Below are 57,528 nucleotides of genomic sequence, written 5' to 3' on the forward strand. Positions count from 1 at the left end.
GAGGCTCGTTTCGATAAAGTTGTTCGATGGATGCCACTCGCTCCTCTAAGGAGAAATAGGTTTTTTTGGTCAGGTTCACCCCGATAGAAATGACGATTTCGTCGACTAATGTCAATGCGCGATCGACCAACGACTGATGGCCGACGGTAAAAGGATCGAATGTGCCCGGGAAAATAGCTCTTCTTTTTTCCATGTGCCTGTATTCAGGTGGTGAGATCTTCCTCCACCACCAGATTATCGATAATAAAGTTTTGTCTCTCCATCGTATTCTTTCCCATATAGAACTCAAGCATCTCCTTGATCGAGTCTTCCTTTTTAATAGACACCGGATCTAAGCGCATCTCTTTCCCGATAAAATGCTTGAACTCGTCGGGAGAAATTTCCCCCAGCCCTTTGAATCGCGTAATCTCCGGATTCTTTCCCAGCTCATTGATTGCCGCGTTTTTCTCTTCCTCGTTGTAGCAATAAATCGTTTTCTGCTTGTTACGTACCCGGAAAAGCGGTGTCTGGAGGATAAATACATGTTTTTGCTTCACTAAGTCGGGGAAGAACTGAAGGAAGAACGTGATCAACAGCAACCGGATATGCATACCGTCCACATCGGCGTCGGTGGCGATGATGACCCGGTTATAGCGCAATCCGTCCAGCCCGTCTTCGATGTTCAAGGCGGCTTGCAGCAGGTTGAATTCTTCGTTCTCATATACGACTTTTTTGGTCAGACCGAAACAGTTCAGCGGCTTACCGCGCAGACTGAATACGGCCTGTAAGTTCGGGTCACGACTTTTCGTGATCGAGCCGCTGGCCGAGTCACCCTCGGTGATGAAGATGCTGCTCTCGGTTTTGTTCTCGCTCTTCCCGTCGTTAAGGTGAATACGACAATCACGCAGTTTACGATTGTGAAGGTTCACCTTCTTGGCTCGCTCGCGCGCTAACTTGGCCACTCCAGCGATGGCTTTCCGCTCCTTCTCGGATTCCTGTATCTTCTTATAGAGCGCGTCGGCTGTTTCCGGATTCTTGTGAAGGTAATTGTCGACCTCTTTCTTGATAAAATCACCGATAAATTTGGCAACCGACAGATCGCCTTTCGGACTCATATTTCGGGAGCCCAGCTTGATCTTTGTCTGCGATTCGAACTCCGGCTCCTCCACCCCGATATAGATGGCGGCGACAAGCCCGCTACGGATATCGGCCACTTCGAGGTTCTTATTGTAAAATTCTTTCACCGTGCGTGCAAACGATTCTTTGAATGCGGCCTGGTGCGTGCCTCCCTGCGAAGTATATTGTCCGTTTACGAACGAGTAATAATCGTCGCGCGACTGGTTGACATGCGTAAAAGCAATTTCTATATCATTCGCCTTGAGGTGGACGATGGGGTAAAGAATCTCGTCGGTGATGTTTTCGTTGAGCAGGTCTTCAAGACCTTTTTCCGAAATATATTTTTCACCATTATAATAAATGGACAGTCCAGAGTTCAGGTAGCAATAGTTGCGAATCAGCGTCTCTACAAACTCATGACGGTATGCGTAATTTTCGAAAATCGATGGGTCCGGGGTGAATCGGATGAGTGTTCCGTTTTTTTCCTTCGTTTCAATGGCCTCACGGTCGTGAACAAGTTTTCCGCACCGAAACTCGACCCTTTTCTCCACCTGATCACGATACGATACGACCGTAAAATCGGTAGACAGCGCGTTCACCGCCTTGATACCGACACCGTTCAGACCGATAGACTTTTTGAACGCTTCGGACCCGAATTTACCGCTGGTGTGAAGGGTCGAGACCGTTTTAGCCAGATTTCCTTGCGGAATACCACGCCCGTAGTCACGTACCGACACGTTTCCTTCGTCGATGGTAATATCGATCCGGGTACCGGCCTTCATACGGAACTCGTCGATCGAGTTATCGATGACTTCTTTCAGAAGAACGTAAATGCCGTCGTGCCGGTCCTCGCCGCCGTGCGTATTGCCGATATACATACCGGGACGCTTGCGAACGGCATCAAGCCCTTCGAGCGTAACAATATCTTTGTCGTCGTAGGTTACTGTTTGTGAAAGGTTCGTGTATTCGTTCATGAATCAACTCAGTTTTTTGATGAAAGCCCTTCGTGTTTTATGATGCTCGCGTTTGAAATAATCCCATTGTGCCTGCACGGCCGTATTCGTTTCCAGCTCGATGTTGCTCTCTGCGTACTCCGCTCCCAACTTGATGTATTCGGGGATAAGATCGCAGAAAAGAAGAGCATTGACTCCTTTGTTCTGATATTCGGGCAGGATACCCATCAAATACAGATCGACAATTTTTGTTTTCGAGTGCATCGCTTTGAGCAGCGGAATGAAACCGAACGGGAACAGTCGTCCTTTGGCTTTTTGCAAGGCATGCGAAAGACTGGGGAGCGAGATGCCGAACCCGACTACCGTATCGTCTTCTTCGCGTACGATCAATGTGACCAGATTAAGACGCAACATCGGGATATATATTTTGGCGTAGTAATCGATCTGTTTCGAGGTCAACTCAGAAAACCCGTAAAGCGGAGCGAACGACGCGTTCAACGTTTCGAAGACTTTGCGCGCATACGGCTGAATGTCTTTCCTCCTCTTGAATTTTAATACTTTGAGGCCGTATTTCTTTTTCACGATTTCGGCGATGCGCAGATGTTTTTCGGGGATCGCGTCGGGGATATAAATTTTAAACTCGTGCCAGTCCTGATCTTTCACGTAGCCCATCCGCTCCATGTGTTGCGGATAATACGGAAAGTTATAGATCGTCGCCATCGTACCGAGCTGGTCGAACCCTTCGATCAGCATCCCTTCGTGATCCATATCCGTAAAGCCCATCGGTCCGTGAATTGCCTCCATGCCTTTAGCCTTGGCCCATCCTTCTACGGCATGAAACAGCGCATCGACGACTTCCGGATCGTCGATAAAGTCGACAAATCCGAAGCGTGCATGTTTCTGTCCCCATGTCTTGTTGCTCGCATGAACAATGATCCCGGCAATCCGCCCCACGATTTTATTATCCTTATACGCTAAAAAATAGATTGCTTCGCTGTTTTCAAAAGCAGGATTCTTCTCTTTCGATAAAGTAATCATTTCTTCCTCGATCAGTCCGGGAACATGATATGGGTTGCCTTTGTATAAATCGATATTGAACTTGACGAAGTTCTTCAGATCTTTTTTTGTCGTTACTTCTTTAATTGATACACTCATATTCGCACCTGCTGTAAACGTTCTTCCGTTTTTTTTAAGCGACAAATGTAGTGATTTTAATTTAGACCGGTGTTGTTTTTTTGAAAAGCGAGAGCAGTAACTCCTCGATAGAGGCTCTCATCCGGCGGCTTTTTCCCGTGAAGTTATTGACTAATATCACAACGGCATAGCGCTTACCGTTGTGGTCCATATATCCGCCATAACACAGGACACGGCTCATGCTACCGCTTTTCAGTCGTGCTTTTCCCTGCAACGAGCTTCCCTTCATCATATTTCGTAATGTGCCGTCTATCCCTGCTCGCGGCAACGAATGCACGAAGGCCTCCGATGCTTTCGAGCGCAAGGCCATGTAAGTATATACGTCGCACAGGAATTCGGCCGTTACTTTGTTGGTAATGGCCAGACCGCTCCCGTCGAACATCCAGAGCGAAGAGGAATCGATCCCTTTCTGCTTCCAATACTGCGTAACGACCTGTGCTCCTCTTCCGAAAGAAGAGATCGCCTCTTTCGAGGAAGGAGCGTAACGCAACCCGAGCGTTTTGAACACGGCGTCGGCATACAGGTTATGGCTGACGAAACAAAATATGCGGGCGAGGTCCTTGAGGGGAGGCGAATAAGTCGTGATCAAAGTCTTGCGAGTCGTCTCTTTCCACTGCCCCATCCGCGAGAGAATGCGATGACATGAAGGAGCGCCTTGGATACGAATACCTTCGCGCTGAAAAAAAGCATGGACGTAGCGGGCCGCAAAAAGCGCCGGATCGGGAATGTCGGCCGTCAGCTTGAAATGGGAGCGGCGCGCGGGGATCGCACCGTAAAGATAACGTTCGTCGGAGAAAGGAAATCCTGTGATAAAGCAACTGTCGGCAGGTGCCGGAACAGCTTTGACGTAGTTGTGAAACGTGAGAGACGGCATGTCCGGTTCACAGTATTTAATCGTCGGCGTTGTGCCGGCTACACCGCTTTCAAGGTACAGACGGAACCGATTGTCGAAGATGTTCAGCCCATAGCTGCCCTGTCCGTATTCGCTTCCAAGGTCTTCACGCATCCATTTCATCGATACGCCTTCGGTATCGAAAATACTTTCGTCCACAATCAGCGCTCCCGTAACTTCGCGGATGCCGGCCTTGCGGATGGCTGCCGACCAGAGTCTAAGGATACTGTCTTTCGGGGTATCAAGCTCGGACGAGTTGAGCGTAGGGTCTCCACTTCCGCAAAGGTATAAGTTGCCGCGCAGGATGCTGTCACGAATCTCTCCATCGTACGAAACAGACGTCTCGAAACGGAAGTCTTCACCCAGTATCTCGAGAGCCGTGGCGGCCGTGACGGTTTTCATGACTGAGGCAGGTATCAGCTGACGTTCACTTTCATACTCGTATACAACAGTCCCTTTGTTTACTTCTTTCACCATCAATGCGACGGATGCTCCTCGAACCATCGGTTTGTCTAAGAAACGTTTCAGTGGAGCAGGAACGGACTGGGAGAAGAGCGTCTGTGTACCGAAGCAAAGACATGCGACCCAAATAATCATCCGCTGATGAATCATGATTTTTCTCATTTTATATACATATTTAGAGGCAAAGATATGAAAATGAAAAAAGAAATCTGGAAAAATTGCAGCATTAGTTGTTTTTCTAAAAAAAAGCATTACCTTTGCACTCGCATTAAAAAAGTACTTCAAGGTAGATTCGCTAGCTCAGCAGGTAGAGCACATCCCTTTTAAGGATGGGGTCCTGGGTTCGAGCCCCAGGCGAATCACGCCGAGGCAAATCCCTGATAATCGAGCATTATCAGGGATTTGCTGTTTTATAGCGGTGTGAATGTTAGGAAGATAGAATATTGAATAATTCTGAAAAAACACGTTTCAAGGAAGAGTAAAAGAAATGACTTCGGTAAAAATAAAATTCAGAAAATCGACTATTAAGGATAAGGAAGGCGTACTTTATTTTCAATTAATTCATAGTCGTAAGACCAAACTGATTACAACTCGTTTTCGTCTATTCCCTTGCGAGTGGGATACTCATTTAGAATCTGTGGTAGCAGATAAATCATCTAGTGAGAGAGGCGTTTACTTAAAGACCCTTAAAGACGGTTTAGAAAAAGAGATTAGACAGATTTATGAGCTAATATCTGTATTAGAAAACAGAGGAGAGTATACAATAGAGGAATTAGTAGAACATTATGTAAATAATTCTTTTGATGGCTATTTTTTTTCTTTTATAAAGTGTCAGATTAAAAGGCTAAAATCTGAAAATCGAATTAAAACGGCATCGATATGTGAGACAGCATATCGGAGTTTTTCCAGATTCAGGCGTGGAGAAGACATTTGGATTAAAAAGATAGACAACGTGCTAATCAACAAGTATGAAGCTTATTTGATAAATAATAATGTGTGCAGAAATACTGTTTCTTGTTATATGAGATCATTAAGGTCAATATATAATCAGGCAATGCGCAAGGGGGTGGCCGTTTCAAATAACCCATTCAGAGATGTCTATACAGGTGTTGACAAAACATCTAAAAAGGCTGTGAATGAATCTGTAATTTTGGAGTTGTGCAAACTTGAACTTTCTAAGCAAGTCAATTTAGAAATAGCACGAGATATTTTCATGTTTAGTTTTTATACAAGAGGCATGTCTTTTATAGACATGGCTAATCTCAGACAAAGTAACCTTAAAAATGGCTATATCATTTATTCTCGGAGCAAGACCAAACAAGTTTTGTCTATTAAAATTGAGAAATGTATTGAAGAAATCATAGAGAGGTATAGGTACCTAACTATAGATAACTACATACTTCCTATATACAATAAAAAGAACTGTAATTATATCAGCCACCTGCGCACATACAATAAACGATTGAAACGATTATCTGAAATGATGGAGTTAGAGAAACCGTTGAGTTCTTATGTAGCAAGGCATTCATGGGCTACAATAGCATTTCGAAAAGGGATATCTGTGCAAGTTATCAGTGAAGGGATGGGACACGAGGACGAAAAAACAACACGTATCTATTTGGCTTCTATGGATCAGTCTATTATAGATAACGCAAATGCTCAAGTCATAGCATTATAGTAGTTATAAAAGAAGGACTACCTCTTCTTTAGAGGTGGTACTTTATCAGAAAAATAAATTCTCCGCAAAGATAGAAAATAATTTTTAATAATAGATTGCTGATAAATGTATTTTTTTACATGAGATGCAACTTTTGCTTTTTTCTCAATAAAAAAGCATGTTTTTCAGCGTGTTTACACAAATGTTTAAAAAAAATATATTTAAAATCGATGCAATAGATAAATATCGATTGATTTTGTGTTCAATTACAAATAATATAAAAATACTTCCTTGTTATTGTTTTACAAATCTGTTTTAAAATCCTTCTTCAAAATCGAAAAAAAGCAACAAGACGCCAATAACCAATATAATACAAAAAAAGTCTATTTGAGTACCACCTCTAAAGAAGAGGAGGTATAAAAAAATACTTATTAATAATTTAAATTAAAGTGTTATGGCAATTAACTTACAAAAGGGTCAAAAAATAGATATTGGCCTAACAAGAATGAGTGTAGGATTAGGGTGGAATCCAAACGAAGGGACTGGTTTTGATTTTGATTTGGATGCTTCTGCATTCATGATAGACACAAACAGACAAATACCATCGGAACCTTATTTTGTTTTTTATGGAAATACAGATTCTCCGGATGGGGCTTTGCATCACACAGGAGATGATCCTACAGGAGGTAATAGTGAGGATGGAGATGATGAAACCATCGAGGTTGATTTGTCAAAAATTGATAGTCGTATCAATGAAATTTTATTTGTAGTAACTATCCATGAAGCGATACAAAGAAAACAAAACTATGGACAAGTTCGCAATTCATACATCCGGATCGTTGACGATTCAACTGGTAAAGAAATAGCAAAATACGAATTAGGAGAGGATTTCTCAATTGAGACAGCTGTTGAATTCGGGAGGCTTTATAAAAAAGATGGTAAATGGAAATTTGAAGCATCTGGAATTGGTTATAAAGAAGACTTGGCATTCTTTCTATCGAAATATTATAAAGGAAAAATCATAAAATGAGAAAACATGGCAATTAATTTACAAAAAGGTCAGACCATCGATCTGCGCAAAAATGATAAAGGGGAAGACGTGTATAATTTATCTTCTGTTACAATCGGGCTGGGTTGGGATGTCCGTAAAAAAGGAAGCGGATTATTAGGAAAACTTTTTGGAGAGAGAGAAGATGAGTATGATCTTGATGCTATTGCATTCTTATTAGATCGCAATGGAAAAGTGGCTGATCTTGGACGGACAGTTCATGTTGGTGGAAGACAGGTTATTTTATATCAGGGAGATGTTATTTATTTTAATTCAATGAAACACCCTTCGGGTCATATTTGGTTAACAGGAGACAATAGAACTGGAGACGGTGATGGGGATGATGAGCAAATCATTGTTAAATTGGATTCATTGGATGAAAAGTTTCAGAAAATTCTATTTGTCGTTTCTATTTATCAAGGGAAACAGAAAAATCAACATTTCGGGATGGTTGAAAACGCTTTTATCAGGGCAGTTGATGCGAGAGGAAAAGAGATTACAAGGTATAATTTATCAGGTGATTATACAATGAACGGTATGTGCTCGATGGTTTTTGCTGAAGCATATCGGAAAGATGGCGGTTGGAAATTCAGAGCTATTGGAGAGCCATACCAGACAGACAGTTTTGTCGAAATCCTGAGAAAATATATTTACCAATAATTCAGAAACCATGAGAAGACTTCCTGTATATTTATTATTAGATACATCTGGTTCCATGTGTGGTGAACCGATTGAGGCTGTAAAAAACGGTGTACAAGTCATGATAAGTTCGCTACGGCAAAACCCGCAAGCGCAAGAAACAGCTTTCTTAAGTATTATCACCTTCGACAGTTCCGCGAAGCAAATTATTCCTTTAACTGATTTAGGGTCATTTCAGATGGTGGATATAAAGGCAAGTGGAACAACGGCTTTGGGTGAAGCCTTGAAACTCGTCAGTAATTGTATCGACAATGAAGTCGCTAAAACAACCTCAGAAACAAAAGGTGATTGGAAGCCATTGGTTTTTATAATGACTGATGGGAATCCAACCGATGATTGGCAAAATGGCTTGACTGAATTAAAAAAGCGGAAAATAGCATTCACTGTTGCTTGTGCTGCTGGTAGTGGAGCAGACACAAATATTTTAAAACAGATTACAGACAATGTAGTCAGCTTGGATACAGCCGACAGTCAAAGTATTTCCAAATTTTTTGCTTGGGTTACTGCTTCCATTGGTGTTTCATCAACAAAAATAGAAGATTGTGGCAAAGAAGTAGTCGGATTGAATGAACTGCCCCCTCCTCCTTCGGAATTAAATATCGTCGTATAATGAGGAGACTGCCGGTTTATTTTCTGTTGGATACATCCGGGTCAATGAATGGAGAACCTATTCAAGCCCTTAATAATGCGCTAAGTGGCATGATAAATTCATTGCGTTCCGATGCTTGCGCATCGGAAACGCTTTGGGTAAGCATTATTACATTTGATAAAGAGATAAAAGAAATCTTACCATTAACAGAGCTGCCCTCACTGCAATTACCTGAAATTGTTTGCCCTCCAAGTGGCCCAACTTTCACAGGGAAAGCTCTTGAGCTATTATGCCAGAAAGTCTCTATGGACGTGAGAAAAGGAACTCCTATACAAAAAGGTGATTGGCGCCCATTATTATTCATCTTTACAGATGGAAAACCCTCGGATTTACAATTATATTCAGAAATGATTCCAAGGATAAAGATGTTGAATTTTGGAGCGATAATTGGGTGTGCTGCGGGTGATTGGGCTGATGATTCCAAATTGAACGAGTTATGTGATTCAGTAGTGCATTTAGAGACTTCTGACAGTAATACCTTAAAACAGTTTTTCAGATGGGTCTCGGATACAATCGAGCAAGGAAATAAGAGTATGGGAGTAACAGATATGGTAGCACTCCCTCCAGCTCCATCAGAAGTACATTTAGTCATATAAATGTCCGATTTTTAAATGTGTAAATATTATGAGACGATTACCAATATATTTTTTAATTGATGTTTCCGAATCAATGGTGGGAACACCTGTTCAGCAGGTGGAAGAAGGCTTAGAAACCATTATTCAAGCATTGAAAACAGACGCCAATGCCATAGAAACAGTATGGGTTTCCATTATTGTATTTGCAGGTCGGTCAAAAACACTTATTCCTTTGCAAGAGATTGTTAATTTCTACCCTCCAAAATTTCCGATTGGAAGTGGTACTTCTTTGAGCAATGGTTTAGGGCATCTAATGTATGAACTACGGAAAAATACAATCAAAACAACCACTGAACAAAAAGGTGATTGGAAGCCTATTGTTTTCTTGTTTACGGATGGTGTGCCTACCGATGAAACTAAGCCAGCAATAGCAGAATGGAAAAGTAACTGGCAAAGGGCGGCAAATTTAATCGCTGTTTCATTTGGAGATGAAACAGACAACCATCTACTTGGTGAATTAACTGACAATGTGCTTCAATTCAGAAATACCGACGCTTCTGCATACAAGCAGTTTTTCAAATGGGTTACCGATTCGATTAAAACTAGTAGCGCAAGCGTTGAGAATAATACATTAGGATTTGAACTAGCCCAATTAGATGGAGAAACTATTTCCAGAATTGACTTGACAAAAGAAATCTCAAAACCAAGAGTAGATGAAAACTTTGTAATATTAGCTGCAAAATGTCAAAATACAAAGCGTCCTTATCTGATGAAATACAGGAAAAATGTTTTTGTACATGATTCGGGAGATATAGGGCTTAATTACAGGCTAGTCGGAGCTTTTCAAGTCGATAATTCATACTTTGAACTTTCAGAGGAATCTGTACCCAATTATAAAATAAATACCGACAAATTAATCGGTGCACCGACTTGTCCTTGGTGTGGAAATCAATTCGCCTTTGCAGTATGTGGCTGTGGAAAAATTCATTGTATTGGTAGCGAAAAAATCAGTACTTGCCCTTGGTGCGCAAGCCAAGGAACTTATGGACTCGGTGAAGGTGGCATTAATGTCAATAGAACACAAGGATAAGATGGAAATAGCAAAATCATACATTCAATCTCTTTTTAAGACAAAAGGAGTTGTTATACAGCAAGATAGGATTGGCTTATTAAATGAGTTTATAGAAAGCAACTCAAATATAGCAGCTGTAAGACAAATTATTGATATTCAGAACATGCTAATGGATAAATGGAAATTAAAAAATAGGATAGAAGACATTATTGCACAACAAATTAGCATACCGAATGCAACTGTTAACAAGCCATATCAGGCAAGAATTGATTTTCAGCAATTAAAGTTAACAGACTTGTCTGAATTCGATGTTGATGGATTCTCTAAATCAGGGTTGACTTACGATAAGGAAAAACAAACAATTACAGGAATTCCCATACAAAGCGGTGATGTTAAAATCAGGCTATTATTTAAAGTAAAAGGAGAAAGCGAAAATGAGCTCTTACACGAAAAAGTAATTTCCCTTATCATTAATCCTGACCCTAAAACACTTTGGAAAGATATTCCGAGCGATGAAAGTGCTGTTTTTTGGAAAAAAGATGATGACTATAATTTCAGTCAATTAGGAGAAAAGCATATTGTTGTTGCTTCTAAGAGAGGCCGCTCTCATAAGAATATCGGTTCCTTCCGCGATGACGATTTTGCTTTCAAATACTATAAAAATACTGGTTGGTCGATAGTTGCTGTTGCCGATGGCGCTGGAAGTTGTACCTTATCAAGGCAAGGATCAAAAATTGCTTGCCATGCCGTGATTGACCATTTTGAACAAACAGAAGATCTCAATCTTGATAAAGAATTTGAACACAAAATAAAGGAGTTTATCCAAACTAAAGATGAAGCGATATGGAGAGAATCGGAAGTTTTGTCAAAACATATTTTATACAAAGCAACCACATTTGCACATAGTAAAATCCGGGAAGCAGCAATAAAAACCTATCAGGATAACCCTGAACTATTTAATAATCCGAAGGCTAAAAGTCCATTGGATTATTTTCACTCAACTCTAATATTCGCTTTGTATAAAAGGTATGAGTTAGGATACCTTATTCTTACTTTTAGTGTTGGAGACTGTCCAATTGCAGTAATGAATAAGAATCAAACAGAGGTATCCTTGCTTAACTGGTTGGATATTGGTGAATTTGGAGGAGGGACACGATTCATTACTCAATCTGAAATTTTTCATTCCAGTGAATACCCAATGGCTTCTCGGTTCAACTTTCATCTTATTCCAGATTTTTCCTATCTGTTTTTGATGACTGACGGAATTTATGATCCTAAGTTTGTTGTGGAAGCAAACCTTGAGAAACACGAAAAGTGGATGGATTTTTTAAGTGATTTAAGTGGGAACAATGAAGAGTGTGTAAAGGTTGAGTTCAATCCTGATAATAAGGAAATAGAGGGCCAGTTGCTACAATGGATGAACTTTTGGAGTCCGGGGAATCATGATGATAGAACCTTAGCTGTCATTTTTTAATTTATCAAAGAACGAATATGAACACAAGAACTGTTTCGTCAATCATTACGGGTAAAACGTATCAATATGTAGATAATGGAGAGCCTATGCGGGGAGGAATGAAAGATGTTTTTTTTAGTCCGGATAAGTCTTATGTGGTTGCTTTCTATAGAGACTTACAAGATTTTAACTCCAGGGAACGATTAAAAAAAATTGTGACCCAGTATTTTGACAGTTTCTTCAACAAAGAAGGCGGGAGCTACTACAAAAACCTATATACTTGGCCTACAGATGTAGTAGAAGCAGATAAAAAAGTGGGAATCATTGTTCCGTGTTATAGCCGAAATTTTTTTTTCAAAAAAGGATATGCAAACAATGACCTATTAAAAGGAAAAGAAAAAGAAGGAAAATGGTTTGCGAGTGCAAAATTCAGGGTCATTCAATCCAAGTCGAAATTGGATGAATCCGAATTGGGGAATTGGCTAAGTTATTTTCAGATATGTGTAAACATAGCTAGAGGAGTAAAAAGATTACATGCAGCAGGCTTGGCTCATTCTGATTTATCCTATAAAAATGTATTAATTGACCCGATAAGTAAAACAGCTGCTATTATTGATATCGATGGACTTGTTGTGCCGGGTCTATTTCCTCCTGATGTTATAGGAACGGCTGATTTTATAGCTCCTGAAGTGTTAGCGACAAAACATTTAGACAAAAATGACCTAAACAGAAAATTACCGAATCGCTTAACAGACTTGCATGCTTTGGCTGTACTAATATACATGTATTTGCTCTATCGGCATCCTCTTCGTGGTGGCAATTATTTTGGAGCTGTAGAGTCTGAGGAAGAAGAAGATTTATTGATGGGCTCAAAAGCTTTGTTTATTGAGCATCCAACAGATGCAAGCAATCGGAATTTCAAACGAGAATATGGTGATAACCTCACAAAATTTTATCCCTGGACAGATTTGAAGAAAACTCCATATACTATCACAGGGCCATATTTAAAGGCACTATTTGACCAAGCATTTATTAAAGGTTTACATAACCCGATTGAAAGACCTACTGCAGATGCTTGGGAGCATGCACTGATTAAAACCAATGATTTGAAGCTCCAATGTAGTAATCCGAGATGCGGGCAAAAATGGTTTATTTATAATAATACAAAAGATACCCATTGTCCGTTTTGCGGAACAAAATATAATCAATCAATCCCGGTGTTGGATTTTTTCTATCAGTTCAAACCAAGTGTTTGGAAACCGGATAATCAACGATTGGTTGTTTACAATAATTCTACTTTGCATCAATGGCATTCCAACCGAAATGTAATTAGGAATGAAAAGCTAACTGATGCACAAAAAGCAAGGGTTGGATATTTCTCTTATTTCAATAACAAATGGTTCTTTGTTAACGAGAAGTTATCTTCATTAAAGGATCTGACGGAGGACAGATTGATTCCAGTGGGCTCAATGGTGGAAATCACCAACGGAAAGAGACTGTTGCTTCTAAAAGAAGAAGGGGGGAGAGTCGCTATCGTATCACTTACAAATAACTAAAATAAACATCATCATGGAACGAAAACATCATTTCACAGGCTTAACCAATGAAAAAGTACTTGAGAGCAGGGAAAAACATGGTACTAATGTATTAACCCCACCAGAGAAAGAACCTTTATGGAGGCTCTTTGTGGAAAAATTTGAAGACCCCATCATTCGGATATTGTTAATAGCAGCATTTCTATCATTAGGAATTTCCTTTGTGCATTGGGAATTTGCTGAAACTATCGGTATTTTTTGTGCAATATTTTTGGCAACGGGTGTTGCTTTCTGGTTTGAATTAGATGCCAACAAGAAATTCGACGTATTAAATCAAGTTAATGATGATGCTTTGGTAAAAGTAATTCGAAATGAGCTTGTTTGTGAAGTACCCAAAAAAGATATCGTGGTTGGCGACATTGTAATTCTTGGAACAGGTGAAGAAGTACCTGCGGATGGAGAGTTATTAGAGGCTGTTTCCTTGCAAGTAGATGAATCATGCTTGACCGGTGAACCAATGATTGATAAAACAACCAATCCCTCCGATTTCCAATCGGAAGCTACCTATCCATCTAATTGGGCGATGCGTGGAACCAAAGTGATGGATGGACATGGAATTTTAGAGATAAAGAGAGTTGGAGATTCAACTGAATATGGAAAAGTTGCTGAAAAATCAACAGAAATGACAAGAGAAGAGACACCTCTTAACCAACAACTTGACAAGCTGGCTAAATTTATAGGTGTAGTTGGATTTATTCTTGCCACTCTTACCTTTTTTGCTTTGTTTATTAAAGATATATGTTTAGGAACGACCACTTTTACAATGGCACAACTTGGCTCGATTGGAATTATACTTGTTTCCGCAATGGTAGTACTTGTTAAAGTTTGGGTTCCTATTATTTATGACGCTTTTGAATTATGTGGAAAGACTAAAGAAGTTCCCCAGTGTATTGATGAAAGAAGTTGGTTACAATGGATAGGGCTGGGAGGAGGAATCTTCATTGTTTTATCTGTTATGGGGTTTGCTTTCGGAATAAATCCATTGCATACAGAATCGTGGATTAGTTTAGATGCTGCTGGGCGTATTCTACAATACTTCATGGTAGCTGTAACCTTGATAGTAGTGGCTGTTCCTGAAGGGTTACCAATGAGTGTAACGCTAAGTTTGGCTTTAAGTATGCGCCGAATGCTTCAGAACAATAACTTAGTTAGAAAAATGCATGCTTGTGAGACAATGGGAGCTACTACTGTTATTTGTACTGATAAGACAGGTACGCTTACTCAAAATCAGATGAAGGTTTATGAAACTCAATTCTTTGCTCTTGATAATCAATCTTTATCAAATAGCGAGTTAAGTAATCTCATAAAAGAAAGTATATCTGTCAATTCAACTGCTTATCTTGATTCTTCCCAACCACAAAAAATTAAATCTATAGGTAATCCTACGGAAGCGGCATTGTTATTGTGGCTATATAATCAACAAGTCAATTATTTGGATATACGAGAAAGTGTCGAAATTATTGACCAGCTAACCTTTAGCACCGAACGTAAATATATGGCAACACTGATTAATTCTCCTTTATTGAATAAGAAAGTGCTATATGTAAAAGGAGCACCTGAAATTGTACTTTCAAAATCAGATAATGTACTATTTAAATCAGGTAAGAAATCTATTTCCGATTCAGAAAAGCAAATAGAAGAGTTATTATTACAATACCAGAATCAAGCTATGCGAATACTTGGATTCGCTTATGAAATTATTGAAGATGATATGCCTCGCTTCGAAAATGGGAATTTAGTCAATATAAATCTTACATATTTGGGACTTACAGCAATCTCTGACCCTGTTCGTGAAGATGTTCCTATGGCAGTAGATGAATGTTTAAATGCAGGCATTCAAGTTAAAATTGTTACCGGAGACACACCGGGAACCGCGAGAGAAATTGGTCGTCAAATTGGAATATGGAATGAAAGCGATAAACTTCATAACATCATTACCGGAACAGAGTTTGAAAGACTGTCGGATGAAGAAGCTCTTAAACGGATAAAACATCTAAAAATAATGTGCCGTGCACGTCCAACCGATAAGCAAAGACTCGTACAGTTATTACAGCGCTCAGGTGAAATTGTTGCTGTAACGGGAGATGGTACTAATGATGCTCCTGCTCTAAACTATGCACAAGTTGGTTTATCAATGGGTAGTGGCACATCTGTGGCTAAAGAAGCCAGTGATATTACTTTGCTGGATGATTCCTTCAAAAGTATAGCTTCGGCCGTTATGTGGGGGCGTTCACTTTATCAGAATATACAACGTTTTATTCTGTTTCAGTTAACCATTAATGTAGCAGCCTTGGTTATCGTGCTGCTTGGATCGATATTGGGTTATGAATTGCCTCTTACTGTGACTCAAATGCTGTGGGTTAATTTAATTATGGATACTTTTGCTGCCGGAGCGTTGGCTTCATTACCCCCTAATGAGAAAGTGATGGATAATAAGCCGCGTAAAAATGACGCTTTTATCATTACACCTGCAATGCGATTCAATATCTTATTTGTTGGTTTTTCGTTCGTTGCACTTTTATTGGGTCTATTATTTATATTCACAGAGAATGGAGTAGTTAACCCATATGACTTATCACGTTTCTTTACTATCTTTGTCATGTTACAATTCTGGAATATGTTTAACGCAAAAGCGTTTCTTACACGAAAGTCTGCTTTTTCAAATATAAAAAACTGTATCGGGTTTATTCTGGTTGCAATTGTGATTTTGGTTGGTCAGGTCCTAATCGTTGAATTTGGAGGAAAAGTATTCCGCACTGTGCCACTTTCTCTAAAAGATTGGGGTATAATTATAGGGGCGACTTCATTCGTATTATGGATTGGAGAAATAGTACGATTTACTAAAAAATAATTCAGGCTTGTTTCTAGTAAAATTATCAGAGATATGATATTTATTGGCTTCTAAAAAATAAGATAGTTAAGGGATAAATGCCGATGCTATTTTTTTAATTGGATAAAGGCGAATCACTCCGAAACGAAGAGGGTGTATCAAAACGCAATGTTTGGGCACACCCTCTTTAGGTGTGTAAGAATGGGTGAAATTGGGGGGCGCTAAGGATGAGAGCGAGGGAGCATACTAATGTATGTGACCGAGCTCACATTCCGCAAGCAACGAAGCAGTACGCCCGTTATGACACACCGCATTTGCTGTTTTGTCCAACAGCCCACAGGCATAGCGTTCGGACCAATCAAACAGGGAGTGCTCCTATCTCCGGTGTAAGGCATCCGTAATGACCGGAGAAGTCTCGAAACCCATATCCGCGACCCAAAGAAGGAGCAGGTCGGTCTCTCTATACCGTGCCTGCAAGACTTCAATTTTCAGCGCATCTGTTATCCTTCGGTCTATTACTTTGTCAAAATCATATTTTTCCATGATTTCCTTTCTTTTCAAGTTGCCGCTCCGTCTTTTTTCTCGGTCAAGGCTTGCTGGATATCCTCAAACAGATCATCCACATCCTCCAGACCGATAGAAAGTCGGATGGTCGTATCGAGTATATCCATGCTTTGCCTCTGTTTGTCGGAAAACAAACCAAAGATGGTGCTCGCAGGATGGATGGCAAGCGTTTTATTGTCAAACAGGTTCGTGGCACGACGGATCAATTTCAGTCGGTTGATGAAGTTGAAACATACCTCTTGACTTTCAAGCTCGATGGTCATCATAGCGCCTGCCGTAGGCCCGAACTGCTGCTGTGCCAAGGCATGGTACGGATTGTCTTCCAGTCCGACATAATTGACGTGTCTGACTTCCGACAAGGTGCGAATTTTATGCGCCAGTAGAGCCGCGTTGGCGGACTGTATCCGGTAGCGTGCATCCAATGTTTCCAAACCGAGCGTATGCATATAGGCCACATGGGGAGTCATGTACGCGCCTATATTCAATAACATTTCGGTACGCATGCGTTTGCTGAATCCTGCGCATGTGCCATAATCGATGACTAATCCGCCAATGGACGTTGCGCCTCCCGACAAATATTTGGTGCTGGAAACAACTTCAATATCTACTCCAAGTTTGTGCGAACTGAATTCTGTAAAAGGGATAAGAGTGGTGTCTGCTATCAGGGGAATTCCTTTTTCGCGGGCTATTTGCGAAAGAGCGCGCAGGTCTGCCACCTCCATCTGCGGATTCGTAATAATCTCTAAAAAGATGCAACACGTATGCTCGTCTACCGCGTCTTTAACAGACTTGAGGTCGGTCAGATCACATAGTTTGGAATTTACTCCGAAGCGAGATAGCGTTTTGGTAATCAGTGAATAGGTGTTGCCGAATAAATGGCGTGAGGTGACAATGTTCTTTCCAGCTGCCGCGATGGCCAGTAGCGTATTGCTGATAGCCGCCATGCCGGAGGTGAAGGCGATGACTTCGGCGGCATCGGTAAGAGACTTTACTTTGTTTTCGAAAAACGTCACGGTAGGATTCATCACTCTGGAATAGTCCGGAGCGTCTGTTCGCCCGCAAAAAGCATCCGTCATCTCGGCTGCATTGTCGAATTCATAGGATGCCGTGTGATAGACCGGCATGCTGAGCGCATTATAGGTGTCCCGACGTTGAAATCGGGTATGGATTGCCTGAGTTTGCTTCTTCATTCTTTTGTTCTTGATATTGTAATGATAATCTTCTGTAAAATCTCGGCAAAAATAGAGCTAAAAAATGAAAGAAGGGGTTGGAAGTAGTCAAAGAATGAATATGGAGTAAGTTTTTTGGAATATTATTCTTTCAGGGAGTCTTATTCATCCCGACAGAAGAAGATTATTCTGAAAAGAAGTCGTTATATAGATTGTTTTCTTGTTTTTTCATAGGGTCTTGGTCAATGATTCGTTTTGTCTTCACTTTGAGGCCCTTGAATAAAAGATAAAACATGAAGTTAAAATTATGGCAGTGATAAATGTTCGCTGCCTTATTCGATAAACGCATAGACAATTCCGACAACTGAGAGCGAGAGGATTACGCCTCCCACAATCTGATTCAAGATACGGATGCCGCGGATATTGAACCAACGCCGGAGCTTGGAGACAATATAGGTGACGAAAAACCACCAGAGGATGGCTCCTGCGGCAATGCCGCCCAGTCCGCTCGGCACATCCCATACGCTGGCCGAAAAGACAAAAGCGAACCGTGCAAACAGTCCGATATAGAGAAGCACAATCAGCACATTGCTAAATGTCAGGAGAAAAGCGGAAACAAAATCCTGAACGAACGACATCTTTTGCTCCCGGTTTTTCTTCAACTGCTTCACCGGATTACTCTGGAAGATATAATATCCGAAAGCGCCCAGCATAATGCTTCCGAATATCCGGAGCGGCTGCTGATGAGCTTCCACGAAATTCACAACGAGTCCCATGAACAAACCGGTAATGGCCGCATAGATCACATCGGATAGTGCGGCGCCCAGGCCGCTGACAAACCCGTGCCATCGTCCTTTCGACAAGGTACGCTGAATACAAAGCATCCCGATAGGCCCCATCGGAGCCGAGACCAGAATACCGATAATCACACCTGTATAGAAAAGTTCAATCATTATTCTTTATCGCCGGTCATAGCACCTCTGTTGGGTTTGTGCCGGCATCCTGTTTGCTTCATTAGCCTAATCAATCGTTTGCAAAGGTACGCTTTTCTGTTTACTCTTCATACATAGCGGCGATCTGGGCGGCGTAGCGACGGGCGATTACGCTGCGACGCAGCTTGAGTGTATCCGTCAGTTCGCCGTTCTCCATCGAGAAGGGCTCGGCAAGCAGGGTAAAGCGTTTGATCTTCTCGAACGAGGCGAAATGCTTCTGACACTCTTCGATGTTCGAATGGAAGAGCCGGACGATTTCCTCTTTCCCGATCAGTTCGCGATGATCGCTGTAAGCGATTCCTTTTTTGCGGGCGTAGGCTTCGAGCGCCGGAAAAGCCGGTACGATAAGCGCGCTGACAAACTTATGCTCATCGGCGATGACGGCGCATTGTTCGATGTAGGTGTTGCCGCTCAGACTCATTTCGATGGCTTGCGGAGCGATGTATTTCCCGTTCGACGTTTTGAACAGGTCCTTGATGCGTTCGAGGAAATAGAGTGTATCGCCTTCGAGGCGGCCGGCATCACCCGTGCGGAAGAAGCCGTCGTCGGTAAAAGCCTTTTTCGTCTCCTCCGGTTTCTTGTAATATCCGGCTGTGACGGTCTTGCCGCGGACGAGGATTTCGTTCGTCGTCTCATCGATGCGTACATCGAGGTCGGGCATGATTTTGCCAATAGACCCGATGATGTATTCCTTCGTCGGATAGCAGCATACGGTGGCGCTTGTTTCGGAGAGGCCGTATCCGTAGATGATCGGAATGTTTATCGACAGAAGGAAAGAAGCGATGTTATCGGCCAGAGGAGCTCCGGCAACGGGAAAGAGGGCTCCGCGCTGAAGGCCGACGGCTTTTTTCACCATCGTGAAGAGCGTTTTATCGTAGAGGTGATATTTCAGCATAAGCCCTAACGGCGCTTTCCGGCCGATATTCCGATATTCGAATGTATAGCGCCGTCCCGTCTCGATCGCGTCGCGAAAGAGTCGCTGCATGGTTCGCGGCGACTGTTCGATTTTCTCCTGTACGCCGCTATACACTTTTTCCCAGAACCGCGGGACGTTGCACATCAGCGTGGGGCGTATTTCGGGCAGTGTTTTCTGAATCTCTTTCGGATACTGGTTGATCGCCATCCGTACTCCTTTGTAGAGGCAGAAGCAAGCCCAGCCTTTTTCGAAGATATGCACGAGCGGCAGAAAGCACATCGACAGGTCATGGTCGTTGACCATCGGCAGGCGGATGTCGTGGATGCGCATCATTTCGCGCAGGCTGGCATGTGTGAGGATGACGCCTTTCGGCTCGCCCGTTGTGCCGGAAGTATAGACAATCAGGGCGATATCTTCATTGAGGGCTTCGTTGCGGCGGATTTTCGCGCCGGTCTCGGCATGCGCATTGTCGCCGAGGCGGATAAATTCGTCGAAGTAGACCGATGTCCGGTCTTCCGGATAGCGTACCACATTCGGGTCGAAGATCACGAGTTTCTTCAGCGTATCGCCCATTTCCTGCTGTACCTTGAAGGCGTTGTTGTATTGCTGCTGCTCGCCCACGAAGAGGAGACGTATCTCGGCTTCGCGGATGATATAGGCAATCTGGTCGGGCGAGCTGGTCGGATACATCGGCACCTCTGCGGCGCGGATGCCGTAAGCGCCGAACGAGGCGAAGAAACATTCCGGCATATTCTGTGCATAGACGCCGATGTTCTCCTGTACACCAATCCCGTATTCGATCATGGCTTGTGAAGTCAGACGAACCTGATCGGCCAGCTCTGCCCATGAAATTTTGAGCCATTTTCCGCCCTTAGGCTCACGATGAAGTAATTCCGTCCGGTCTTTGTACTTCTCGGCCTGACGGAAAATCATTTCTGCAAAATGGTAATTCGCTGCTTTCATTGTTTTCTTGCTTTTCAAACGGACAAATCTACATAAAAAAACGGTCTTTTCATAAAAAACAGCATGATAACTTTCCGGCCAGAGGTTCGCTGAAGATGCAAGCAACGTATGCAGAGACGATGACAATCTTGCCTTGTTGTGGTTCAAGTTAACGGAAGTGTCCCGAAGGCTTAATGATCGTTATCGGAGCGCTTAACGGTAACGATCGCTTCCCTTACATGTTGAGACGAAAGCTTCAGGCGGAAGCTATGGAACACGGCACTACTGCCGGTTATTTCAAGAAGGAACCTCGATTTTTGACTTATTTTTGCTCGAAAATCAGATTGGTATAAATTTATTTATATATTTGCCCCGCATTTTAATCTTAATTATTTTAGTATGAAGAAAAAATTATCTATTGGTGTAATCATGGGAATTATACTGTTTGCATGCCAAAAAGCAGATGAATTGACAACGGAAATATCATTATGAAACGCTGGATTACATGGGAAGATATGATTGATGTGTATGTAAAGTTGCATCAACGGGGCATTCGCTTTCTTTTATCCAAACTGACGTTCAACAGCACGAAGAAATCCATTAGTGCTTTCGATGCTTCGTTGGGAGGAACTTCCAATTGGTGGGAAATACCATTAATCAAAGAACGCTGGAACCGAATGATAACCGGTGATTCACAAATTGATTTCAAATCCTATTTCATTAATAAATATCTTTCCGGTGCTCAATCACCATTGCGTGTGCTGTCTTTGGGGGCAGGATATTGTCAGCATGAGTTGATGTTAGCATCTTGTCCACTCTTCAGGGAGATCGTTTGCCTTGATATCAATCAGGGAAATTTGGATGAGGCAGCTCTTCAAGCGAAAGAAAAAGGACTGCATAATCTGAGCTTTTGCTGTAAGAGCATTGAGGAATATGATTTTGCTTCCGAGCGATTCGATATGGTTATGTTCAACAATTCTCTCCATCACTTTTGTGATGTCCGAACGTTATTGGGGGAAAAAATTAAGCAATGCCTGAAGCCGGAAGGAATGCTTTTGGTCAACGAATATGTTGGGGCGACGCGATTTCAATTTTCTCGTGTGCAAATACAAGCGATCAATCAGGCGATAGGGTTGATAGACAAACCGTATCGCCGTCGTTACAAGACGTCGTTGTATAAAAAGCGTTATTATGGTACAGGTTGGTTCCGAGTTTTTTTAGCAGATCCGTCGGAGGCGGTAGACTCGGCCAATATCATGCCTGCCGTACATGAATATTATCATACGATAGAAGAGAAACCATTTGGTGGCAACATCTTGGCTTTCGCGTTAAAAGACATTGCTTTTCATTTTGCCGATCCAGATAAGAGAAGACGTGAAATACTGGAATGCCTTTTCCAATTCGAAGACGATTATCTGAAAGAACATCCCAGTGATTTCGTGTTCGGTCTTTACCGATTGAACACACACGAAGCCTAAAAGTCCTCTTGTTTCGTTATCGTATTTTATTCTGATGGAGTCGTCTATTTGACGACAGCGATTTTCGTCACCACACTTTCGGCTCCCTGCGGGGTGGATGCCAGAACGAGGTAGATGCCGGTAGCTACACGCTGCCCTTTATGTGAGCGGCAGTTCCACATCACCTGCCCGCCGGCTGATTTTGTCTGATAAATCAGGCTGCCGTTCAGATCGGTAATTTTGACGTTCGAGTCGGCGATCAGGCCGGTAATCGTCACGCTACCATCGAAGTCCGGGCGAACAGGGTTCGGGAAAGCGTATACCTCGGAATAGTCGGGGCTGCCCTCCGTGGCATCGCCGAGGTAGGAGATGATGCCCTTGTCCGTGCCGATAAAAACTTCGCCTGTTTTATGATCGATGGCAATGCTCAGGATATGATTGGAAAGAAGCGGGGAGTTATCAGCCGTAAAATGTTGGATGGTTTCCGTTCCTGTAGGATTAACGAGGAAGATACCGGAGCTTCCGGTGCCGATCCATTTGCGATTTCCACCGTCTACGGCGATGGCATTGATTTCTTCGCTGTCCAGAAATATCCCATTCGATCCGTCGTCGTTGGGGCGTACAATCACACTTCCGAAAAACTTTTTTGAGTCTTTGATCGCTTCTTCGGGTGATGAACAGACCACCGGCCCATGGTCTGTGCCGACCCATACTTCTCCGTTCAGGTCTTCGGCCATACAATAAAACTTACTTACATTCAATGCTTCTCCCCGGGCATTGATTAATGTGGAGAAGAAGTTCGACTTATCGTCAGAAGGATCTGTTGGTGTACCATTATCGTCGAATACCAGAATCCCAGCGCCTCCACGTGGGATATTTACCCATTTGTGCCCTTTTGAGGTAATCATGATCCGACCGATAAAAGTAGCGTTGCTTATTCCGTTATAATATAAAGACTTCCATTTTCCATCAACTGTCCGTACAACAATGCCATTGGGAGTACTGCAGTTTGTCATCCATAAATTCTTATTTTTATCGAAACAAATCCCCCCCACACGCACGTAATGTTCTTGTTCCGTTTCAAGAGCTGGTCGTAAGGGTGTGTTTTTGTGATTATACAATTGTACAAACGTGTTGTCTTTCACTTCGACAACCCCTTCTCCGAAAGAAGAGACAAAGTAATGATTTGAATCATCCGGATCGACAGCAATGTCTAAGAAATCGCGAATGTCGTAACCGATTACTTTTGCTGCAGCTCTTTCATCGAAATTTGTCCATTTTCCGTTTTCATAAGACATCAGAGTCCCTGCTCTATATCCTCGTGCCGTAGGAGTATACGTCCCTCCGGCAACTAATAGTTTCCCTTTTTCAATGAACATAAGATCATTATAGTTTCGTTTAGGCCCCTCGATATTCAGTCCCGAAACAAATGTTTCGAAGGTATTCGCATTCTTACGCCGGATGCCGATCAGCCCTTTCGTGCCGGATGCTACCCAGTATGTATTTGTGTTTTTGAGCGCGGATACATCTTTAACAGTCCCGGGCGAGACGATGTCGGGAGGGCTTTCGAGCGACGTGTAGATATAAATATCTTCACCCGTATGAGCCAGCAGGCGGTCGCCCTGAATCGTCATTCCTTCAATGTAAATTTGTTTCCGAAAGGGTATGAACTGCCCGCTGTCGTCCCGGTAGTAGAGGCCTGCGCCGAGAATACAGAGGCAAAGTTTGTTCTGAAAGATACCGATCCGAACGATTTTCTTGCTGTCAAAGTCCGCGCCATGAGTCGGAAGCTGCTTCCAGTTATTGAAATCCATCAGATTGTCTTTTGTGGAAGCCGTGTAAAGGCCTCGTTCGGTAGAGGCGTAAATCATCTCTCCGTGCAGGCAGGAGGAATATACTTTCATACCCAGTTTATACGTCTCGGAGACCTCTTTTTTTTTCATATCAATCACCACGATACCGAAATGGGTCGATAGATACGCCTTTTCTCCGACGAAGTTAATTTCGTTCGGCGTCTTATCCTGAATGTTGCCCGCATTCTTGAGATAAGGCAGGTTATACATCCCGTCGCGGCTCATCAGGTCGATGTTGCCGTTTGAATAAACGATCATCAGCGTGTGAACGACCGTGTTATAACGGATCAGTTTGACGTCGGAATCGCTCAATCCGTTCAACTTCGTGTACATCTTCACGTTGTTGTCGTTCTTGCCGTAGCTGTAGATCGTACCGTCGGCCATGGCGTATACGTCGTTTTCCGCTTCGGCTACGGCTGTCGTGTTGTAACTTGCCAGATGCGTGCGCCATCTCTCATTCTGTTGTGAGCGGATGGAGGTGCTGATAACCAGCAAGCAAATAATCAAATATCGGATGTTCATTGCTGTTGATTGTTTTGTATTCGTTAAAAGGGTTGAGTTCGCTCTTTCTTGCTTGCAGTAACGGTTTGCCGTTTTACATCCCGCTCAAGAAACCGGTCAGTTTACGAATGGCGCGCGCACGGTGACTGATACCGTTCTTCACGTTCTCATCGAGTTCGGCAAACGTTTGCTTGTATCCGTCGGGTACAAAGACGGGGTCGTATCCGAATCCGTTCGATCCGCGCATGGCCTGCGTGATGCGTCCGTAAATCATTCCTTCGAACAGGTACTCACTGCCGTCCATAATTAATGCGATCACAGTCCGAAACCGCGCGTTGCGATTGGCTTTCCCCGTAAGGTTGCCGAGCAACTTGCGAATGTTGGCCGTGCTGTCGCACTCCGGCCCGGCATAGCGTGCCGAATAGACACCCGGCTCACCGCGCAACGCATCGACTTCGAGCCCGGTATCGTCGGCGAAGCAATCGTATCCGAACTTTATTTTCACGTAGCGCGCCTTCTGCATTGCATTGCCTTCGAGCGAAGAAGACGTTTCGGGCAGTTCGTCGGAGCATTTTATATCGGAGAGGCTCAGAATCTCCATGTCGGGAGGCATGATGGCGCGTACCTCCCGAAGTTTATGTTCGTTATTTGTAGCAAATACCAATGTTTTCACTGCGTTTCTTTTTTCTTTTTAAAACATTTGATGTTCGGCAAAGGTTCAATGTCAGAAGAACGCAATTCAAGCCGTAAAATTGTATGGCTATGCTTTTATCGGATCAAAACCTTCACCGTATACGCCACGTACGACACTCTGTGAAATGAATGCCTGAGTATCGACCGATTTGATCAGACGGAAGATGGTTACGCTTTCGCGTCGCTTGGCAATCAGCACAATCACTTTCATCGGTTTATGCGAATAGCCGCCCTCGCCGTTGAGGATGGTACATCCGCGTCCGAGGTCTTTGATGATGCGCTCCACGATTTCGTCATATTTGCGCGAAAAGATGAGGAACTGCACCGATTGTGTATTGGCGTTGAGGATGCGGTCGAGCATGTACGAATTGATTCCCATCTCCACGAACCCGAGTACAATCTTATCGACATTCTGGAAAATAAAATACGAACAACTCACAATCACAAGGTCTAACAAGACCATCCCCGCACCGATGGATACGTGCTTGTATTTGTTGATGATAGCAGCAATAATATCAGTGCCTCCCGTACTGCCGCCGGCCGAGAATACGAGCCCCATGCCAGTACCGCAGATCAAAGCGCCGATGATGATTGACATAAATACTTCGCCGCTCTCCATGATGGGTTTACCATCCAACAACTGTTCGAAGAACCAGAACCAGAATGACAGAGCGACGACACCGAAAATCGTTTTCAGCAGGAATTTAAGTCCTAATACTTTGAATGCGATCGCGAGCAGCAGAAGGTTGATCACGAAGTAAGAGGTGGAGACCGGTATCCCCGTTGCAAAGAAGATCAGAGCGCCGATACCGCTCAGTCCTCCAGTAACTACTTGATTAGAGAGAATGAAACCATTGAATCCGAATCCGTACATGGCTGTGCCGAGACAGATCAGGAGATAGTCCTTCAAAGGATAATAAACTTTTCGAATCGAATCTTTCATAGTACGATATTTACAATTTTATGAGGTACAACAATGATCTTTTTGGGTGTTTTCCCTTCGATCCATCGTGCCGAATTCTCATGCGTTAAAGCGGTCTTCTCCACTTCTTCGCGCGACAGATCGGCCGGCAGTTCGAGGCTGAACCTCGTCTTGCCGTTGAACGAAATCGCGTATGTCACCGAGCTTTCGATCAGGTACTGTTCGTCGTGCAACGGCCATTGAGCATCGCAGATGGTCGTTGTGTAGCCGAGCACATGCCAAAGCTCTTCGGCGATATGCGGAGCAAACGGTGCGAGGACGATCAACAGCGGTTCGAGGATGGCGCGCTTGTGACATTTCAGGCTTGTCAACTCATTCAAGCAAATCATAAACGCGCTGACGGAGGTGTTGTATGAAAAATATTCGATGTCATACGTTACCTTTTTGATCAGTTTGTGGAGCGCTTTCAGTTCGTCGGTCGTCGGTTCGTCGGTGGTGACACCCCATTCGCCGGCTTGGCAGTAGAAGAGACCCCACAATCTTTTCAGAAAGCGGTGAACCCCGTCGATGCCGTTCGTGTCCCACGGTTTCGACTGTTCGAGAGGGCCAAGAAACATTTCGTAGAGACGCAGCGTATCAGCGCCGAACTTCTCGACGATGACGTCGGGGTTGACGACGTTAAACATCGATTTCGACATCTTTTCAATCGCCCATCCGCAGATGTACCGGCCATCTTCAAGCACAAACTCGGCGTCTTTATATTCGGGATTCCAGTTTCGGAAAGCCTCAATATCGAGTTGATCGTTTTCGACGATGTTCACGTCTACGTGGATCGGCGTCACTTCGTAATCGTCTTTCAAATGAAACGAGACGAATCGATTCGTCCCGACAATGCGATAGACAAAATTGGACCGTCCTTGTATCATACCTTGATTGATCAACTTTTTATACGGTTCCTCTTCGCACGAAACGCCGAGGTCGTACAGGAATTTATTCCAGAAGCGACTGTAAATAAGGTGCCCCGTGGCATGCTCCGTCCCTCCGATGTACAAGTCGACATTGCGCCAGTATTCGCCCGCTTGCCGTGAGACGAGGGCTTTGTCGTTGTGCGGATCCATATAACGGAGATAGTAGGCCGATGAGCCTGCGAACCCGGGCATGGTACACAGTTCGAGTGGGAATACGGTGCGGTGATCAATTTTTGAGTTTTCTACGACTTGCCGTTGCTCGGAGTCCCAAGCCCATGTCGTTGCGCGTCCGAGCGGAGGTTCGCCGGTCTCGGTCGGCAGAAATTTATCGACATCGGGCAGTCTGAGAGGTAAACACTCTTCGGGTATCGGTTGCGGCATCCTCTCCGCATCGTAATAGATCGGGAATGGCTCACCCCAATAACGCTGGCGACTGAAAATCGCGTCGCGCAGGCGGTAGTTGGTTTTGACGTAACCCATTTTTTTGTCTTCGATATACCGCTTGGTCTTTGCGATGGCATCGGGCACATTCAGTCCGTTGAGGACTAAACCGTCGGGCAACTCTTTACCCGCCATCGGGGAGTTCATCATTTGGCCTTCTTTGGCATCGAAGCTCTCTTCGGAAACATCGCACCCTTCGATCAACGGGATAATCGGGAGGCCGAACTGTTTGGCAAAGGCATAGTCGCGGCCGTCGTGCGCCGGAACGGCCATGATGGCTCCGGTGCCATATCCGGCCAGCACATAATCACTGATCCAGACCGGGATGGGTTCCTTCGTCATCGGATGGATGGCGTATGAACCGGAAAAGACGCCTGTCATGCGTCGGTCGGAGATCCGCTCGCGTTCGGTGCGTCGTTTGACGGATTCGAGGTAAGCTTCTACTTCCGCTTTCTGTTCGTCGGTCGTAAGTACAGATACATATTCGCTTTCGGGAGCAAGGACCATGAAGGTGACTCCAAAAACCGTATCGGCACGTGTCGTAAAAATCTCTATCTTTTTGTCGCTCTCGGCAACAGGGAAATACATTTGAGCTCCTTCGCTTCGTCCGATCCAGTTGCGTTGCGTCTCTTTCAGCGATTCGGTCCAGTCGATCCGTTCCAATCCGTCGAGTAGCCGTTGCGCATAGGCCGATACCCGCAGGCACCATTGACGCATCACTTTCTGTTCCACCGGATAGCCGCCGCGTATCGAAAGCCCTTCGCTCACCTCGTCATTGGCCAGCACCGTGCCGAGCTTCGGACACCAGTTGACCATCGTATCTCCGAGGTAAGCCAGACGATAATTCATCAACGTCTCCTGTCGTTCTTTCTCGCTCATCGCCTTCCAATCGGTAGCCGTGAACGTCAGCAGTTCCGTACAAGCCACATCCTGCCCTTCCGTACCGCTCGTTTCGAACGCTTTCACAAGCTCTTCGATGGGGCGTGCCTGCTGGGCGCGGTTGCAGTAGTAACTGCCGAACATCCGCAGGAAAGCCCACTGCGTCCAATGGTAATAACCCGGTTCGCACGTGCGGACTTCACGATTCCAGTCGAACGAAAAACCTATTTTATCTAATTGTTCTCGATAACGGGTGATGTTGTTTTCCGTCGTTATTTCGGGGTGTTGACCGGTTTGAATGGCATATTGTTCGGCCGGCAATCCGTACGCATCATACCCCATCGGGTGAAGCACGTTAAACCCTTGCAGACGTTTGTAACGTGCAAAAATATCTGAAGCGATATATCCGAGTGGATGTCCTACATGCAATCCTGCTCCCGAAGGATAAGGAAACATGTCCAATACATAATATTTTTGCTTGCTGTCATCTTCCTTCACTTCGTAAGTCTTCTCTGTAGACCAACGCTCTTGCCATTTCTTCTCGATTTCCCTGAATGTATAATCCATACTTTCACTGTTTGATTCGGTTGACTGTCCGTCGTATCGCTATTATACGGCGCATGACCGACCATTAAACGTTTTTTATATAATTCTTAATTGTGCCGCAAAATTAAAGGATTTTCTTTAAATCTCGCACAGCGGCTTATAAAAACAGGGTGAATGTATTAGGAGAAGTAAGGATATGATACGCGAAGCGCTTGAATTGTGTCCGTAATAAGCGGTTGTTATGCCGTTCATCTGTTTGATGTCAGGTTTTTTTGTATGTGTCGGGTAAGGGGGGGCGTGTTCCGGTCGTCATGAATTGCCCGACTGTGCATTTGCCTGAAAGAAAATCGAAAATAAATGACGGCGCGAGCTGGTGATTCGATATTTTTGTTTACTTTTGAAGTGTTTAAAAAATAAGACCATGGTTACGATCACAAAAATTACAAAACTGAGCGAAGGCTGGATGCCGCTATTCGTCGGGATAACAAGAAAACTCTTGGGCGTAGGGAGTTTGTGTTTTTTTCTGCTTGCTGCGGCACATGCGCAAGAACATGAAACGAAATTGAATCTAAGAGCTCCGGTCTTGCCGGAGATGGAAAGAAAAAGCGAGATAAAGATGAAACTTGATCAGGACGGTGCTCGCTGGGAGTCTTCTTATTATGATTTGCTTAGTACGATGAATATAGCCGATTATCTGAATGTCAGATCATATCCGGTAGATCAGAAAGTTCGGTTTCTTTTGTATAACAAGAGGGAGCTCTCGCCGGGGGTGAGTGACGTATATAAGGCCGGGGGCGCTGTTCAAGCCCACATCAACGAGTCGTTCCTTCTTCAGAGCGGTTTTTACGCGATGCGATATACTCATAATTTCGGTCATCGCCCGTATTATGACGGCGTGAGTTACCTTATGGCATCGTATCAGGTAAGTTCATGGCTTACCGTCGGAGCTTACGGCCGATATTCGATGGGAGCGGACTATAATGCGCGGCACGGCTCCATGTTGCCTTCGCCTTTCGTGCCTCATACCGGTTACGGAATCTCTGCTACGACGATGTTCAACGAGATATTCGGGCTTTATGGCACCGTCGGGCGGGAGTTTGATCCGTTCGAGGGCAAATGGAAAACCGTTTACGACGTATCTCCGGTGATCAACCTCTATAAGCTCTTTAAGTAGCCGGCGAAGTGTCGAGCAGTCGCAACGCCTCGTTCTCGTATCGCTCCATCACGGCGCGGGCGCCCGGGGCTTTGTCGTCGATCCCGCACAGATGCAGCACGCCATGGATGATCACCCGGTACAATTCGCTGTCGTACGCCACGGCGAACTTTTCGGCATTGGTACGCACCGTGTCGAGGCTGATAAAGAGATCGCCCGATATGATATTGCCTTCGGAATAATCGAACGTAATGATATCCGTATAATAATCGTGCTCTAAATACGTACGATTTACGTCGAGAATCTTCTCGTCCGAACAGAAAATATAGGCGATATCCCCGACTGTTCTGCCGTGAAGAGCCGCTACCTGCTTAATCCAAGCGCTTGTCTTCCGCTTGGGGAATACGGGCATTTTTACATCGTCTGTATGATAAGTGATCATGCTGAAAAGAATAAATACGTCATGGCTATCGCGGTGAGCGCCCCTGCCAGATCGGCCAGCAGCGCGCACGAAATCGTATGTCGCGTGTTGCGGATGGCCACGCTGCCGTAGTACACGGCCGCCACATAGAAGACCGTATCCGTCGAGCCTTGCGCCACGCAGGCCAGCCGCCCCACGAACGAGTCGGCACCGTACGTTCCCATCGCATCCAACATCATGCCTCGCGCTCCACTGCCGCTCAACGGTTTCATGAGCATGGTCGGCACGCCTCCCACGAACGTGGCATCCAATCCCACGGACGTTACGCACCAACGGAGTCCTTCGACGAGGTAATCCATTGCTCCCGAAGCTCGGAAAACCCCGATGGCCACTAAAATCGCGACTAAATAAGGAATGATTTTTACGGCGGTGAGGAAGCCTTCCTTTGCCCCTTCGATAAAAGCGTCGTAAACATTCAGTTTTTTCCGTACTCCGCAAACGATGAATCCGCAGATGATGGAAAAAAGGAGCGCGTTGGCGAACAACGTCGAGTATAGCGATACTTTCTCTTGAGGAAGCGAGCGGAAGAACCATACCAGGCTGCCGATAAAGGCGAACGCGCCCAGAAAGAAAAACAACAAGTTGCGTTGGAAGAGATTGATTTTTTGAACCATGCCGACGGCGATAATGGCCACAAGCGTAGAGACGAACGTGGTAAGCAGGATCGGCAGAAAGATATCCGACGGATTAGCCGCGCCGTACTGGGCGCGATACATCATGATCGTAATCGGGATGACTGTCAGTCCCGATGCGTTGATGTTCAGGAACATGATCATGGCATCGCTGGCTGTGTCTTTCTTTGGGTTCAGCTCCTGCAATTGCTGCATGGCACGCAGTCCGATCGGTGTGGCGGCGTTGTCGAGCCCCAGCATATTCGCCGAGATATTCATAAAGATAGAGCCCGCGGCCGGGTGGTCTTTGGGGATCTCCGGAAACAGTTTTCCGAAGACGGGAGACGCGAATCGGGCAAAGGCGTGTATCAGACCCGCTTTCTCGCCGATCTTCATCAATCCGAGCCAGAGAGAGAGAATACCCGTCAGTCCGATGGACACGTCGAATCCCATTCGTGCCGAATCGAAAGTTGAAGAGATGATCTGCGTAAAAACATCGGTGTCCTGAAGAAAAATCAGTTTACACAAAGCGACCAGGAAAGCCACTAAGATAAAGCCGATCCAAATGTAGTTCAATGCCATTTTTTCTTTCTTTAGGGCAACAAAATTAGTAAAACTTCATGGCATTCAACGGATGTTGTGTATTTTTGTCCGACAGTAAACCGTTTTTTAAATGATCATGAAGAAGATATTGATTACGTACGACATGTTCCGTGAGGGATTTGCGGAGCTGGAAAGCAGGTATGACGTGACCTTCCCGCCGAAAGGCAAGGATTTTACGTACGATGAGGTAATGGAGATGATTCCGGAGTACGATGTGCTCTGCTCCATGTTGGATTTTCCCGTTAATAAGGAGTTGATCGATCGGGCGACCAAACTGAAACTGGTGGCTAATTATGCCGTGGGGTATAATAATATCGATGTCGCGTATGCGTTGGAGAAAGGGATCACGGTGACGAATACGCCGGCGCCTACGACCGAGCCGACGGCAAACCTCGCGCTCGTACTCTTGCTCGATACGGCTCGCCGTATCTCCGAATGCGACCGTAAAGTACGCCGGTTCGGCGACCAAATGAAACGAGGCACGCTCGAAAACTTAGGGATGCCGGTGACGGACATGACCCTCGGCATCATCGGGATGGGACGTATCGGGAAAGCCTTGTGCAAGCGTGCCAGAGCCTGCGGTATGGAGGTGATCTATCACAACCGTCGTCGGCTCGACCTCCATGAAGAAACGACGGCCGAGGCAACATACGTTACGATGGACGAACTACTTACCCAGTCGGATTTTGTCTCCCTAAATGCTCCGTACACCCCCGAAACGCACCATATCATCGGCGAGGCGGAATTGAAGAAGATGAAGCCTACGGCGATTCTGATCAATACGGCACGCGGGGCGATGGTGGACGAAAAGGCGCTGATTAAAGCATTGAAGAATAAAGAAATCTACGGAGCCGGGTTGGACGTGTTCGAGTTCAACGACCGTCCGTCTCCCGAACTGCTGACCATGGATAATGTCGTGCTTACGCCGCATATCGGTACGCAGACCACGTATTCGCGCATCAAAATGGCGCGGGCCGTCAGCGATAACGTCATCGGATTCTTTGAAGACGACCGACCCGTCAGCCGTGTATTGCGTCCATGACGGCCGAATTTATCCTTGCGGAATTACAGTCTGTCGGCACACCGGACAAGGCGGAGCATCTGCAACGGTTCTTTAAGACAGGCCCCGGTCAGTACGGCGAAGGCGACGTATTTATCGGGGTCGTCGTGCCGCATATCCGCAGCATTGCCAAGGCGAATCTCCAGACCCCCATACCGGAGTTGCGCAAGCTGCTGCGAAGCGAATATCATGAGGCGCGTCTTTGCGCCCTGCTGATCCTGACGGAACGATTCAAAAAAGCTTCCGAAAAGGAACGCTCGGAAATTTACGCGTTCTACCTGAAACATGCTGATCGGGCGAACAACTGGGATTTGGTGGACCTGACTTGCCCCACCATCGTCGGATTGTATCTGCTCGATAAAGAGCGGGATATCTTGTATCGGATGGCGGAAAGCGCGTGTCTGTGGGAGCAACGCATCGCGATCGTCTCGACGATCTCGTTTATCCGAAACGGTGAATTTGCCGATACGTTCGCGTTGGCCGAAAAGCTTCTGGCTCATCCGCACGATTTGATACACAAAGCCGTCGGGTGGATGCTGCGCGAAGTCGGCAAGCGTGACCGGGAGGCGTTGACGAGCTTCCTCGAACGGCATGCGCTCCGGATGCCGCGTACCGCCTTGCGCTATGCCATAGAACATTACCCCGAACCACAACGGCAATATTTCCTTAAACGCAAACTAGCTTCAGGAAATTAGTGGCTTAGCGGGTAGTGGGCAGGATGTGAACAAAATTTGCTCCCTGTTTGTTTCTAAAGAGATTTTTTAAAATAGAAACGATAATGAAAAAGATGATGATGTTTTTAGCGTTTGCCACAACCGTATGGGGTGCGCAGGCGCAGATCAAGATCGGCGGAAAAAGTATCAATATCCACAAAGCCGAAAAAGCGACGAAAGAAGTAGTGAAAGCAGTCACTTTGAGCGACGCTGAAGTGATGGAGCTGTGTAGAAAATCGGTGGAATGGATGGATGAAAACAACCCGATCGCCGACGAATCGACCGAATACGGTGCACGGCTGGCACGGCTGACGGAAAACCTGACAGAGGTAAACGGAATCCCGCTCAATTTCAAAGTGTATCACGTGATAGATATCAATGCCTTCGCCTGTGCCGACGGGAGCATTCGCGTGTTCAGCTCGCTGATGGATATTATGGACGACGACGAGCTGATGGCGATTATCGGCCATGAGATCGGACACGTGGCAGGTACGGATGTGAAAGATGCCATCCGAAACGCTTACCTGACCTCGGCAGCCATCAACGCCGCCGGTGCAGCAAGCAATACGGTGTCCAGACTCTCGAACACAGAACTGGGCGAAATCACGAAATCGTTCATGGGCGCACAGTTCTCGCAAAAACAAGAGTATGCGGCAGACGAGTACGGTTTTAAAACATGCATCGAAAACGGCTTCAGCCCCTACGGCATGGCTAACGCTCTGAATAAACTCGTCGAACTGTCGCAGGGAGCTAAGGCATCGACCGTACAACAGATGTTCTCTTCGCACCCCGACAGCGAAAAACGTGCGAAACGTATGAAAGAAAAAGCCGATAAGTACGTGGCACAAAATCCGTAACTCATCGACGTCTTGATGAAATGGGATTATACAGAAGGGGCGGGCCGGACAGGCTTGCCCTTTTTTATTTGACGGGAGATTACTGTAGAATGTAGGCAGGTTTGAATGTTTAAACGAAAAACATTCGAACAACTAAACGTCTGAAAGGCTGACTTGTGTTTCTCGTGTATCGTTTGTGTCCCTTGTGATTATAAAATAACGAGTTACAACGGACGAATCACGAATGCCGAAATCCGACTGCCGACCGCTAAAAAGAAAGGGTGCTCTTTTGCAAGAACACCCTCTTTTTATACTGCTTCAGGCAGACGGACGGATTAGTCCAGTTGCGGTCCCGAAGGAATCAATGCCTTGGCGGCATCGTTGTCGCAGTACTGCTCGAAGTTCTTGATGTACATCGCGGCCAGTTTCTTGGCTTTGGCTTCCCACTCGGCGGCGTCGGCATAGGTCGTGCGCGGGTCGAGGATGTCGGATACCTTTTCCAGTTTGGCCGGAATGGTGAGGTTCATAATCGGAATGTGTTTCTTTTCCGCTTTCTCGATCGAACCGTCGATGATGGCGTCGATGATGGCGCGGGTATCCTTCAACGAGATGCGTTTTCCGGTTCCGTTCCATCCCGTGTTCACCAGGTATGCTTTGGCGTTGTGCTTGTTCATCTTTTCCACCAGACGTTTGGCGTACATCGTGGGGTGAAGCGTGAGGAAAGCTTCGCCGAAGGCGGGCGAGAAGGAAGGTTGCGGCTCGGTGATGCCGCGCTCGGTTCCGGCCAGCTTCGAGGTGAATCCGCAGAGGAAGTGATACTGTGCCTGATTGTCGTCGAGGATCGATACCGGAGGCAATACGCCGAAGGCGTCGGCCGAGAGGTAGATGATCTTGTCGGCATGTCCGGCACGCGAAGGCAACACGATCTTGTTGATGTGGTAGATGGGGTAGGACACACGGGTATTTTCGGTAGTCGAGCCGTCGGCGTAGTCGATGTTGCCCTGGTCGTCGACCGTTACGTTTTCGAGCAGTGCGTCGCGACGGATAGCGCGCCAGATGTCCGGTTCATTTTCTTCGCTCAGGTTGATCACCTTCGCGTAGCAACCGCCTTCGTAGTTGAACACGCCGTGGTCGTCCCAGCCGTGCTCGTCGTCGCCGATGAGGTAGCGTTTCGGGTCGGCCGAGAGGGTGGTTTTACCCGTTCCGGAGAGTCCGAAGAATACGGCTACGTCGCCCTCCTTGCCCACGTTTGCCGAGCAGTGCATCGAAGCGATGCCGCGCAGCGGCAGGTAGTAGTTCATCAGCGAGAAGATACCTTTCTTCATTTCGCCGCCGTACCAGGTACCGCCGATCACCTGCATCTTTTCGGTCAGGTCGAAGAGGGTGAAGTTTTCGGAGTTTAATCCATGCTCCTGCCATTTGTCGTTGGTGGTTTTCGAGCCGTTCAAGCAAACGAAATCGGGTTCGCCGTAGTGCGCCAGCTCGTAGTGCGAAGGACGGATGAACATGTTGGTTACGAAGTGAGCCTGCCAGGCTACTTCCATCACAAAACGCACTTTCATGCGGGTGTCTTCGTTCGTTCCGCAGAAGGTATCCACTACGTAGAGTTTTTTCGCTTTCGAGAGCTGTTCAACCACGCGGCTTCTGCAGTAATTGAACGCTTCCTTCGTACACGGACGGTTGATGGTGCCGTCCCACCAGAGGGTATCTTTGGTAACGTCGTCTTTTACAAAATATTTGTCTTTAGGCGAACGGCCGGTGAATTTACCGGTGTAAACAGCGGTGGCGCCGCTTTTGGTGAGTTTTGCCTTTTCGAATCCTTCGTTGGACGGATTCATCTCATCCTGATACAATACTTCGTACGACGGATTGTGTACAATTTCGAAATTGCCCTTGATGCCGTACTTGCTTAAATCTAAATTTGCCATGTTGCGTTTAAGAATTAATTGATTAAATATTATATAATGTTCTTTGTCTCTTTGTTCTGCGTTTTATTTTGTCTCTTTGCTTTGTTCTTTGTCAGGAATGATAACCTTTTCCTTATTCAGGTTACAAAAATACGATATTTTTCGGAATAGACGATTCAATTAAAGAAATTTTTCTCTATTTCTGATTTGTTTTTGAAGTCGCAGATTGATTTTGCCGTATTCGTCTGGCAGATAGCCGCTCTTTCGGAGGTTGGCCTTATGTTATTTTCTTCGTTCGCCTACGATCAGGAAGGTTTCGTCTTTGACCGCGTCGGGGAGGAAGATGCCGCGCAACTGAAGGCTGCGTACCCAGCCGGCGACCTCCTCTTCACGCAATGTGTAGAGGACTTCGCGAAACTCTTCGATAGCGTTATCGGAGTATGCGTCCGACGGTGTACCGCGATAGGCATCCAGCTCTTCATCGTCATAATACTCGACAGCCCGGCTGACAGCCGCCAGCAGGCTGTCCCGTTCACACAGCTCATGCTGCCCGCAACATCCTGAGGAAGCAGCGGCATCGGCCGACGGCTCATCGTCGTCAAGGCTCTCAATCTCGCCGCGCTCATACCTGCGACGTCGCATATATTTTTCCCATCGTCCCAGTCCTGCGGCAACCAATCCCAGCACGACGATACTTAACAGAATATACCACATAATCACCATTTCATTTATTTTATCTATCCGGTTAAGAGGTTATTTGAAATCCCGCGGTCTGAAGATCGTCCCAAAAGCGGGGATAGCTTTTCGACACGACTTCGGGGTTCGCGATCCGAATCCCTTCTTCGCGGCACAACGCGACCGGAGCAAAGGCCATCGCCATCCGATGGTCGTCGTAAGTGGCGATGACCGGTTCCGGCTCGGCTTGGCACCGGCTGCCATCCCATTCAAGGATCTTCCCGTCATGTTCTGTGAGCACGACACCGAGTTTGCCCAGTTCCGTCTGTAACGCTCTCAACCGGTCGGTCTCTTTGATCCTCAAACTCTGCAATCCGCTCAACCGAAAAGGAATGCGGAGCATGGCACAAGTCACGGCAAGCGTTTGAGCCATATCGGGGATACGTACGCAATCATAATCGAAGCGGCTCGGCAGGGAAACGGCTCGTCGAGTAAGCCTGACACGCCCTTCGGAGGTAAAGTCAGTCTGTACGCCGAACGACCGGAAGAGCGACGCGATGGCCGAATCGCCCTGCAAACTGTCGGGAAGCAACCCTATCAGCTCGATCTCGACCGGCGTCTGCGACAGGGCCGCTATTTCGTACCAGTAGGAGGCCGCGCTCCAATCGGCTTCGACCGTAAACGGTATGGGACGAACCGTCTGCGGACGGACGGTAAACGTCTGCCCTTCTTCTTCGACGGCGACACCGAACTGTCGCATGAGCGCGATCGTCAAGCGGAGATACGGTTCGGAGATCAGGGTGCCCGTCAGGTGCAGACGTATTCCGCGCGTCGTGGCGGGAGCTATCATCAGCAGGGCGGAGACGTATTGAGAGCTGACACCTCCGTCGAGGGTTACTTCTCCTCCGTTTAAGTCTCTGCCGGTAATCCTCAGCGGCGGATAGCCCTCTTTTTCCAGATAATCGATCTTCGCGCCGAGCATACGCAGGGCATCGACCAGCACGCGGATAGGTCGGTTACGCATTCGATCCGTTCCGGTGAGGGTCCGCCGGCCGGGTCGGGAAGCGAAGTAGGCCGTGAGGAAGCGCATGGCAGTGCCGGCGGCTCGAAGATCTACGGTTTCGCAGTCGGTACGTAGCGCATCGAGCATCACAGCCGTATCGTCACTGTCGGAGAGATTGTACAGCGGCTGCGGAGCGGGAGATAAAGCATTGAGTATCGCCACGCGATTGCTGATGCTTTTGGAAGCCGGCAAAGAGATAGCCGCACAGATGTTATTGTTGGGAGCTTTGACTGTTACATCCATAATCGACCGCAAAATTACACAATTCTTCGTAACGATATCGAGGGCTAAGCAGGTGTTGGGGCAATAGCTGGTTTAATTTGTGTTAAATCGGCACTTTTGGGCATCTAAAGAATGTGAATTTCGAGAATTTATCTTAGTTTTGCAGTCCGTATTCAGGACGCATGGGAAAGACGTGACGAAGCTATTGGAAGACATATAAACAAATATAAATTAAACAACACGCATCATGAACAAAAAGATTTTTCTGCCATTCCTTGCAATGGCCGTAATTTTTGCACTGGCTTCCTGTTCGGGGAAGTTAAAGCCGTTATCAACCGATTATATCAAAGCTGATCCGCAGCCGCTCGAAGCAGTGGGCGGTCAGGTACCTGTTACCATCAACATTGCCTATCCGGCGAAGTGGTTCAACAAAAACGCCGTGGTGACGATTACGCCGGTATTGCGTTACGCCACGGGCGAGACATGGGGTACGGCCTATACGTATCAGGGAGAAAAGGTGAGAGCCAACAACCAGACCATCGCATACGGCACAGGAGGGAATGTGACGATGAAATCGTCGTTCAAATACAAACCGGAGATGAAAAAGTCGGCGCTGTACCTGACGTTCGATGCCAAGATTAAAAATAAAGTCGTGCGTCTGCCGGACATTAAGATTGCCGACGGTGTCGTGGCCACTTCGGCACTTGCCAATGCTGCTACAGCCAACCCGGCCGTCGGAGCAGACAAATTTCAACGCATCATCAAAGAAGCGTACGATGCGAACATCCTGTTCCTCATCCAGCAAGCCGAGCTTCGCTCGAACGAGCTGAAGAAAAACGAGTTGAGCGACTGGAAAAACCGGATCAAGAGTGCCAACGACGCTCCGAACCAGAATGTATCGGTCGAAGTTTCCGCTTACGCTTCGCCCGACGGTGGTTTGAAACTGAACGAGACACTGGCCGAAAAACGTGAAGCCAACACAACCCGCTACGTGAAAGGCGAACTGAAAAAACAGCGTATCGATATTCCCGTTGATGCGAACTATACGGCTCAGGACTGGGAAGGATTCAAAGAACTGGTATCGAAATCGAATTTGCAGGACAAGGATTTGGTGCTCCGTGTACTGTCGATGTACAAAGACCCGGAAGAACGCGAACGCGAAATCAAGAACATTTCGTCGGTATTCAAATCGTTGGCCGACGAGATTCTGCCGCAACTCCGTCGCTCGCGTCTGACGGCGAATATCGAAATCATCGGCAAATCGGACGAAGAAATCAGCCGTCTGGCTCAGACCGATCCGAAAGCGCTCAATGTGGAAGAGCTTCTGTATGCCGCTACATTGACGAATAATGATACGGACAAGGAAGCGATCTATACGAAAGCCAGCCAGCAGTTCCCGGACGATTATCGTACATGGAACAACATCGGGATGCAACGCTTCTACGCGGGCGACCTGAAGAAGGCAGAAGAGATGTTCAACAAATCGAACAGCGTGAAACCGAACAGCGAAGCGAACATCAACCTCGGTCTCATCGCCCTCACGAGAGGAGATAAGGAAAAAGCTCAGCAACTGATCGGTGGCGCTTCGGACGTAGCCGAATTAGGCGAAGCACTGGGTATCCTTTATCTTGAACAAGGCGACTACGCGAAGGCTGTCAGCTCGTTCGGCGCGGCAAAGACGAACAACGCCGCTTTGGCTCAGATCATGACGAAGGACTACAGCAAGGCGTCGCAGACACTCAACGCAGTGACGCGCCCGGATGCCGTAACGGATTATTTGAAGGCCGTCGTAGCCGCGCGCACAAACGACGCGGACGGCGTGGTTAATCATCTGAAAGCCGCGATCGGTAAAAAACAGTCGCTGGCTAAGGAGGCAGCCAACGATCTCGAATTCGCGAAATACGCGACGAACTCGGCCTTTATCAACGTAATTCGATAATCGTTTTGTTTTTATACCCAAAGGGCGGCGAAATCTTGAAAAAGGATTTTACCGCCCTTTATTATTCCAAATCGTATGAAAAAGTACTTTTTATGGATCTGTGCACTCTGCATGATCACGGCCTGCAACCAAAAAACGGGCCAGGCAGGGCAGAAGAACGCCGCCGAGCAGGATTCGACGAGCTTGTCTGACGAAGGGATACGTTCTTTATACGCCGACTGGAAAGTCATCGACCGAAAAGATTACACCATCCGCTATCCGAAAGACTGGATGCAGAAGACCGATGTGGAAGGAACGGAGTTTTTCATCTATTCTCCGCAAACAGACGCCGACGATCAGTTTCGCGAAAACATCTCGCTCGTCACCGAAAGCCTGAAAGGTACGGGATACGACCTCGACCAGTATGTCAAGGCCGCCCTGAAGATGCTTCGTGAAAACATTATTGAGAGCAAGCGCATCCAACGCGCCGGACGCGACTGTCAAATGGTTGTCTACACCCAAGATTTTCCGGGTAAGTTCACGACCAAAAACGAATTATACATCTGGGTAAAAAACGGGAAAGCATACATGCTTGCGTTCAGCTACGTAATCGAGAACGACAACCCTGCGCAATCGGCCGGCAGGGAAATTCTCCGTACTTTCGTGCTCAAATAGCCGCGGGCTACCCGATACCATCATGGGCGAACTGCAACTTCATGCAATTCGCCCATTTTTACACTCCGAGAGCATCAGCCCTCGCCAATCAGTTACTTACCGAAGAAGCGTACCGTACTTCTTCGCCTCGTTATTCGTCGCCTTTCGTCTTTTGCGCCTGACTCTGCTTGTAAGCCGCTTTTTGTTCGGCGATGAATAGATTGATCCGGTCTATCAATGCTCCGATTTCTTCTTTGCGCTGCGCGTCGGGCGTAAGCAGGTACGAAGCAAACACCCGATCGGTTACCGCATGATAGATCTCGTCCGTCTGCGGGCGAACGCTTGAGAGTCCCTCTACCATTTCGGCCGCCTTCTGGCTCGTCAGTCCGCTTCTGATCTCCTGATATCTCCGGTTCGACTTCTCCAGAAGCTCCACCGTATTGTCAAGCCCCAAGATCGTGATGCGCGCCGCGTTTTCAGGCTTCTTCAGGTCGAGCATCAGCCCTTCCGTCTGAGCCGTCTGGCGGTCACGCGCCTGCCGCTGCAAATTTTTGTACGGTCTGATGATGATCATTAATTCTTCGCCTGCGGCTTTGTGGGTATCAAACGGCGAGGAGGTCGCGTTACGGATGGCGCCGAAGAGGAACGTCGTCAGACTGTCGCGCTCGGCATCAATTTGGATCAGGCGCGCCGTATCGGCGTGAGCGCGCGCTTGATTGTTGAGTTCCGTCTCAAGGACGATACAACGTTTCCACTCGTCCGACAATGTCAACGGTACATTCACCTTGTCGAATCCATACTGTCCAATCATTTCATACGTCTGCATGTGAAAATGGACGTGCCGGGCATTCGTAAATCGAGTCATTCCGGCTACTGCGAATCTTTTTCCTTTCATAAGCGATTCTATTTAAAGAACTTTGTTTTGAACAAAGTTCGGTTATTTCTTTTTCTCTGCCGCCCAAGGCGCTTTTCAGGGCTTGCATCGCGCGTCGATTATAAAAAGCGATGCTTTCGGGAGTTTACGTGATTGTCCGCTCCGAAAAGCAACGATTTTAAGAGCTAACACTGCTTGCCAATCCTCAAAAGCAATGATTTTAGGGGCCAACGCGTTTGTTTGCTCCCAAAAGAGCCGCTTTTTAGGGCTAACATCGCTTGTCGGGCATTAAAAGAGCCGCATTTCGGGATTTTCACGGTTGTTTGCCCCTAAATGAGGCGATTTTAACAACGTGCACTACCTGTCAGCCCTAAAAAGCAACGATTTTAAAAGCTCGCGCGATAGTTTGCTCTAAAAGCGCCCGTATTTGAGGATTTTCTCAGCATTTACCTTATCCGTCGCCGATATCGTTTAAAGCGTTTTTCATGTCCGGATCCCGACAATCGCCTTTTCGGGCAATCCGATGCTTCGCTCCGACGGATTCCGGCGCCGCGTTCCGGAGGTACGCTTACCGCAGATAAACAGCGCCATACATCATACGCCAACAAAGATAATGAAAAAAGATGAAATTCGATACTTTCAGGAAGAAAAAAAACGTTTCTACCCCGATATTCCGAATTAATCCGTACCTTTGCGGCCTTATCAATAAAGAAATCAGTTGAAAACATTTGAAGAATTAGGGATTGCCTCACCTATTTTGAAGGCGATCCGCGAGATGGGCTACGAAGCCCCCATGCCGGTACAAGAGGAAGTGATTCCTTTTCTGCTGGGAGAAGATAACGACGTCATCGCATTGGCACAGACCGGTACGGGAAAAACCGCGGCCTACGGTCTGCCCGTGCTGCAAAAAACAGACATACATAAACAAACACCGCAGGCTCTCATCCTCTGTCCCACCCGCGAACTGTGTCTGCAAATCGCCGGCGACCTGAGCGACTACTCCAAATACATCGACGCGCTCAAGGTTCTGCCCGTTTACGGAGGATCAAGCATCGACAGCCAAATCAAAGCTCTCAAAAAAGGAGTGCACGTTGTCGTGGCTACGCCCGGACGCCTGCTCGACCTGATGAACCGACGCACGGTTAACCTGCAAGAAATTAAGCACGTCATCCTCGACGAGGCCGACGAGATGCTCAACATGGGGTTCTCCGAAAGCATCAACGCTATTTTGGCCGAAGTACCCGAGGGGCGTAACATGCTCCTCTTCTCGGCCACCATGCCGCAGGAGATTGCACGGATCACGAAAGAATACATGCGCGACCCGAAAGAAATCATCATCGGACGCAAAAACGAGGGGAATCAAAATATCCGCCACCTTTATTATATGGTGCATGCCAAAGACAAATACCTCGCGCTTAAACGGCTCGTCGACTTTTATCCCAACATCTACGGGATCGTATTCTGCCGCACCCGCAAAGAAACGCAGGAAATCGCCGACAAACTTATTCAGGACGGCTACAATGCCGACTCGCTCCATGGCGAACTGAGTCAGGCGCAACGCGATTACGTGATGCAAAAGTTCCGCATCCGCAACTTGCAGTTGCTTGTGGCCACCGACGTAGCGGCGCGAGGCCTCGACGTAGACAATCTTACCCACGTGATTCATTACGGCCTGCCCGACGATGTGGAATCATACACGCATCGCAGCGGACGTACCGCACGCGCCGGAAAAACGGGTGTCTCGATCTCGATCTGCCACGTCCGCGAGAAAAGTAAAATACGACAGATAGAGAAAATCGTCAACAAACAATTCGAAAAAGGCACGCTGCCCTCGGGCGACGCCATCTGCGAAAAGCAACTCTTCTACTTCATCGACCAGCTCGAAAAAGTGAAAGTAAACGAAGAAGAAATCGCTTCGCTCATGCCCTCCGTGTTCCGCAAACTCGAATGGCTCGAAAAGGAAGATATCATCAAACGCCTGATATCGCTCGAATTTAACCGGATGATCGATTATTACCGCGACGCCGGAGAGATTGAAGACGTAGACGAGCCCTCGGCTCGCGGCAAAAAAGAGTCCGAACGCTCGAGTCGCCGCGCCCAGAAAGCCGAGAACGGCTTCAAACGCCTTACCCTGAACTTCGGAAAGGCCGACGGCCTCTTCCCGGCCCAAGTCATCGAACTCATCAACCGATGCGTGCCCGGCCGCAAGGTCGAGATCGGCCGTATTGACTTGCGCGAGAAGGTTTCCTATTTCGAGGTCGACAAAGGCGAAGCACAACGAGTAGTCGACAGCATGAATCAGTACGAAGTCGACGGGCGTTCTATCTTCGTGAAGATGGACCGCGGCGACGATTCCGCGAACGCAGGGAAAGGCCGGCGAAAAGAGCGGAAAACCGAGCAACCCGACGGCCGAGGCGGTGCATCACGCCGTCCGGGACGCGAAAAGCCATGGCGACAAACGTCCTCACGCCGTAAGAACCGCGGACGGTCGTAAATTTCCGACCTGTCTCTTCCTCATCTTCGTTCTTTTTTAACTACCTTTGCGTCCCGAAAGTAAGAAAAAGATGGAAACAAAGCATTTCAAAAGAACATTGGTGACTACGGCGCTCCCCTATGCCAACGGACCGGTACACATCGGCCACATGGCAGGCGTATATCTTCCTGCCGACATCTATACGCGTTATCTCCGCCTCAAAGGCGAGAACGTGCTCATGATCGGAGGTTCCGACGAACATGGCGTACCCATTACGCTGCGCGCCAAGAAGGAAGGCGTCACGCCGCAAGACATTGTGGACCGCTATCACAGCCTGATCCGGAAAACGTTTGCGGACTTCGGCATATCGTTCGATGTCTACTCGCGAACCACTTCCGATACGCATCGCAAGATGGCTTCCGACTTCTTCCGGACTCTCTATGAGAATAACGTTTTCATCGAAAAAGAAAGCGAACAATACTACGACGAGGAAGCCGGACAGTTCCTCGCCGACCGCTACATCACCGGCACCTGCCCGCATTGCTCCAACGAACATGCCTATGGCGATCAGTGCGAGAGTTGCGGTACCTCGCTCAACCCGACCGACCTGAAGAATCCGAAGTCGATGATCAGCGGACATCCGCCTGTCATGCGAAAAACGAAGCACTGGTATTTGCCGCTCGACCGCTTCGAGCCTTTCCTCCGTCAATGGATTCTCGAAGACCATAAAGAGTGGAAATCGAACGTGTACGGACAGTGCAAGAGCTGGCTCGACATGGGTCTGCAACCGCGCGCCGTCAGCCGCGACCTCGATTGGGGAATTCCCGTACCCGTCGAAGGCGCCGAAGGAAAAGTATTATACGTATGGTTCGATGCTCCGATCGGATACATCAGCAATACGAAGGAACTGTGCGACTCCGACCCGCAAAAATACGGCGAATGGGAAACGTGGTGGAAAGACAGCCAGACAAAGATGGTACATTTCATAGGCAAAGACAACATCGTCTTCCATTGCATTGTCTTCCCGACCATGCTCAAGGCCGAAGGCTCGTTCATCCTACCCGAAAACGTACCCGCCAACGAGTTTCTCAATCTCGAAAACGATAAAATCTCGACCTCCCGCAACTGGGCGGTCTGGCTGCACGAATATTTGGAAGAAATGCCCGGCAAACAGGACGTCCTGCGCTATGTCCTGACGGCTAACGCTCCTGAAACGAAAGATAATGACTTTACGTGGAAAGATTTTCAGGCACGCAACAACAACGAGTTGGTTGCTATTCTGGGCAACTTCGTCAATCGAGCCCTCGTCTTAACGGAGAAATACTTCGGCGGAAAAGTGCCGGCCTGCGGCGAACTGACCGACTACGACCGCGAAACGCTGCACGAGTTTGCCGATGTAAAAGCAACCGTCGAACGACTGCTCGATACGTACCATTTCCGCGACGCACAACGCGAGGCGATGAATCTGGCACGCATCGGCAACAAGTATCTGGCCGATACCGAGCCGTGGAAGCTCGCCGCGACGGATATGAAACGCGTCGAGACAATCATCCATATCGCGCTCCAAATCACGGCGAACCTCTCCATCGTTTTCGAACCTTTCTTACCCTTCAGCATGGAGAAGCTGAACCGAATGCTGAACATCGACCGTTTCGATTGGAATCGCTTAGGCTCGGTCGATCTCCTCGAAGCCGGTCATCAGCTCGGCAAGTCCGCATTGCTGTTCGAGAAGCTCGAAGATGCCGTCATCGACCGGCAGATACAGAAACTGCTCGATACGAAGAAGGCTAACGAAGCAGCCGAGCGCCGTGCCGCACCGATACGCGAAACCATCGCGTTCGACGACTTCACCAAACTCGATATCCGCGTAGGCACAGTGCTGGAATGTACCAAAGTACCGAAAGCGGACAAGCTCCTGCAGTTCAAAATCGACGACGGATTGGGCGGGCGCACGATCGTATCGGGTATCGCCAAACATTATAAGCCCGAAGAGCTTGTCGGCAAACAAGTATGCTTTATCGCCAACCTTGCCCCGCGGCAGCTCAAAGGCATCACCTCCGAAGGAATGATTCTCTCGGCCGAGAACGCCGACGGAAGCCTGTCCGTCGTGATGCCTCAGAAAGCAGTTGAACCCGGAAGCGAAGTGAAGTGATGGAAATACAAATGGTCGACCTGAAAAGCCAGTATCGGCGGCTCGAAGCAGAAATCGACGAAGCCGTAAAAGAGGTACTGAACGCCACGGCCTTTATCAACGGGCCTCAGGTGCAGACGTTTTGCGGACATTTGGCCGATTACCTGCAAGTGCCTTACGTAATCCCGTGCGGGAATGGAACGGACGCGCTCCGTTTGGCCTTACAGGCATGGGATGTACAGGCCGGAGACGAAGTCATCCTCCCGGCGTTCACCTACATTGCGGCCGCCGAGATGATCGCCTCCTTAGGCATCACGCCGATCCTCGTCGATGTGTGCCCCGACAGCTTCAACCTGAACGTGGAACGACTCGAACAAGCCATTACGCGACAAACGAAGGCTATAATCGTCGTTCATCTCTTCGGACAGGCCTGCGACATGGAGCCGGTGATGAAGCTCGCCTCGAAATACAAAATCGGCGTGATCGAAGACAATGCTCAATCGCTCGGCGCCGACTATACTTTCTCCGACGGAACGGTAAAGAAAGCCGGCACGATCGGACACATCGGTACGACGTCCTTCTTCCCGACCAAACCGCTGGCATGCTACGGCGACGGAGGAGCCGTCATCACCTCCGACGAACGATTGGCCGAGCGCGTCCGGATGCTCGCCAATCATGGCCAAAGTCAGAAGTATCATCATCACATCGTCGGCTGTAACTCGCGCCTCGACACGTTGCAGGCGGCTGTCTTAGACGTCAAGCTGCGCCATCTGAAAAGTTTTACGGAAGCTCGTCAGAAAGCCGCACAATATTATGACAAGGAGTTGAGCCCGATATCCGGTATTTGCATCCCGGCGAAGTCGCCTTTCTCGACGCACGTCTATCATCAATATACGCTGCAAGTGAAGAATGGACGGCGAGACATCTTGCAGGCCTTCCTGAAAGAAAAAGGCATCCCTTCGATGGTGTATTACCCGATGGCTGTGCAAGAGCAGGAAGCGTATAAATGGATTGCCCGTGCCTCCGGCGATATGACGGAGGCCATACGGCTAAGTCGCGAGGTATTGTCGCTGCCGATGCATACGGAACTGACGGAAGACATGCAGGCCTACATCGTCGAGCAGATTCGCGAGTTCTATCAAGTGGTTTAGTAAACGACGGTACGCGTGCCGTCTTCCTGCTCGGTAAGAGTCACGCAGACCGTATCATCGGGCAGAAGCGGTTCGATCTTTTCGGGCCATTCGATGAAGCACCACGCCCCACTGTCGAAATAATCCTCCGTTCCGATGTCGAGCGCCTCACCGATCTCATTGATACGGTAAAAATCGAAATGATAAATCGACCGTTCCGATGCGGGAACGGCATACTCGTTGATAATGGCAAAGGTCGGACTGTTGATCACGTCTTTTACCCCAAGCTCTTCGCAGACGGCCTTGATGAATGTCGTTTTTCCGGCGCCCATCTTTCCGTAGAAGGCAAAGACAGCGCGGCCTCCTGTCTCCATATCGCCGATAAATTCTCTCGCCGCCTCACGGATGGCGCTCAGGTCTGTTATATGAAGCGTTTTCATTTGGGTTGCATCGTTATGAAAGGAATCATCATCTCTTCCATCGAGATACCTCCGTGCTGGAACGTATTCCGATAGTAAGGGACATAATAATTATAGTTGTTCGGATAAGCGAAAAACGACTCGTTGGTTGCGAAGATATATCTTGTGCTCAGATGAGGAGAAGGCAAGCCCGCCTTGGCCGGGTCTTTGATCTCGAAGACATACTTGGAGTCGCAGGACATGTTCTTTCCGAGTTTATACCGCAAGTTCGTGCTTGTATTTTTGTCTCCGGTAATTTTGATCGGCGAGTCAACCTGAATCGTTCCGTGATCGGTCGTGACAATCACTTTATATCCTTTGTCTGCCAGTTTTTTAAACAAGTCGAGCGTGGTAGAGTGCTGGAACCACGAGCGTGTCAGGCTTCGGTATGCCGCTTCGGTTTGCGCCAGCTCACGAATCATTTTGCTCTCCGTACGCGCGTGCGACAACATATCGACGAAGTTAATCACAATCACATTAAGTTGGTTGTGCATAAGTTCATTCAGGTTGTTCAGCAGCTTCTCGCCGAAATGCGAGTCATATACTTTGTGATACGAGAACGAATATTTTTTGCGGAACCGTTCGATTTGCGTACGGATCAACGGTTCTTCGTTGATATTCTTGCCTTCTTCGCTCTCTTCGTCGACCCAAAGTTCGGGAAACATTTCCTCGATCTGCGCCGGCATCAAGCCCGAAAAGATCGCGTTCCGCGCATATTGTGTCGCCGTCGGCAAGATGCTGTAATACATCTCTTCATCGACCGTAAAGAAACTCGACAGCAAGTTTTTCACTACGCGCCACTGGTCGAACCGGAAGTTATCGATCAGGATGAAAAAGACTTTCTCTTCTTTATCCAACAACGGAAAGACTTTTTTCTTAAACAAGTCCGGGCTCATCAGTGGACGCTGATCGGGATAGCGTATCCAATCCAGATAATTCTTTTTGATAAACTTGCCGAAAGCATTGTTGGCCTCTCGCTTCTGCATAATCAACATGTCCTGCATCTGCACCTGATTCTCTTCCAGCTCCAGCTCCCAATAGATGATCTTCTTATAGACTTCCATCCAGTCGTCGGCCGTCAACGAATCGCCGATCTGCATCCCGATGCGCCCGAACTCCTGTTGGTAGCTCACGGTCGTGGCTGAGGTAATGATATCGTCTTTATGCAGATTCTTCTTGATTGAAAGAAACAGCTGATTCGGGTTGACCGGCTTAATCAGATAGTCGGCGATTTTGTTTCCGATAGCTTGATTCATAATGCTTTCTTCTTCGCTCTTGGTGACCATCACGACCGGTACCGTCGGAGCGATTTCTTTGATGGTGGAGAGTGTTTCGAGCCCCGTCAGACCGGGCATATTTTCGTCTAAAAAAATAATGTCGAAGGTTTGCTCCCTGCAGCAGTCGATGGCATCCTGTCCGCTGATGACAGGCGTAACCTCATAGCCTTTCTCTTCGAGGAAGAGAATGTGAGGTTTCAGCAAATCGATCTCGTCGTCCGCCCAAAGTATCTTGTCTTTTCTCATATTTCCGGAATCATGTTGTAGACTGAACGTAGCCGGGCCTTACTTTATTGTATATGTGACGTAATGTTCTGCACATCTTTCAGCGTAAAGCTGCCGGCAATCTGAATAATGACAAAATCATCTTCATCGTTGACAAGCATAATCAGTTCGTTAATCAACTCTCCGCGCTTTTTAATGTTAAACGTCACGCGCGACTTACCGTCCTTGATTCGCATCAGCTCCTCGTAGCTGCGATCTTTCGCTATCATCGCGCTGAAGTCGGCATACATCTTCTCTTTCAGCCCGCTCTTATCCGAAGTTAGAACCGTCAGGTTGTCGATCTTATCGACAATACCGGTTATATCGACCCGATCGATTTTCGCGTTGGAGCTTTTCTTCAAGCTTCCTCCCATCATCTTAAACATCGCTTTCGAGATGTTGATGACGGTCACATCGTCCTGATCGGCGTATTTGTCGAAGAGGTTATGCCGCTGAGCCGAAGCCCACCCGCTGCACACAATGCACACAATTAACAATAGATATTTCGTTTTCATCTCATTTCAAATTTAATTTTTCAAGTACTTCATTCGTCTTGTCCATATTCTTTCGCGCCTTCTCGAAAGGAGACATCCCTTTGTTCAGGTGCATCGAGACAAGCGCCAAGGCTTCTGTCGCAACAAGCTCCGCTTCGTGCGGATCGGTAAACGTATCGGCCGTAACAGGCGCGGATTGTCGATGCTGCCCGATAAAGAACAAGGCCACGCAGAGCAACGCGGCGGCCGCCACACTCCCGATCGCGATGTAGAGTCTCCTTACTTTGCCCGGTTGCTTCCCCGACCGATGTGAGGCTCCGATATATCGGTCGAGCGCCTGTTCGAGTCGGTCGGAGATATCTTCCGGCAGTATGAGGTGCTCGGGATCGTAGAGAGCGCGGAAGATATCGCGGTCGGCATGCCATCGTTCGGGCAGGTCTGCCTCGTCGAAGAATGCTTTCAGTCGCGCCTCTTCTTCACGCGTTGTCGTGCCCGCGTAAAAAGCGGCCAACAATTCTTTTATGTCTTTTCGGTCTCCCATCGTTCAATTCGTTATTTTCATTCTTAATGTATTTCGTGCCCGCGAGAGCAGTACCCGCACGTTGGCGGAAGTTTCGCCCATGATGTGCTCGATCTCTTCCAAGGAACAGTCGGCGTATCCGCGCAGTTCAAGTACGCGGCGCTGTTTCTCCGGCAGTCGTTGCATGAACATCCTGACTCGTTGCAGCATCTCCTTCTGCTCTAACAATTCGCCGGGAGTCTGTTCGTCTGCGACAAAAGCATCTTCGACCTCGCTCTTCCGTGCCGACTTCGGCGACCGGAGCATATCAAGGCAGAGTCGTTTTACCATCGTGACACAGAAAGCTTCCGGATGATCGACTGCACGCAGTTGCTCACGGCTGTCCCAAAGTTTACAGTACGCATCCTGCAACACATCGGCCGCATCATCTTCATTCTTCAAGATGGCGAACGCAACCCGGTACAGCCTTGGATGCAAGGAAAAGTAGCGTTGTTTAAAGCTCTCTGCCGTCATCGTATGCGAAGCTTATTGATGCTCCTTTATCAGGCTTTCGATATCTTCCGGTTTGATGTTTCCTTTGATCTGTACGAGCGCCGGATCGCTTCCGCCGGTTATAACGACAAGCTCACGAATCCGATCCTCTTTGATCTTGACCAGTACTTTTGTACGCTCTCCGTCCTGACTCGTCGAGACAAGCGTCTCATACGTATCGTCTTTTAACGATCGGATCGCTTCGTTCAGGCGATCTTTTACCTCCTGACTGCACTCACCGAACGAATAGACTTTCACGCCCGTGACTCCTCTCGTATCGGCAAATGAACGCGCAAATGCCATCACCATTCCCCCGACGCCCATGCGCACGGTGCCTTTCTCATTCGCGAAATCACGGAATAATTGTTCTACCGGACTGTTCGTGCGTTCGGCAACTTCTTTTTTTCCTTTCGACAAGCAGCCCTGACACATAAGGACTACCGACAACATGATTAAAACATTCTTTCTCATTGTTCTTCTTTTTTAAGTTCATTACAAAGGCAGAACGCTTCCTTCGGCCGATCGGAAAACTGCCCCGTCATGGAGAAGACGGAGCAGTGCATATTTTGTTACAACTTTTTTTACCGCATCGTCTTCAACCGCTCGGTCAGTTGCTTTACCCCTTCCGAAGCACCACACCGGATAAATTCGATATCGCTGCGATACGCTTTCACTTCTTTCGGATCAATCAGGAAGATAGGCTGCCCCTTACGGACATAGTTTAATAATCCGGCCGCAGGATAGACGTTGAGCGAGGTGCCGATCACGACGAAAATATCACAATCCTCGACATATCGGATCGCCTCTTCGATCTTCGGCACAGGCTCACCGAACCAGACGATAAAGGGACGCAGCTGTCCGCCGTCGGGTGCTTTGTCTCCGACATGCAGATCGGGCTGCTCGGGCGAAATATCGTACGGACGATCGAGGTCCTTGACCGAACAGGACTTCATCAACTCCCCATGCAGGTGAATGACGTGGGTGCTGCCTGCCTGTTCGTGCAGGTTGTCGACGTTCTGTGTAATGATATGCACCTCGAAATCTTTTTCCAAGTCAGCCAGACCGCGATGTCCGTCGTTCGGTTGGGTATTCAGCAATTCGCGACGGCGATGATTGTAGAAGTCGAGAACCAACTGCGGATTCTTCATGAACCCTTCGGGCGTAGCCACGTCTTCAATCCGATAATTTTCCCATAATCCGTTCGAGTCGCGAAACGTGGAGATTCCGCTTTCCGCACTCATTCCGGCTCCTGTAAGAATAACGATTTTTTTCATGACGATTGCGTTTTAAAATGAGACATAACGTTTTTCAGACTTCGAAGGTACGTCTTTTTCATCAGAAATCACAGAAAAGTCTCATGCAATTCGTTCCGAACAGCCCGAAGAGCGATTCTCGGAATGCGTGTTGTCCCATAACTATTCCTTCACCATCCGCTCCTCGATGCTTTTCCTTAAGGAATAGGGCATCTTTTCTCCATACCCTACGCGTATCAGGACGGTAGGGTATTCATCGGTCATACCCAGTATTTCGGCCATCTTTCGTGCAAGCTCCGGAATCTCATTGGGTTGGTTCATATACGCATGAACAATTCCCATAGCGGTGGTCGTCAGAAGAATGCGCTCCAGAGTCCTGCCTGCGTTTACCCACTGTTCAATCGTATTGTTTCGGGTGGTAAACAGGATAAAATGAGACGAGGAGGCGATCTTCTTCCGGTCGTTTTTGTTTTGAGATTTCTCATTGATCACCTTGGAGATAATCGGCTCCGAGATAAAACGCGGCAGATTGGGCGCACCGAATACGGCATAACTCAGCCCGTCTCTTGTCGTGTCTTGATGCTTCTTGTTGTAGCGCATCCATTGCCGCAATTCGGCCAGAAAGTGCTGGTCCCGCATCTGCCGACTGTTCCCCTCATAAATCAATTCCGAAATAGCCTCAAACTCCGAGGTGCCGTTTGGGAAGAAATGAATGCCTACACAAGGCTCCGGCGCGATGGATTTGAGGCGTCGGATGCTGTCTTCGGGGATGATCTTCCCGTTATAAACGCTTCTGTTCGTTTGTCTGACGGACAGCTGAGAGAACAGCGGAGAAGGAATGGCCCCCTCTTCCTTCGCAAGAGTGATCCGGATGATTCCATCTTCCTCCACAGCAACCTTCGTGCGATATCCTTTGTGCGACGCGGCGATGCAAAGGTTCTCCGTGGCGCATCCGAGACTCACGAACAGCTCCCGATTGTCGGGGTCGACGACCGGCAACGATTTCGTAAAATCGGGACGGATTTCGATCTCTGTTTCTCCTGTCTTAAACAGCCACGGCTGCGTGTTGTGTCCCGAAGGAGCTTTCACTGCCTGCTCAATCATGAACAGAAAATCTGCGTTTTGTGCGAATATACGGTTCATTATACCTAAAAATAAAACGATGAATATGATTTTTTTCATGGTCGTATATGTTTCATCCATAAGTCGATCATCAGGTCGATTCCTTGCGCGACTTGCTCCCATCCGGTGTCGCTCTGCAAATCGATGCCGTTATACACGGCCGTCTGTTCTTCCATCAAAACCAGATAGCTGATGGATGCCGAAAGGATGCTTGCCAAAGAGGCAACCTCCGCGTGGGGCGAACAGGTCAGCTCGCCGACCGCTTTTACCAGTTCACAGCCGTTCCGTTCCCTTCTTTCCCTCAAAAGACGGACCGTCTGATCTGCCGTAGACAATTCCCACCGATGCAATCGTCTCAGTGTAATATCGCTGCGCATCTGCCGGATCTGTTCACGGAACAATCGTTTCAGACTTTTGCCGATGTCGGACGATTCGCTGAAATCGATGTTCGTGTTCACCCAGTAGTCCTTTTGGAGAAGATAACTGGAAATCAACTCATCCACCCCCCCGAAATACCTATATATAAGCATCTTCGATACTTCCGCTTTTTGGGCTACGGCATTTATCCCTATCCCCTCAAAGCCGTTGCTCGCGATAATGCTTCCGACTGCGTCGAGAATCTTTTTCTCCGTACGTTCTCTATCTTTCATGTCTCCTCCTCAATGGTAATGTTACCGATAAGTAACCGCAAAACTACGTTACCTTCCGGTAACACGCAAGAGAAACGAGAAAAAAAATGAACGTTTTTTTTCGAAATCATCGTAACCTGTTGTATTTTTGCTGCAAGTTTGAAAAAGAAATGAAAAAGATTACGGTATTATTAATGGTATGCGGATGGATGGTATCCATGCATACGGCAGCGCAAGGCAGAGGAACTTTTTCATCGTTGGGCGTAGGACTCTCGATGGGTACGACCGGGATAGACGCAGAGTTGGTCACTTCGTTACATCCGAAATGGATGCTGCGGGGTGGGGTATCTGCTCTCGCGTTAGATTTTACCGCGAATATGAATCTGTATCATGATGGAAAAGAGTTTGCCAACGGAACCGACATAAACGGCAAGTTCCGGATGGTGAACAGCAAAGTATTGCTCGATTTCTATCCGAGCCGTTCGGCCTTTTTCGTGTCGGGAGGTTTCTATCTTGGAAACAGGGCGATTGCGAAGCTGAACGGACAGTCGGATCGCGACTTGAAATGGGACGGCTACGTCATTCCGGCGGAGCATGGACGGATCAAGGCCGAAGTGCGTACGAGCGTTTTTAAACCGTATGTGGCTATCGGGTACGGACGTGCTATTCCCGTGCGAAGAGTCGGCTTCCGGATGGAGTTGGGAGCGATGGTACAAGGCAAGCCCGATATTTATGACAGACACGGGACGAACCTGGGCAAGGCGAACGTCAACGGAGCTGAGCTTTCGCACACCTTACAGAAATGGGTCGTTTACCCGGTTCTTTCGTTCCGTCTGACGGGGCGAATTCTGTAAGCGAGCAAAATACGGCATATAGTCGGTGACGCTCAATCTTTTTATAACGATATTTCTTTTTGGTTTGCGTAAATTTGTCGCGGTAAAGTATCTCCATCATGAAGCAATTCCATATCCAAAAGCCTGATGAGCAAATCCGTGAAGCGTTACAGGAAAAGATCGACGACCTGACGAAGCCGAAAGGTTCACTCGGGCGCCTCGAAGAGTTGGCCTTACGAATAGGCCTGATTCAGCAGACGCTTAGCCCGTCATTACGACAGCCGTTCAATCTTATTTTCGCCGCCGACCACGGCATCACGGAAGAGGGTGTCAGCGTATCGCCCAAAGAAGTAACATGGCAACAATGTATTCATTTCATACAAAGTAACGGCGGAGGCGTCAATTTCCTCTGTCGTCAGCACGGTTTTACACTGAGGGTGATTGACGCGGGAGTCGATTACGATTTTCCGCCCGAACTGGGGATTATCAATCAGAAAGTGCGCAAAGGCACACGCAACTATCTGCATGAACCGGCGATGACGCGTGAAGAGATGGAGCTGTGCGTGGAACGTGGAGCTGCCGTTGTGCGCGACGTGCATGCTACAGGATGTAACGTTATCAGCTTCGGAGAGATGGGGATCGGTAATACTTCGTCATCATCGCTATGGATGACTTGTCTGACGGATATTCCGTTACAGCAATGCGTCGGGGCCGGTTCGGGGCTGGACAGTGCCGGCATCCGGCACAAGTACGACGTGCTCCGCCGCGCGTTGGAGCAGGCTCCCGGCGAACGTTCGACCGAAGAGGTAATGAGCCGGTTCGGAGGGTATGAGATGGTGATGGCCGTAGGCGGGATGTTGCAGGCGGCGGAGGCGAAGATGCTCATTCTGGTAGACGGGTTCATCATGACAAACTGCATCCTCGCCGCGGCGCGTCTGTATCCCGATGTCCTCTCGTATGCTGTCTTCGGGCATTGTGGTGACGAAGCGGGGCATCGTCTCGTGCTGGAAGCGTTGGGCGCGCGTCCTCTGCTCGATCTCGGGATGCGCCTGGGCGAAGGAACGGGCGCTATCTGTGCTTATCCGCTCGTCGAGTCGGCCGTACGGATGATCAACGAGATGGACTCGTTCGGGAAAGGTCAGATCACAAAATACTTCTAAGGATGATCGACGATATCTTTGCCGCGCTGATGTTTTTCACCCGGCTGCCGTGGTGGAAGCTCCGGCGTGTGCCGGCAGACAGTTTCAAACGCATCGTCGGCTACTGGCCGCTCGCGGGCTGGGTGACAGGCAGCGTGATGGCAGCTATCTATGGGATAGCGTTGTTCTTTCATGTGCCTGTTATTTTAGCTCTTCTGCTGGTTTTCACCGGACGGTTATTACTGACGGGCGCCTTGCATGAAGACGGATTGGCCGATTTCTTCGACGGGTTCGGCGGCGGACGGTCACGGGAGCAGGTGCTTACCATCATGAAAGATTCGCATATCGGAACGTATGGCGTACTGGCACTCGTCGTCTATGTCGTTCTGTGGATTACCTCGACGGCTTCTCTCGCGCAACGTTCTCCCGAACTGCTCCTCATGCTCCTCGTTTTCGCCGATGTATGGTCTAAGTGGTGCGCTTCACAAATCGTCAATCTCCTGCCCTATGCCCGCGAAGAAAAAGATTGCAAAATTAAAAAAGTATACGACCGGATGTCGCCCCAAGCTTTTACCATGGGGCTGTTGTTCGCTCTCGTACCGATGCTCGGTTGCGTCCTTTTCCTGAAAGAAACGCCTTCCATGGCCATGTGGATATGCATGACCGCCTTCATCTCGAACGGCGTCACGGTGTGGCTCGTGCAATACATGAGACGCCGAATCGGCGGATATACGGGCGACTGTTGCGGCGCGACCTTCCTCTTGTGTGAATTGTCTTACTTCATCACTTTAAACTGCATATGGATATTTATCTGATACGGCACACGTCAGTCGATGTACCCGTCGGCACGTGCTACGGACAAACGGATGTACCGCTGAAACCCTCGTTCGAAGCGGAAGCCTCGATCGTCAAAAAAGAGCTGGACTGCTACACATTTGAAGCCGTTTATACCAGTCCGCTAAGCCGTTGTACGAAGCTGGCCGCCTACTGCGGCTATCCGGAGGCGCTCCGTGACGACCGCCTCAAAGAGATGCACATGGGCGACTGGGAGATGCAACGTTTCGACGCAATTACCGATCCGCGTATGGAGGAATGGTACGACGATTACCTCCATGTTCCTACGACGAACGGCGAGTCGTATCAAGACCTGTTCGGCCGTGTGGCCTCGTTTCTTGAAGAGGCGCGTCGTTTGCCTTTCGAGCGGATTGCTGTCTTTGCGCATGGCGGCGTATTGATGGCTGCTCAGATTTACGCGGGACTCATCCCTCCTGAAGAAGCTCTCCGAAACCTCTCCCCCTATGGCGGAATCGTGCGGATTCAATTATAAATCATATCCGGTGAAGAGATACAATGACGAATCATGAACGCAAGTAAGTGAAAAGTGAAAAACGAAAAGTGAAAAGTCCTTCGGGTGTTGAGATGTTGAGGGGTTGAGATGTTGAAGTGTTTATAGCCCTGCGGGCGTTTAGTTGTTTAGATGTTTAATT

50 protein-coding genes and 1 tRNA gene (1 of these 51 cut by a window edge) are annotated in these 57,528 nt (G+C 47.4%); 24 read left to right on the forward strand and 27 right to left on the reverse strand.

The window, feature by feature from the left end; genetic code table 11:
• The 4 genes from coaD to dacB all read right to left on the reverse strand — a co-directional run.
• Positions 1–193: the 5' portion of a pantetheine-phosphate adenylyltransferase gene (gene coaD, locus Q4A89_RS00235; RefSeq protein ID WP_303182787.1), read on the reverse strand. The gene continues 287 nt to the left of window position 1, outside the view; only the first 193 of its 480 coding nucleotides appear in the window; its start codon is at positions 191–193; its stop codon lies off the left edge, out of view.
• A gap of 10 nt (positions 194–203) precedes the next feature.
• Positions 204–2,069 (reverse strand): DNA topoisomerase IV subunit B, encoded by a 1,866-nt coding sequence (locus Q4A89_RS00240; RefSeq protein ID WP_303182789.1) that lies wholly within the window; start codon positions 2,067–2,069, stop codon positions 204–206.
• Between the two features lie 3 nt (positions 2,070–2,072).
• Entirely contained in the window at positions 2,073–3,203 is a 1,131-nt protein-coding gene (locus Q4A89_RS00245) for a hypothetical protein (RefSeq protein WP_303182791.1), read from the reverse strand.
• Between the two features lie 61 nt (positions 3,204–3,264).
• Positions 3,265–4,758, reverse strand: a complete 1,494-nt coding sequence (gene dacB / locus Q4A89_RS00250) for a D-alanyl-D-alanine carboxypeptidase/D-alanyl-D-alanine-endopeptidase (protein ID WP_260425525.1) — start codon at positions 4,756–4,758, stop codon at positions 3,265–3,267.
• A 127-nt stretch (positions 4,759–4,885) separates the two neighbouring features.
• Here dacB and Q4A89_RS00255 point away from each other — a divergent pair.
• The 10 genes from Q4A89_RS00255 to Q4A89_RS00300 all read left to right on the forward strand — a co-directional run bounded on the left by Q4A89_RS00255 (position 4,886) and on the right by Q4A89_RS00300 (position 16,195).
• Positions 4,886–4,958: transfer RNA gene (locus Q4A89_RS00255), tRNA-Lys, on the forward strand.
• A 125-nt stretch (positions 4,959–5,083) separates the two neighbouring features.
• Complete coding sequence (locus Q4A89_RS00260; RefSeq protein WP_303182794.1) at positions 5,084–6,274, forward strand: site-specific integrase; 1,191 nt, start codon at positions 5,084–5,086, stop codon at positions 6,272–6,274.
• Between the two features lie 433 nt (positions 6,275–6,707).
• Entirely contained in the window at positions 6,708–7,283 is a 576-nt protein-coding gene (locus Q4A89_RS00265) for a TerD family protein (RefSeq protein WP_303182796.1), read from the forward strand.
• A 6-nt stretch (positions 7,284–7,289) separates the two neighbouring features.
• Entirely contained in the window at positions 7,290–7,961 is a 672-nt protein-coding gene (locus Q4A89_RS00270) for a TerD family protein (protein ID WP_303182798.1), read from the forward strand.
• Between the two features lie 10 nt (positions 7,962–7,971).
• On the forward strand, positions 7,972–8,610 hold the full coding sequence (locus Q4A89_RS00275) for a VWA domain-containing protein (protein WP_303182800.1): 639 nt from the start codon (positions 7,972–7,974) through the stop codon (positions 8,608–8,610).
• Positions 8,610–9,245 carry a VWA domain-containing protein gene (locus Q4A89_RS00280; protein ID WP_303182802.1) on the forward strand — a complete coding sequence of 212 codons (636 nt, stop codon included), beginning with the start codon at positions 8,610–8,612 and terminating at the stop codon, positions 9,243–9,245. Before Q4A89_RS00275 ends, Q4A89_RS00280 begins: the two co-directional genes overlap by 1 nt.
• Before the next feature lie 28 nt (positions 9,246–9,273).
• The gene (locus Q4A89_RS00285) at positions 9,274–10,314 is read left to right on the forward strand and encodes a TerY-C metal binding domain-containing protein (protein ID WP_303182804.1); all 1,041 of its coding nucleotides are present in this window, start codon (positions 9,274–9,276) and stop codon (positions 10,312–10,314) included.
• Positions 10,217–11,770, forward strand: coding sequence for a PP2C family serine/threonine-protein phosphatase (locus tag Q4A89_RS00290; RefSeq protein ID WP_303182805.1), 1,554 nt, complete (start codon positions 10,217–10,219; stop codon positions 11,768–11,770). The genes Q4A89_RS00285 and Q4A89_RS00290 overlap by 98 nt, the downstream gene beginning before the upstream one ends.
• A gap of 17 nt (positions 11,771–11,787) precedes the next feature.
• The gene (locus tag Q4A89_RS00295; RefSeq protein WP_303182807.1) at positions 11,788–13,305 is read left to right on the forward strand and encodes a helix-hairpin-helix domain-containing protein; all 1,518 of its coding nucleotides are present in this window, start codon (positions 11,788–11,790) and stop codon (positions 13,303–13,305) included.
• Between the two features lie 13 nt (positions 13,306–13,318).
• The gene (locus tag Q4A89_RS00300) at positions 13,319–16,195 is read left to right on the forward strand and encodes a calcium-translocating P-type ATPase, PMCA-type (RefSeq protein ID WP_303182809.1); all 2,877 of its coding nucleotides are present in this window, start codon (positions 13,319–13,321) and stop codon (positions 16,193–16,195) included.
• Positions 16,196–16,549: 354 nt separating this feature from the next.
• On the opposite strand, the gene Q4A89_RS00305 is transcribed toward Q4A89_RS00300, so the two are convergent.
• The 4 genes from Q4A89_RS00305 to Q4A89_RS00320 form a co-directional block, all read right to left on the reverse strand.
• Positions 16,550–16,717: a hypothetical protein gene (locus Q4A89_RS00305; protein ID WP_303182811.1), complete on the reverse strand. Its 168-nt coding sequence runs from the start codon at positions 16,715–16,717 to the stop codon at positions 16,550–16,552.
• Between the two features lie 14 nt (positions 16,718–16,731).
• Positions 16,732–17,928 carry a PLP-dependent aspartate aminotransferase family protein gene (locus Q4A89_RS00310; protein ID WP_303182813.1) on the reverse strand — a complete coding sequence of 399 codons (1,197 nt, stop codon included), beginning with the start codon at positions 17,926–17,928 and terminating at the stop codon, positions 16,732–16,734.
• Between the two features lie 311 nt (positions 17,929–18,239).
• Complete coding sequence (locus Q4A89_RS00315; RefSeq protein WP_303182815.1) at positions 18,240–18,860, reverse strand: LysE family translocator; 621 nt, start codon at positions 18,858–18,860, stop codon at positions 18,240–18,242.
• 100 nt (positions 18,861–18,960) lie between these two features.
• Entirely contained in the window at positions 18,961–20,778 is a 1,818-nt protein-coding gene (locus tag Q4A89_RS00320; protein WP_303182816.1) for a long-chain fatty acid--CoA ligase, read from the reverse strand.
• A gap of 467 nt (positions 20,779–21,245) precedes the next feature.
• Here Q4A89_RS00320 and Q4A89_RS00325 point away from each other — a divergent pair, with 467 nt between their 5' ends.
• A complete protein-coding gene (locus Q4A89_RS00325; RefSeq protein WP_303182817.1) occupies positions 21,246–22,235 on the forward strand; it encodes a class I SAM-dependent methyltransferase in 990 nt (329 codons plus the stop codon).
• Positions 22,236–22,279: 44 nt separating this feature from the next.
• On the opposite strand, the gene Q4A89_RS00330 is transcribed toward Q4A89_RS00325, so the two are convergent.
• The 4 genes from Q4A89_RS00330 to leuS all read right to left on the reverse strand — a co-directional run bounded on the left by Q4A89_RS00330 (position 22,280) and on the right by leuS (position 29,038).
• Positions 22,280–24,589: a hypothetical protein gene (locus Q4A89_RS00330; protein WP_303182819.1), complete on the reverse strand. Its 2,310-nt coding sequence runs from the start codon at positions 24,587–24,589 to the stop codon at positions 22,280–22,282.
• A 73-nt stretch (positions 24,590–24,662) separates the two neighbouring features.
• The gene (locus tag Q4A89_RS00335; protein WP_303182820.1) at positions 24,663–25,241 is read right to left on the reverse strand and encodes a non-canonical purine NTP diphosphatase; all 579 of its coding nucleotides are present in this window, start codon (positions 25,239–25,241) and stop codon (positions 24,663–24,665) included.
• An 87-nt stretch (positions 25,242–25,328) separates the two neighbouring features.
• Positions 25,329–26,204 carry a YitT family protein gene (locus tag Q4A89_RS00340; protein WP_303182822.1) on the reverse strand — a complete coding sequence of 292 codons (876 nt, stop codon included), beginning with the start codon at positions 26,202–26,204 and terminating at the stop codon, positions 25,329–25,331.
• The gene (leuS, locus tag Q4A89_RS00345) at positions 26,201–29,038 is read right to left on the reverse strand and encodes a leucine--tRNA ligase (RefSeq protein WP_303182824.1); all 2,838 of its coding nucleotides are present in this window, start codon (positions 29,036–29,038) and stop codon (positions 26,201–26,203) included. Before leuS ends, Q4A89_RS00340 begins: the two co-directional genes overlap by 4 nt.
• A gap of 400 nt (positions 29,039–29,438) precedes the next feature.
• Between leuS and Q4A89_RS00350 the strand changes: the two genes are divergently transcribed.
• Entirely contained in the window at positions 29,439–30,191 is a 753-nt protein-coding gene (locus Q4A89_RS00350; protein ID WP_303182825.1) for a hypothetical protein, read from the forward strand.
• Here Q4A89_RS00350 and ybeY read toward each other — a convergent pair.
• Positions 30,184–30,612: an rRNA maturation RNase YbeY gene (gene ybeY, locus Q4A89_RS00355; RefSeq protein WP_303182827.1), complete on the reverse strand. Its 429-nt coding sequence runs from the start codon at positions 30,610–30,612 to the stop codon at positions 30,184–30,186. The two genes, Q4A89_RS00350 and ybeY, sit on opposite strands and share 8 nt — an antisense overlap.
• The gene (locus Q4A89_RS00360) at positions 30,609–31,844 is read right to left on the reverse strand and encodes a nucleoside recognition domain-containing protein (RefSeq protein WP_303182829.1); all 1,236 of its coding nucleotides are present in this window, start codon (positions 31,842–31,844) and stop codon (positions 30,609–30,611) included. Before Q4A89_RS00360 ends, ybeY begins: the two co-directional genes overlap by 4 nt.
• 97 nt (positions 31,845–31,941) lie before the next feature.
• Here Q4A89_RS00360 and Q4A89_RS00365 point away from each other — a divergent pair, with 97 nt between their 5' ends.
• The 3 genes from Q4A89_RS00365 (at position 31,942) to Q4A89_RS00375 (ending at position 34,495) form a co-directional block, all read left to right on the forward strand.
• On the forward strand, positions 31,942–32,907 hold the full coding sequence (locus tag Q4A89_RS00365; protein ID WP_303182831.1) for a 2-hydroxyacid dehydrogenase family protein: 966 nt from the start codon (positions 31,942–31,944) through the stop codon (positions 32,905–32,907).
• On the forward strand, positions 32,904–33,620 hold the full coding sequence (locus Q4A89_RS00370; protein ID WP_303182833.1) for a DNA alkylation repair protein: 717 nt from the start codon (positions 32,904–32,906) through the stop codon (positions 33,618–33,620). Before Q4A89_RS00365 ends, Q4A89_RS00370 begins: the two co-directional genes overlap by 4 nt.
• Positions 33,621–33,703: 83 nt before the next feature.
• Positions 33,704–34,495: a M48 family metallopeptidase gene (locus Q4A89_RS00375; RefSeq protein ID WP_303182835.1), complete on the forward strand. Its 792-nt coding sequence runs from the start codon at positions 33,704–33,706 to the stop codon at positions 34,493–34,495.
• Between the two features lie 314 nt (positions 34,496–34,809).
• Here the strand turns inward: Q4A89_RS00375 and pckA are convergent, their stop codons facing one another.
• From pckA to aroA, 3 genes are all read right to left on the reverse strand, one after another.
• Positions 34,810–36,402 carry a phosphoenolpyruvate carboxykinase (ATP) gene (pckA, locus tag Q4A89_RS00380; protein WP_303182837.1) on the reverse strand — a complete coding sequence of 531 codons (1,593 nt, stop codon included), beginning with the start codon at positions 36,400–36,402 and terminating at the stop codon, positions 34,810–34,812.
• 261 nt (positions 36,403–36,663) lie between these two features.
• Positions 36,664–37,095 (reverse strand): phospholipase, encoded by a 432-nt coding sequence (locus Q4A89_RS00385; RefSeq protein WP_303182839.1) that lies wholly within the window; start codon positions 37,093–37,095, stop codon positions 36,664–36,666.
• Positions 37,096–37,126: 31 nt separating this feature from the next.
• The gene (gene aroA / locus Q4A89_RS00390; RefSeq protein WP_303182841.1) at positions 37,127–38,362 is read right to left on the reverse strand and encodes a 3-phosphoshikimate 1-carboxyvinyltransferase; all 1,236 of its coding nucleotides are present in this window, start codon (positions 38,360–38,362) and stop codon (positions 37,127–37,129) included.
• Between the two features lie 226 nt (positions 38,363–38,588).
• Between aroA and Q4A89_RS00395 the strand changes: the two genes are divergently transcribed.
• Both Q4A89_RS00395 and Q4A89_RS00400 read left to right on the forward strand, forming a co-directional pair.
• On the forward strand, positions 38,589–40,280 hold the full coding sequence (locus Q4A89_RS00395) for a hypothetical protein (protein ID WP_303182842.1): 1,692 nt from the start codon (positions 38,589–38,591) through the stop codon (positions 40,278–40,280).
• 75 nt (positions 40,281–40,355) lie between these two features.
• A complete protein-coding gene (locus Q4A89_RS00400; RefSeq protein WP_303182844.1) occupies positions 40,356–40,934 on the forward strand; it encodes a hypothetical protein in 579 nt (192 codons plus the stop codon).
• 130 nt (positions 40,935–41,064) lie between these two features.
• Here the strand turns inward: Q4A89_RS00400 and Q4A89_RS00405 are convergent, their stop codons facing one another.
• The gene (locus Q4A89_RS00405; protein WP_303182845.1) at positions 41,065–41,808 is read right to left on the reverse strand and encodes a DUF6261 family protein; all 744 of its coding nucleotides are present in this window, start codon (positions 41,806–41,808) and stop codon (positions 41,065–41,067) included.
• 754 nt (positions 41,809–42,562) lie between these two features.
• On the opposite strand from Q4A89_RS00405, the gene Q4A89_RS00410 reads away from it, so the two are divergent.
• The 3 genes from Q4A89_RS00410 (at position 42,563) to Q4A89_RS00420 (ending at position 47,542) form a co-directional block, all read left to right on the forward strand.
• Positions 42,563–44,281 carry a DEAD/DEAH box helicase gene (locus Q4A89_RS00410; protein ID WP_303182872.1) on the forward strand — a complete coding sequence of 573 codons (1,719 nt, stop codon included), beginning with the start codon at positions 42,563–42,565 and terminating at the stop codon, positions 44,279–44,281.
• Positions 44,282–44,351: 70 nt separating this feature from the next.
• Entirely contained in the window at positions 44,352–46,412 is a 2,061-nt protein-coding gene (gene metG / locus Q4A89_RS00415; RefSeq protein WP_303182847.1) for a methionine--tRNA ligase, read from the forward strand.
• Entirely contained in the window at positions 46,412–47,542 is a 1,131-nt protein-coding gene (locus Q4A89_RS00420; protein WP_303182849.1) for a DegT/DnrJ/EryC1/StrS aminotransferase family protein, read from the forward strand. The genes metG and Q4A89_RS00420 overlap by 1 nt, the downstream gene beginning before the upstream one ends.
• Here Q4A89_RS00420 and tsaE read toward each other — a convergent pair.
• The 9 genes from tsaE to Q4A89_RS00465 form a co-directional block, all read right to left on the reverse strand.
• Positions 47,539–47,961: a tRNA (adenosine(37)-N6)-threonylcarbamoyltransferase complex ATPase subunit type 1 TsaE gene (gene tsaE / locus Q4A89_RS00425; RefSeq protein WP_303182850.1), complete on the reverse strand. Its 423-nt coding sequence runs from the start codon at positions 47,959–47,961 to the stop codon at positions 47,539–47,541. The genes Q4A89_RS00420 and tsaE overlap by 4 nt on opposite strands.
• Positions 47,958–49,502, reverse strand: coding sequence for a bifunctional response regulator/alkaline phosphatase family protein (locus tag Q4A89_RS00430; protein ID WP_303182851.1), 1,545 nt, complete (start codon positions 49,500–49,502; stop codon positions 47,958–47,960). Before Q4A89_RS00430 ends, tsaE begins: the two co-directional genes overlap by 4 nt.
• A 44-nt stretch (positions 49,503–49,546) precedes the next feature.
• The gene (locus tag Q4A89_RS00435; RefSeq protein ID WP_303182852.1) at positions 49,547–50,035 is read right to left on the reverse strand and encodes a DUF4252 domain-containing protein; all 489 of its coding nucleotides are present in this window, start codon (positions 50,033–50,035) and stop codon (positions 49,547–49,549) included.
• Position 50,036: 1 nt separating this feature from the next.
• On the reverse strand, positions 50,037–50,555 hold the full coding sequence (locus Q4A89_RS00440; RefSeq protein WP_303182854.1) for a hypothetical protein: 519 nt from the start codon (positions 50,553–50,555) through the stop codon (positions 50,037–50,039).
• A gap of 3 nt (positions 50,556–50,558) precedes the next feature.
• Complete coding sequence (locus tag Q4A89_RS00445; RefSeq protein ID WP_303182855.1) at positions 50,559–51,047, reverse strand: RNA polymerase sigma factor; 489 nt, start codon at positions 51,045–51,047, stop codon at positions 50,559–50,561.
• Positions 51,048–51,059: 12 nt separating this feature from the next.
• On the reverse strand, positions 51,060–51,536 hold the full coding sequence (locus Q4A89_RS00450) for a DUF4252 domain-containing protein (protein WP_303182857.1): 477 nt from the start codon (positions 51,534–51,536) through the stop codon (positions 51,060–51,062).
• A 110-nt stretch (positions 51,537–51,646) separates the two neighbouring features.
• Positions 51,647–52,339: an NAD-dependent deacylase gene (locus Q4A89_RS00455; protein WP_303182859.1), complete on the reverse strand. Its 693-nt coding sequence runs from the start codon at positions 52,337–52,339 to the stop codon at positions 51,647–51,649.
• Between the two features lie 141 nt (positions 52,340–52,480).
• Complete coding sequence (locus Q4A89_RS00460) at positions 52,481–53,461, reverse strand: nitroreductase family protein (RefSeq protein WP_303182873.1); 981 nt, start codon at positions 53,459–53,461, stop codon at positions 52,481–52,483.
• Between the two features lie 35 nt (positions 53,462–53,496).
• A complete protein-coding gene (locus tag Q4A89_RS00465) occupies positions 53,497–54,090 on the reverse strand; it encodes a TetR/AcrR family transcriptional regulator (protein ID WP_303182860.1) in 594 nt (197 codons plus the stop codon).
• Positions 54,091–54,239: 149 nt separating this feature from the next.
• On the opposite strand from Q4A89_RS00465, the gene Q4A89_RS00470 reads away from it, so the two are divergent.
• The 4 genes from Q4A89_RS00470 to cobC all read left to right on the forward strand — a co-directional run bounded on the left by Q4A89_RS00470 (position 54,240) and on the right by cobC (position 57,368).
• Positions 54,240–54,923 (forward strand): hypothetical protein, encoded by a 684-nt coding sequence (locus Q4A89_RS00470; RefSeq protein WP_303182861.1) that lies wholly within the window; start codon positions 54,240–54,242, stop codon positions 54,921–54,923.
• Between the two features lie 98 nt (positions 54,924–55,021).
• On the forward strand, positions 55,022–56,062 hold the full coding sequence (gene cobT, locus Q4A89_RS00475) for a nicotinate-nucleotide--dimethylbenzimidazole phosphoribosyltransferase (RefSeq protein WP_303182863.1): 1,041 nt from the start codon (positions 55,022–55,024) through the stop codon (positions 56,060–56,062).
• 2 nt (positions 56,063–56,064) lie between these two features.
• Entirely contained in the window at positions 56,065–56,856 is a 792-nt protein-coding gene (gene cobS / locus Q4A89_RS00480; RefSeq protein ID WP_303182864.1) for an adenosylcobinamide-GDP ribazoletransferase, read from the forward strand.
• Positions 56,841–57,368: an alpha-ribazole phosphatase gene (cobC, locus tag Q4A89_RS00485; protein ID WP_303182865.1), complete on the forward strand. Its 528-nt coding sequence runs from the start codon at positions 56,841–56,843 to the stop codon at positions 57,366–57,368. Before cobS ends, cobC begins: the two co-directional genes overlap by 16 nt.
• Positions 57,369–57,528 lie beyond the last annotated feature (160 nt).

This window comes from Tannerella sp., from assembly GCF_030528505.1.
GTDB lineage: Bacteria > Bacteroidota > Bacteroidia > Bacteroidales > Tannerellaceae > Tannerella.

Bases quoted from the DNA above. Each gene is read 5' to 3' on its own strand.
- Q4A89_RS00280 (WP_303182802.1), top strand. From the start codon at position 8,610: ATGAGGAGACTGCCGGTTTATTTTCTGTTGGATACATCCGGGTCAATG.
- ybeY (WP_303182827.1), bottom strand. From the start codon at position 30,612: ATGATCACTTATCATACAGACGATGTAAAAATGCCCGTATTCCCCAAG.
- cobS (WP_303182864.1), top strand. From the start codon at position 56,065: ATGATCGACGATATCTTTGCCGCGCTGATGTTTTTCACCCGGCTGCCG.
- Q4A89_RS00365 (WP_303182831.1), top strand. From the start codon at position 31,942: ATGAAGAAGATATTGATTACGTACGACATGTTCCGTGAGGGATTTGCG.
- tsaE (WP_303182850.1), bottom strand. From the start codon at position 47,961: ATGAAAACGCTTCATATAACAGACCTGAGCGCCATCCGTGAGGCGGCG.
- aroA (WP_303182841.1), bottom strand. From the start codon at position 38,362: ATGGATGTAACAGTCAAAGCTCCCAACAATAACATCTGTGCGGCTATC.
- Q4A89_RS00275 (WP_303182800.1), top strand. From the start codon at position 7,972: ATGAGAAGACTTCCTGTATATTTATTATTAGATACATCTGGTTCCATG.
- Q4A89_RS00405 (WP_303182845.1), bottom strand. From the start codon at position 41,808: ATGAAAGGAAAAAGATTCGCAGTAGCCGGAATGACTCGATTTACGAAT.
- Q4A89_RS00285 (WP_303182804.1), top strand. From the start codon at position 9,274: ATGAGACGATTACCAATATATTTTTTAATTGATGTTTCCGAATCAATG.
- Q4A89_RS00320 (WP_303182816.1), bottom strand. From the start codon at position 20,778: ATGAAAGCAGCGAATTACCATTTTGCAGAAATGATTTTCCGTCAGGCC.
- Q4A89_RS00270 (WP_303182798.1), top strand. From the start codon at position 7,290: ATGGCAATTAATTTACAAAAAGGTCAGACCATCGATCTGCGCAAAAAT.
- Q4A89_RS00455 (WP_303182859.1), bottom strand. From the start codon at position 52,339: ATGAAAAAAATCGTTATTCTTACAGGAGCCGGAATGAGTGCGGAAAGC.
- Q4A89_RS00400 (WP_303182844.1), top strand. From the start codon at position 40,356: ATGAAAAAGTACTTTTTATGGATCTGTGCACTCTGCATGATCACGGCC.
- Q4A89_RS00305 (WP_303182811.1), bottom strand. From the start codon at position 16,717: ATGGAAAAATATGATTTTGACAAAGTAATAGACCGAAGGATAACAGAT.
- Q4A89_RS00325 (WP_303182817.1), top strand. From the start codon at position 21,246: ATGAAACGCTGGATTACATGGGAAGATATGATTGATGTGTATGTAAAG.
- Q4A89_RS00330 (WP_303182819.1), bottom strand. From the start codon at position 24,589: ATGAACATCCGATATTTGATTATTTGCTTGCTGGTTATCAGCACCTCC.
- Q4A89_RS00395 (WP_303182842.1), top strand. From the start codon at position 38,589: ATGAACAAAAAGATTTTTCTGCCATTCCTTGCAATGGCCGTAATTTTT.
- cobC (WP_303182865.1), top strand. From the start codon at position 56,841: ATGGATATTTATCTGATACGGCACACGTCAGTCGATGTACCCGTCGGC.
- Q4A89_RS00470 (WP_303182861.1), top strand. From the start codon at position 54,240: ATGAAAAAGATTACGGTATTATTAATGGTATGCGGATGGATGGTATCC.
- Q4A89_RS00295 (WP_303182807.1), top strand. From the start codon at position 11,788: ATGAACACAAGAACTGTTTCGTCAATCATTACGGGTAAAACGTATCAA.
- Q4A89_RS00445 (WP_303182855.1), bottom strand. From the start codon at position 51,047: ATGACGGCAGAGAGCTTTAAACAACGCTACTTTTCCTTGCATCCAAGG.
- Q4A89_RS00340 (WP_303182822.1), bottom strand. From the start codon at position 26,204: ATGAAAGATTCGATTCGAAAAGTTTATTATCCTTTGAAGGACTATCTC.
- Q4A89_RS00430 (WP_303182851.1), bottom strand. From the start codon at position 49,502: ATGAGAAAAGACAAGATACTTTGGGCGGACGACGAGATCGATTTGCTG.
- Q4A89_RS00460 (WP_303182873.1), bottom strand. From the start codon at position 53,461: ATGAACCGTATATTCGCACAAAACGCAGATTTTCTGTTCATGATTGAG.
- Q4A89_RS00300 (WP_303182809.1), top strand. From the start codon at position 13,319: ATGGAACGAAAACATCATTTCACAGGCTTAACCAATGAAAAAGTACTT.
- Q4A89_RS00370 (WP_303182833.1), top strand. From the start codon at position 32,904: ATGACGGCCGAATTTATCCTTGCGGAATTACAGTCTGTCGGCACACCG.
- Q4A89_RS00465 (WP_303182860.1), bottom strand. From the start codon at position 54,090: ATGAAAGATAGAGAACGTACGGAGAAAAAGATTCTCGACGCAGTCGGA.
- Q4A89_RS00315 (WP_303182815.1), bottom strand. From the start codon at position 18,860: ATGATTGAACTTTTCTATACAGGTGTGATTATCGGTATTCTGGTCTCG.
- Q4A89_RS00410 (WP_303182872.1), top strand. From the start codon at position 42,563: ATGGGCTACGAAGCCCCCATGCCGGTACAAGAGGAAGTGATTCCTTTT.
- dacB (WP_260425525.1), bottom strand. From the start codon at position 4,758: ATGAGAAAAATCATGATTCATCAGCGGATGATTATTTGGGTCGCATGT.
- pckA (WP_303182837.1), bottom strand. From the start codon at position 36,402: ATGGCAAATTTAGATTTAAGCAAGTACGGCATCAAGGGCAATTTCGAA.
- Q4A89_RS00240 (WP_303182789.1), bottom strand. From the start codon at position 2,069: ATGAACGAATACACGAACCTTTCACAAACAGTAACCTACGACGACAAA.
- Q4A89_RS00310 (WP_303182813.1), bottom strand. From the start codon at position 17,928: ATGAAGAAGCAAACTCAGGCAATCCATACCCGATTTCAACGTCGGGAC.
- Q4A89_RS00360 (WP_303182829.1), bottom strand. From the start codon at position 31,844: ATGGCATTGAACTACATTTGGATCGGCTTTATCTTAGTGGCTTTCCTG.
- Q4A89_RS00450 (WP_303182857.1), bottom strand. From the start codon at position 51,536: ATGAGAAAGAATGTTTTAATCATGTTGTCGGTAGTCCTTATGTGTCAG.
- cobT (WP_303182863.1), top strand. From the start codon at position 55,022: ATGAAGCAATTCCATATCCAAAAGCCTGATGAGCAAATCCGTGAAGCG.
- Q4A89_RS00350 (WP_303182825.1), top strand. From the start codon at position 29,439: ATGGTTACGATCACAAAAATTACAAAACTGAGCGAAGGCTGGATGCCG.
- Q4A89_RS00420 (WP_303182849.1), top strand. From the start codon at position 46,412: ATGGAAATACAAATGGTCGACCTGAAAAGCCAGTATCGGCGGCTCGAA.
- Q4A89_RS00260 (WP_303182794.1), top strand. From the start codon at position 5,084: ATGACTTCGGTAAAAATAAAATTCAGAAAATCGACTATTAAGGATAAG.
- metG (WP_303182847.1), top strand. From the start codon at position 44,352: ATGGAAACAAAGCATTTCAAAAGAACATTGGTGACTACGGCGCTCCCC.
- Q4A89_RS00245 (WP_303182791.1), bottom strand. From the start codon at position 3,203: ATGAGTGTATCAATTAAAGAAGTAACGACAAAAAAAGATCTGAAGAAC.
- Q4A89_RS00265 (WP_303182796.1), top strand. From the start codon at position 6,708: ATGGCAATTAACTTACAAAAGGGTCAAAAAATAGATATTGGCCTAACA.
- Q4A89_RS00440 (WP_303182854.1), bottom strand. From the start codon at position 50,555: ATGGGAGACCGAAAAGACATAAAAGAATTGTTGGCCGCTTTTTACGCG.
- Q4A89_RS00435 (WP_303182852.1), bottom strand. From the start codon at position 50,035: ATGAAAACGAAATATCTATTGTTAATTGTGTGCATTGTGTGCAGCGGG.
- Q4A89_RS00385 (WP_303182839.1), bottom strand. From the start codon at position 37,095: ATGTGGTATATTCTGTTAAGTATCGTCGTGCTGGGATTGGTTGCCGCA.
- Q4A89_RS00375 (WP_303182835.1), top strand. From the start codon at position 33,704: ATGAAAAAGATGATGATGTTTTTAGCGTTTGCCACAACCGTATGGGGT.
- leuS (WP_303182824.1), bottom strand. From the start codon at position 29,038: ATGGATTATACATTCAGGGAAATCGAGAAGAAATGGCAAGAGCGTTGG.